The following is a 57,671-nucleotide window of genomic DNA, read 5'->3' on the forward strand; positions in this document are numbered from 1 at the left end:
GGCGGACCGCGGCCTTGTCCTTGTTGGGAAGGCCGGAGGGCATGGGCCCGGCGGGAACGAACGCCACCGGCAGGTGGCCGAAGGTCAGCGCGCCGATCAGCAGTCCCGGAACGATCTTGTCGCACACGCCCAGCATCAGCGCGCCGTCGAACATGTCGTGGGAGAGTGCGACGCCGGTGGCCATCGCGATGACGTCGCGGCTGAACAGCGACAGCTCCATGCCCGCCCGGCCCTGGGTGATGCCGTCGCACATCGCCGGCACGCCGCCGGCGAACTGGGCGACGCCGCCCGCCTCGGCGACGGCCTCCTTGAGCTGGGCGGGGTAGTCGGCCAGCGGCTGGTGGGCCGAGAGCATGTCGTTGTAGGCCGACACGATCGCGATGTTGGGCTTGGCCGAGTGGCCCAGGGCGAGCTTGTCGCCCGGCGCGCAGGCGGCGAAGCCGTGGGCGAGGTTGGTGCAGCCCAGACCGGAGCGGGCGGGCCCCTCGGCGGCGGCGGCGCGCATCCGCTCCAGGTAGGCGGCGCGGGTCCGGGCGCTGCGTTCGGCGATGCGCCGGGTGACCTCGGATACGCGGGGATGGGGTGTGGTCATGCGGACTCCGTTCGGTGGCTGGGCGAGGGGATCCGGCCGGGTCCGGCGCCGCGCGCCGGGTAGGGAGCGGCGGGTGGCGCCGGGCCGCAGCCGGCGGGCACGGCGCCCGGCCGCCGGGCGCCCGCGGTGCCGGGCACATGCGGAGCCGTTGCAGGGGCCATGTCAGCGCTCCAGGGGACGGGCGGCAGTGGGCCGGCGGAATCGGCGGCTGCGGGATGCGCCGCGGCCGAGCAGGGTCCCTGGAAACGTAGCCGCCCCTTCGGGTTCCAGACAAGCTTAACTTCTGAACATTCTTTTACATAAGTTCCCACCTTTCCGGTGATTCCGGTGCGAAAGCATGTTTCAATGAGGCATGCCCCGTAGCAAGGCCGCCGCCCCCGCCTCCAGCGGGCACGTGCTCGAGCTCATCCGCAGCGGCGAGGCCGCCACCCGCACGGAGATCGGCCGCGCCACAGGACTCTCCCGCCCCGCGGTCGCGCTGCGCGTCACCGAACTGCTGCGCCACGACCTGGTCACCGAGGACCGCGCCGCGCCCTCCGGCGGCGGACGCCCGCCCGCCCGCCTGGCGTTCAACGCCGCGGGCGGCGTCGTCCTCGCGGCCGTCCTGGGCGTTTCGCACAGCCAGGCCGCCGTCTGCGACCTGAGCGGGCGCCTGCTCGCCCGCGGCAGCGGCTCGCCCGAGATCGAGCACGGCCCCCACGCCGCGCTGCCCTGGCTGCTGGAGACCTGGCAGCGGCTGCTGGAGGAGTGCGGCCGCGGCACCGGCGACGTGCGCGGCAGCGGTATCGGAGTACCCGGAACCGTCGAGTTCGCCACCGGGCGCGCGGAGACCCCGCCGGTGCTGGCCGACTGGGGCGGCGTCGAGATCGCGCCCCTGGTGGCCGAGCGCTTCCCCGCCCCCGTCCTGCTCGACAACGACGTCAACGCCATGGCTCTGGGCGAGCACCGCGCCGTGCACCCCGGCGTCGGCGACCTGGTCTTCGTCAAGGTCTCCACCGGTATCGGCGCGGGGGTCGTCGCCGGCGGCGAACTGCTGCGCGGTTCGCTGGGCGCCGCCGGGGAGATCGGGCACATTCCGGTGCGCGACGGCGGCGGCACCCCCTGCCGGTGCGGAAACACCGACTGCCTGGAGGCCGTGGCGGCCGGGCCGGCGCTGCTGGCGCGCATGGCCGCACAGGACCGCCGCGTGGCGGGGGTGGCCGAACTGGCCGCGCTGGCCTACGAGGGCGACCCCGACGCCGTGCGGCTGGTGCGCCAGGCCGGGCGCCGCCTGGGCGAGGTGCTCGCCGGTGCCGTCAACCTGCTCAACCCCGAGGTGATCGTGCTGGGCGGGCTGCTGGGCCGGGCCCACGACCACCTGGTGGCCGGGGTGCGCGAGGTCGTCTTCCAGCGCTCCATCCCTCTGGCCACCCGCCAGCTGCGCGTCGTGGGCAACCGCAGCGGCGAGGAAGCGGGCCTGCACGGCGCCGCGACCATGGTGCTGGAGCGCGTCCTGTCCCCGGAGGCCGTCAACGCAGGCATCGCCGCCCGGCAGTGAGCACTCCCCGCCGGTGCGCCGAGCGCGGCCGAACGGGGTCCTGCGGGGACGGCCCGAGGGCTGCGCGGCGCCGGTGCCGGGCCCCTCACCCCTCCTGCGGGGGCACCGTCCGGTAGTGGGTGGTCATCCGGCCCTGGTCGTCGAGGATGTGGAAGGCCATCGCCGGCGGCTGGGCCTCGGTGACCCGGTGGGCGTCCTCCCAGGGCAGCGGGAGGACGCTGACGGTGCCGGGCGCCACCAGCAGGGGGCGCCGGGCGAAGGAGGTGGCCGCCGGGGTGTGGGCGTGCCCGCACAGCAGGCCGGCCACCTGCGGATGGCGCGACAGCAGCGCCGCCAGCCGGTCCGGCTCCTGCAAGGCGATGGGGTCCACGGAGGGCAGGTGCAGGGGCGCCGGGTGGTGGTGCAATCCCAGCACCACCGGGGTGCGGCCGAGCCCGTCGAGCGTGTCCTCCAGCCAGGCCAGCGTCTCCTCGGAGAGCAGGCCGCCGCCCTCGCCGGGCACCGTGGAGTCGCACACCACGACGGCGCCGCCGTCGAGGCGGTAGACCGCGTTGACCGGCGCCTCGCCGCGCTCCTGGGGGCCGGTCTCGCCCAGCATCACCCGCCGGAAGGGCGCCCGCCCGTCGACGACGTCGTGGTTGCCGGGGCAGACCATCACCGGCAGCCGACCCGCCAGCAGGGCGCGAACCTCCTCCAACTGGGCGACGGTGCCGTGCTCGGTGAGATCGCCGGCGACCACCAGAGCGTCCAGAGCGTCGGCGATCCCGTCGAGGTAGGCCGCCACCCGCTCGACCCGCTCGCGGGCGCGAGCGCCGCCGTCGATGTGCAGGTCGCTGATGTGGGCGAGGGTGAGCAAGGTGTCGTCCTTCGCGCGTGTCGGCCGCGGACCGGACCGGTTTCCGGCCCGTTGCGAACCCTAGTGTTGCGGGGTTTCCGGCCGGAGCACGCACGAGGAACCCTCGGGGGACTTTCCGCGCCGGCGACCGCAGAGGCCGGGCGGCCCCGGGCGGTTCCCTGCGGCGGGCCGCTCACCGGCCGGCGCTGCCCGGGCTGGCGTGCCAGAGCTTGCGGGGCGCGCCCGCCGCCCCCGCCGGTGCGATATCGGCGTAGGTCGACAGCTCATAGCCGCTGGCGTAGCGGATCCGCCGCCCGCCGACGCCGCTGACCGGCACGCGCGCGGGCGCACGGCCCAGCCGCTCGCGCAGCGCCGTATCGGCGTCCTCGCCGCCCTCATGCCAGACCCGCGCCAGCTCCTCCAAGTCATAGGCGTGGGTGGCGTTGACCGTCGCCATGCCCGAGCCGACCCGGCGCACCTTCCCGCGCACCGCCAGCAGCCAGGACCCGAAGACGGTGGCGGCGCAGCGCTCCTGCACCGACTCGAAGAACGTCAGATCCACCAGTCCGGTGGCGTCGTCCAGCGTGGTGAAGATGATGCGCTGGCCCGAGCGCACCGCCGGAGTCTGGGTGGCCACCTTCACCCCCAGCACCAGCACCTGGGCTCCGTCGGGGACCGCGGTCAGGTCGCGGGCGCGCACCGCGCCGCACACGGCCTCCAGCGCGGCGGTCAGCTCGGCGTAGCAGTCCAGCAGGTGCCGGGAGGCGTCATAACCCAGCACCTCCAGCTCGGCCTGCACCGCATCCGCCGGCGTCATCGGCGGGAGCCCTTCGTCGCAGGTATCCTCGGCGGCGGCCTCCAGGGCGATGGGCAGCTGCCCCCCGCCCAGCGGCCGGCGCGCGGTACGCTCCAGTGCGCTCACCCGCAGCATCAGGTCGCGCCGGGTGAGCCCGCCCGTATGCGGGGAGTCCTCGCCGATCCCGTAGAGCGCGTCGAAGGCGCCCACCCGCACCAGTCCCTCCAGCACCCCGCGGGAGGGGCGCGCCCGGGTGGCGACGTCGTTCAGCGAGGTGTAGGGGCGCCCGGCCACCAGCGCGTCGATCTCGGCGTCGGTGATGCCTTTGACGTCGGCCAGCGCGGCGCGGATGCCCAGCCCGCCCTGCTGCGGCACCGGCTCCACCCTCCATTCGCGCTCGGAGCGGTTGACGTCTGTGCCCAGCACCGGAACGCCGAAGCGGCGGGCGTCGTCGATGACGGCGCGGCGGGGGTACATGCCCGGGTCGTGGGTGAGGACCCCGGCGTAGAAGGCCGCCGGATGGTGCCGCTTGAGCCACGCCGACTGGTAAGTGGGCAGCGCGAACGCCGCCGCGTGGGCCTTGCAGAACCCGAACGCGCCGAAGGAGGACAGGATCTGCCAGACCTCCTCGACCGTCCGCTCGCTGTGGCCGCACTCGCCGGCCATGGCCGTGAAACGCCGGCGCACCTCCTCCTTGCCCGCGTCGGTGCCCAGCTGCCGGCGCATCGCCTCGGCCTGGTCCAGCCCGCAGCCGGTCATGGCATGCAGCACCGCGATGACCTGCTCGTGGAAGACGACCACCCCGCCGGTATCGGCCAGCACCTCCCAGAGCACCGGAGTGGGGGGCTCGGGCGCGCGCTCGCCGTCGCGCGCGGCGATGAAGGGGGTGATCATGTCGCTGTTGACCGGGCCGGGACGGAACAGGGAGATGTCGGCGATCAGATCGTCCATGCCCTCGGGGCGCAGCCGGCTGACGAGCTCGCGCTGGCCGGGCGACTCGATCTGGAAGCAGCCCAGCGTGGCCGAGGAGCGGATCATCGCATAGGTCGCGGCGTCGTCGGCGGGCAGTGCGTCCACGTCGACGCACTCGCCCTCGGTGCGCTCGACCTCGGTCAGCGCGTGGGTCATGGCCGACTGCATGCGCACCCCGATGACGTCGAGCTTGATCAGCCCCATCTCCTCGACGTCGTTCTTGTCGTACTGGACCATGTCGTAGCCGATCCGGCTGGGCTCCAGCGGTGCGCGGTCACGCAGCGAGGAGTCGGAGACGACGATGCCGCAGGGGTGCAGGGCGATGTGGCGGGGCAGTCCGTCCAGGCGCTCGGCCAGCCGGAACAGCGTCTCCACCGGGTAGTCGGACAGGCCGCCGGAGCGCAGTTCGGGCAGGTCGGCGCAGGCCTCGCGGATCTGGCGGGCGCGGATGTGCGGAAAAGCCTTGGCCAGCACGTCGATCTCGTGGGGCGGCACACCCATCACCGAGCCCACGTCGCGGATGGCGCTGCGCGCGCGGTAGGTCTCCATCATCGACACGCAGGCGGCGTCGGGGTAGGCGTCCAGGATCACCTGGTAGGCGTCCAGCCGGCGGGCCGACTCCACGTCCAGGTCGATGTCGGGCAGGCCGGTGCGGCTCTCGGCCAGAAAACGCTCCATCAGCAGCCCGTGGGCCAAGGGGTCCACCGCCGAGATCCCGATGAGGTGGTTGACCAGGCTTCCGGCGCCCGAGCCGCGGATGGAGCAGCGGATGCCGTGCTCGCGGATGCGGTGGGCGATGTCGGCGACGGTGAGGAAGTAGGCGGAGAAGCCTTTGCGTTCGATGACCTCCAGTTCGCGGGCCAACCGGGCGCGTGCGCGCGTGTCGCCCTCCAGGCCCGACCTGGCCATGCCCTCCCGGCAGGCCAGCCACAGCCGGTCGCGGGCGCCGGGGATCCCGGGCAGGTGGTGGCGGTCCATACCCAGGTCGGCGCCGGACTCCAGGCTGCAGGAGGCGGCCAGGGCGCGGGTGTGGGCCAGCAGCCGCCGCACGGCGGTGCGGTCGGGGCCGCAGATGCGTTCGGCGACACCGGTCATCTCCGCGGTGCCCTTCAGGTAGGCCTGGGAACCGCAGGGCTCGGGCGGCGGCCCGCCGCCGGGCAGCCAGCGCCGCGCCTCGTCCAGGACGCGGGCGACCTCGGCGCCGGAGCGCTCGGGGTAGCGCACGGCGTTGCTCAGCACCGCCAGGGTGCGGGTCTCCTCGGCCAGCCGCAGCATCGCGGTGGCCCGGCGGTGCTGGGCGGGCCCGTAGTGGTCGACCAGTTCGACGGCGGTCTCGGCGGACTCGCGCCAGCGCTGCAGGCACCGGCGGGCGCGTTCCATGTGGTGCTCGGCCGCCGCCAGCCCGACGTCGGACTCGGGTCCGGCGAGCACGACCAGGCCTTCGGCGTGCTCGGCCACCATCGCATGCGAGACGGCGGGCACTCCGCGCGTCCCGGCGGCGTGGGCGGCGCTGACCAGCCGGCACAGGGAGGCCCAACCGCGTCGGCCGCGGGCCAGCACCACCACCCGGCCGCCCTCGGGCGCGGCCACGGCCAGGTCGGCGCCCAGCACAGGCCGGATTCCGGCCCGCTCGCAGGCGCGCACGTGCTTGACGGCGCCGTAGAGGCCGTCGCGGTCGGTCAGCGCGAGCATGTCCATGCCCGTCTCGGCCGCGCGCTCGGCCAGCGCCTGCGGAGGCGCGGTGCCGTGGCGCGCCGACGCCGCGGAGGCGGTGTGCAGGTGGGCGAAGGCGTCGGCCATCAGCGGCGGCCTCCCGGGCGCGCCGCGGTGGCGGCGAGTGCTGCGGTCATGGATCCCCCCGTTGCCGCGGCCAGAGCTGGGCAGTCGGTGCCGCGCCCGGGGAAGACAGGCCGAAATCGAACTCGTGTACGAATGCTACCGCACGGATGATCATGGATAAAACCATGAGCAGGGCAAATCACGGTCGTCGTCGAGGCGGCGGCCGCACACGGCGCGGCGGCCGGGGGTTTCGGTCAGACCGGCGCCACGATGGAGATGCGCCCCGAGCGGCGCCCCGCCACCGGCGCCGGCGTCGCGGCCCTGCACGAGCGTCTGCGACGCATCGAGGAGCTGCTGGACCAGAGGTGCCCCCACAGGTGAGCGACCGCTCACCCGCGCCCGGCGCGATACCGTGGCGACCATGGAGAACGCATCCGAGCGGCCGTCCACCTCGGTCGAGGACTACGTCAAGGTCATCTACGACCTGCAGGAACGCGGTTCCGGCCCGGTGACGATCTCGGCGATGGCCGAGCGGCTCTCGGTGTCCAACTCCTCGGTCTCGGGGATGCTGCGCAAGCTCGGCGAACTGGGGCTGGTGTCCCACCGCCGCTACGGAGACGTGCAGCTGACGGAGACCGGCGACAAGGCCGCGCTGGCCGTCCTGCGCCGCCACCGCCTGCTGGAGACCTACCTGGTCGAGGCGCTGGGCTACTCCTGGGACGAGGTCCACGACGAGGCCGAGATCCTCGAGCACGTGGTCTCCGACCGGTTCGTCGACCGCATCGCCGCCTACCTGGGCCATCCCGCGGTCGACCCGCACGGCGACCCCATCCCCACCCGCGAGGGCGACGTGCCCGAGCGCGAGACCCAGCTGCTGTCCGCGGCCGAGGCGGGGACCACGGGAGTCATCGTGCGGGTCAACGACTCCGACCCCGACCTGCTGCGCCACCTCGCCGAGCAGGACATCGGCATCGGCATGCGCATCGAGCTGGTGGAGCGCCGGCCCTTCGGCGGCCCGCTGATCGTGCGCACAGGCACCTCCGGTGATCAGCGCGAGCAGGCCCTGGGCCTGCTCGCCGCCGAGGCCCTGTGGATCGCTCCGGCCTCCGTGCAGGAGGGGCGGGGCTGACAAGGGGACCGCCACCACGCCCGACGCTCTCCGTCGCCCGCGCCGCCTGTGTGTCAGACGGGCAGGTGGCGCATCTGCGGTTCGGGGTAGCGCTCGCCCGCGGCCGCGCCCGGCGGCACGGCGCTTTCGAGTTCGGCGACCTCTTCCCGCGACAGCTCGACGTCCAGCGCGCCCAGCGCCTCGGAGAGCCGGTCGCGCCGGCGCGCGCCGACCAGCGGTACGACGTCCTCGCCGCGCGCGGCCACCCAGGCGATAGCGGCCTGAGCCGGTGTGATGCCCTTGTCCTGGGCCACAGCGCCCAGCGCCTCGGCCAGGCTCAGGTTGTGGCGCAGGTTCTCGCCCTGGAAACGCGGGCTGCGGGCGCGGAAGTCGTCGGCCGCCAAGCCGCGCTCGCTGCTCCAGTGGCCCGACAGCAGCCCGCGTGAGAGCACACCGTAGGCGGTCACCCCGATGCCCAGTTCGCGGGCGGTGGGCAGGATCTCGTCCTCGATGCCGCGGGAGATCAGCGAGTACTCGAACTGCAGGTCGCAGATGGGATGCACGGCGGCGGCACGGCGCAGCGTCTCGGCGCCGACCTCGGAAAGCCCGATGTGGCGCACATAGCCGGCCTCGACCATTTCGGCGATGGCGCCCACGGTCTCCTCGATCGGCACCCGGGGGTCGAGGCGGGCCGGGCGGTAGACGTCGATGTGATCGGTGCCCAGGCGGCGCAGCGAGTAGGCGAGGAAGTTGCGGACCGCCTCGGGACGGGCGTCATAGCCCACCCATGATCCGTCGGGGCCGCGCATCCCGCCGAACTTCACACTGATGACCGCGTTGCCGCGGTCGCGCTCCTTCAGCGCGTCGCGCAGCAGCATCTCGTTGTCGCCCATGCCGTAGAAGTCACCGGTGTCGAGCAGGGTGATTCCGGCGTCCAGGGCGCTGTGCACGGTGGCGATCGCCTCGGTGCGGTCGGTCGGACCGTAGAGGTCGGACATGCCCATCATGCCCAGCCCCAGGGTCGACACCCGCGGGCCGGTGCTGCCGAGGCGGCGTGTCTCCATGGTCACAGTAGGACTCCTTGATTGTTCGTCGATAACGTCTATCCGTTAACGACGATACATTATCATTGGTAACAAACAAAGGGTTTCGGTGATTGTGGACGTCGGAGTGCTGACACCGCAGCCGGGCGGCTACCTGCGTCGGAGCCTCGGCGACGCCCGGTCCCGCCGCGTCCGCCGGGCCCTGATCGCTTTGCGGCGGGGCCGGGCGCTGATTCGATGGGCGCGGACGACACACGCACCCGAGGACTCGGGCGCACCACGGTAAGGAAGCCGCCATGCGTATCGGTATCCAGATTCCCCGCTTCACCAGTGCCGGCAGCCCTGAGCACATCGGCCCGGCCTTCGCCCGCACCGCGCGCGAAGCCGACCAGGCGGGGCTGTCCAGCCTGTGGGTGATGGACCACTTGTGGCAGATCGAAATGGTCGGCGCCGTCGAGGAGCCCATGCTGGAGGGCTACTCGGCGCTCTCCTACGCCGCCGGGGTGACCGAGAACATCACCCTGGGCACGCTCGTCACCGGCGCCGTCTACCGCCACCCCGGCATGCTCGTCAAAAGCGTCACCACCCTGGACGTGCTCTCGGGCGGGCGCGCCTGGCTGGGGATCGGGGCCGCGTGGTTCGAGGGCGAGGCGCTCGGGCTGGGGTTGCCCTTCCCGCCCACGGCCGAGCGCTTCGAGCGCTTGGAGGAGACGCTGCAGATCGCTCAGCGCATGTGGTCGGACGACGAGAGCCCGTACCACGGCAGGCACTACCGGCTGGAGCGCCCGCTGAACTCCCCGGCCTCGGTGCAGCGGCCGCACCCGCCGATCCTCATCGGCGGGGGAGGGGAGAAGAAGACGCTGCGCTACGTCGCCAAGTACGGCGACGCCTGCAACCTCTTCGCCGGTCCCGACCTGGAGCACAAGCTGGGCGTGCTGCGCGAGCACTGCGCCGCCGAGGGCCGTGACTATGCGGAGATCGAGAAGACCTCCCTGGCGATGGTGGGGCCCGACAGCAGTGTCGACCAGGTCGTCGACGAGTGCGGCCGCCTCGCCGAACTGGGGATCGACCACGCCATCTGCACCGGCTACACCGACGCCGAGGGCGCCGCCGCCTTCCTCGGACGCGTCGCCGAGCAGGCCGCGGCCATCACCCCGGCGGGCCGCTGACGACCGCCTCGCGCGGGGCGCACCGGCCGGTTCCGCACTCCGGCACCCGCGGAGCCGGCCGGGCCGCGCGCCGAGCCGGGCCGACGGTGAATGGCAGAGGCGGCGGCGGGTAGTCGGCGGGTGCACGCCCGGTGCCGTGAGCCGCGTCTACGCAGCCGCGCCGACGCGGCTCACGGCACCGGGGCAGCGGCCGAGCGAAAGGAGCGCCCGATGGCGGCACTGCACGACGTCGAAGGGCTGAAGCAGATCCTGTCCGGTCTGGACTTTCCCGTGGGCAAGGACCGGATCGTGGAGTACGCCCAGGAGCAGGGCGCCGACCGGTTCCTCCTCAGCGCCCTTCAGGCCATGCCCCCGGCGGACTTCAACGAGCCCAACCAGGTCCTGCGGGCCGTGCCCCAGGACGAGCTCGGCGGGCAGAAGCGCGACGAGTCCGACCGCGCCCAGCAGCGCCGGCACCACACCAAGCCCGGCGTATCCGAGCGGGCCAAGGAGGCCGGGCCGGTCAACCCCATCGAGGAGGAGCTCGGCGAGAACCGCGGCTCCTGACCGGCCTGCGGCGGCCGGCCCCGGGCCCGGGCGGGGCCGCTCAGGCCCGCCGGGCGCGCGCGGCGATCGGGCAGTCGCCGCAGACCCCGCCGCCGGGGATGCGGTAGTACAGGCAGCACGTCGCGCGGGTGAACACCGCGGGTCCCGCGTCGCCGGGCCCGGTGGGGGAGTAGGCGCCCAGGCCGCGCAGCGGCGGCCGCTCAAGCAGCAGGCGCACCAGCGCGAACGCGTCCTCGGCGAGCCCGGGGCGGTCCGCCGCCAGCGCCGCCGCGGCCCCGGCCAGGGCGGAGGCCGCGTCGCCGTAGAGCAGCCGCGGTGCCAGGCGCACCCGCGCGCGCAGCGTCTGGGCCGCGGGCACCAGCACAGCCGTCACCACGTGCTCGGCCACGAGGTCGGCGGCCGCCTCGGCGCGCGGGCGGTCTCCGGAGGCGGCGGCACCCGCGCCCTCGCCCAGTGCCAGATGCAGCCGACCTCCGGACACGCGCCAGCGCAGCGCGGCGGGCGGCGCGACGATGCCGTGGCACAGCGCCGCGGCCACCTGGGGCGAGAGCAGCCGCGAGGCCAGGCCCTGGTAGCCGAGGGAGGCCGCCGCCCGCGGTTCGACGTCCTCCACCGGACGGCCGGCCGCGGTCGCGAGCCCGGCGCGCACGGACGCGATCTCGGTGTCGACCAGGTCGGCGCGCCACAGGTCGGCAAGGGGGCGCCGGGTTCCCGGAGCGGAGCCGGTCTCCACGGCGAAGAAGGCGTTGACGGCGCCGACGTCGACCAGCGCCGCCCGCAGTGCGGGATCGATGGTCAGTGCCTCCGGTTGACTTCCTCCCCCTCCTGAAGGAGGGGGATTCCGACCGTCCCCGAGGGAACGGTTCCGCTTACGCGGACTGCCTCACGGCAGCGGTTTCCTGTTTCGTCGCCGACCGCGGACGGGCGAACCCGTACCGTCTCACATCAGCTCCCCAGGCCTCACCCGGGAGTCTCTCCCGGGCTGCGACTCGACCAGCCGCACCGATGTCCGGCGTCGAACCGGGAGAAGTGCCGGTTGCCTGCCCGGATTCCTCCCCGGCCACAAGGCCTGGGCATCCTCCGGGAAGTCAGGTGAACACCGAGTCCTCCGGCGGCCGGGGCCGGGTGTTCGCCGCCGGCCGGTCCGCCTCGTTGTCGGCGGGCGAGAGCATCAGTATCAGCGAGACGATCATCAGCAGCAAGCCCAGCCCCACGAACACCGGCAGGAAGAAGTCCATCATGGTGGCACCGGAGACCGGGGAGTCGAACGGGGTCTCGGGCAGCGCGGTCACGCTCATGCCGAACATGGCGGTGTAGTGCATGGCCGCGACCGCGGCCGCCATGACCAGCGAGGCCAGGAGGGTGGCGGGCAGGCCGCGCAGTCGCAGGGCGAACAGCAGCGCGAGGGTGGAGGCCACCAGGGCGACTACCACCGCGGCGGCCGTGTAGCGGTGGTCGTGCTGCATCTGGGCCTGCATCCGGATCGAGGCCATGCCCATGTAGTGCATCGAGACCACGCCCAGGCCCATGATGGCCCCGCCGCCCAGCACCGCGGTCCAGCCGGGTCGCCACATCATGCTCCAGAACAGTGCCACACCCACGACGGCGACGGCCAGCAGGCCGCTGAGGACGGTCAGGAGCACGTCGTAGCGCAGTGCGGTCGACTGGACCGAGAAGCCCAGCATCGCGATGAAGTGCATCCCCCAGATCGCCGCGGCACCGAGGGCGAAGGCGGCGACGACCAGCCATCCGGATCGGATCGCGCCCCGGCTGCGGCGCGCGCGGCCCGCGGCCTGCAGCCCGATGAGGGACCCGAAGAAGGAGACCGCGTAGGCGATCGCGGGCGTCGTCCAGCCGTAGGCGAAGTGTTCGATCATCGTGGCTTTCCAGGGGGGTTCTGTCCGTTTTGGGACAGATAAGGAAAGCGTAAAGCACTTCCGGCGGCGGGCGCGAGCCTGTCCTCGTGGCCATGTGCGGCCATGTGCGGCGCAAAACACCTGGTGGCGGGGGGCGTTTCGGTGCGGCCGCACGGGGGTGCCGAGGTCTCGGCGCCACGGCCGCCCTGGGCGGCCCGCGGCCGCGCCGGCGGGGAGGGGGTCGCCGGCATGGCGCCCCGGGTGACAAACCAGGAGGAATGTGGGTTAGGGTAGCCTCACCTAGCCGCGTTTGGCCGGTACGTTCGACCCTGATCCGAGAAAGGCCCACCTATGCCTTCGTTGACGAGGGCTTCGGCCCCCCTTGCCCGAATCGCCCTGGTCGCGGCAGCAGCCGTGGCCGCCGCCGGCTGCGGCGCTCCCTCCGGCACCGAGACCGACAGCGGCTCCGCCGGCGGCGACTGGTCCCCGGTGACCATCGAGCACGCCCACGGCTCGACCACGATCGACCAGAAGCCCGAGCGCATCGTCACCGTGGGCTGGTCGGACGAGGCCACCCTGCTCGAACTGGGCATCGTCCCCGCCGGCATGAACGCCTCCACCTACGCCGGCGACGAGGAGGGCTACCTGCCCTGGGACCTGGAGAAGATCGAGGAGCTGGGCGCCGACAAGCCCGAGCTCATCAACACCGACGACGGCATCACCGCCGAGCAGGTCGCCGCCCTGTCGCCCGACCTGGTGCTGGGTGTGCAGTCGGGCATGACCGAGAAGGAGTACCAGCAGCTCTCCGAGGTCGCCCCGACCGTGCCCTACCTCGACCAGCCCTGGATGACCGGATGGAAGGAGCAGGCGCTCACCATCGGCAAGGCCGTGGGCAAGAAGGAGGAGGCGCAGCAGATCGCCGACGACACCTCGGCCTACATCGACAACCTGGCCCAGGACCACCCCGAGTTCCAGGACACGACCTACGCCGTGGGCACTGTCATGCCCTCCACCGGCGAGTTCGGCTTCTACATCGGCAAGGACGCCCGCCCGGTCATCATGGAGCAGCTCGGTTTCTCCCCCGCCGGCTTCGCCGAGGACCTGCCCGTCGAGGACGGCCAGTTCTACGGCACGCTCAGCCAGGAGAACGCCGACAAGATCGACGCCGACGTGCTCGTGATGTGGTTCAACACCGCCCAGGAGCGCGAGAAGCTTGAGGACAACCCCGTCTTCCAGAAGGTCGAGGCGGTGCAGGACGACGCCTACATCGGCTACGAGGACCCCGAGCAGTCCATGGCGATCTCCACACCCAACCCGCTGACCATCCCCTGGGTGCTGGACGGCTTCGTCGAGGACCTCGGCAAGGCCGCCGAGGGCCAGGCCTGACCGGCGGCGTCGCCTCGCAGCGCCCCGCCCCGCAGTCCGCAGCACACACGGCGCCCCCGCCGCGACCGCACCAACCGGTGCGGGCCGCGGCGGGGGCGCCGTGTGTGGATCCGGGGGCGAGCGCGCATGGACACCGGCGGCCTGTGGTAGTAGTTGGGCGTGCCAAACATTCGAGATCGCCGTACTTCAACCAGCGCAGCGGCGGCGGCCGCTGCGCTGGTGTGCGCGGCCGGCTGCACACCGGCCGGGGCGCGTCCGGATTCCGACGACGGCCGGCTCACGGTCCTGACCACCTTCACCGTGCTGGCCGACATGGTCGCGAACGTCGCCGGCGACCGTGTCGACGTCGAGTCCGTCACCCGCGTGGGCGCCGAGATCCACTCCTACGAACCCAGGCCCGAGGACCTCGTGCGCGGCAGGGACGCCGACCTCGTGCTGCACAACGGACTCGGCCTGGAAGCGTGGTTCACCCAGTTCACCGAGCCCGTGGACGCACCCACCGCAGTCCTCTCCACGGGCGTGGAGACCGTGCCCGTCGTCTCGGGCGGCCACGAGGGCGAGCCCAATCCCCACGCCTGGATGTCGCCGGACAACGCGCTGGTCTACGTCGACAACATCGCCGCCGCCCTCAGCGAGCTCGACCCGCCCAACGCCGACGCCTACGCCGCCGACGCGAAGGACTACAAGAAGCGCATCCGGGAGATCGGCGAGGACCTGGAGACCGAGCTCGCCGGGGTCCCCCGGTCCCAGCGCGCCCTGGTCACCTGCGAAGGCGCCTTCTCCTACCTGGCCCGCGACGCCGGCCTGGCCGAGCGCTACCTGTGGCCGGTCAACTCCGACACCCAGGCCACCCCCGGCCAGGTCGCCTCGGTGGTGCGGTTCGTACGGTCCAACGACGTGCCCACCGTCTTCTGCGAGACCACCGTCGACAGCGGCACCCAGCAGCGGGTCGCCGAGGAGACCGGCGCCGCTTTGGACCCCGACCTCTACGTGGACTCCCTGTCGCCGCCGGACGGGCCCGTGCCCTCCTACCTGGACCTGCTGCGCTACGACACCGAGGCCATCGCCGCCGGACTCACCCGCAAGGAGGACGCGTGACCGCCACCGGGACCACCGCAGCCGCCCCTCAGCCGTGCGCCCAGAGCGCGGCACCCGCTCTCGTGGTGGCGGGGGTGACGGTGCACTACGGCGACGTCTGCGCCCTCGAGGACGTCAGCCTGAGCGTGGGGCCGGGCCGCATCTGCGGCCTGCTGGGCGCCAACGGTTCGGGCAAGTCCACACTGTTCACCGCGATCATGGGCCTGACCGCCGCCGACGCCGGCAGTGTGCGCATCCTGGACTGCGACCCGGCGACGGCGCGCAGGCGCGGCACGGTGGGCTATGTCCCCCAGTCCGAACAGGTCGACTGGGCGTTTCCGGTGCGCGTGATCGACGTGGTGATGATGGGCCGCTACGGACGCATGGGCCCCACCCGCCGGCCGCGCCGGGCCGACCGCGAAGCCGTCGATGCGGCCCTGGAGCGCACCGGACTGGCCGACCTCGCCCACCGCCAGATCGGCGCCCTCTCCGGCGGCCAGCGCAAGCGGGCGTTCGTGGCACGCGGCATCGCCCAGGGCGCCCGGGTGTTCCTGCTCGACGAGCCCTTCGCCGGTGTGGACCGGGGCTCCGAGGCCACCATCATCGAGGTGCTCGCCGCCATGCGCGACGAAGGCCACACTCTGCTGGTCTCCACCCACGACCTGGCCGGGGTGGGTCGGCTGTGCGACGAGGCCGCCCTGCTGCAGCGCCGGCTGCTCGCACACGGCCCTCCCGGCGAGGTGCTCGCGCCCGAACGGCTGATGGAGGCCTTCGGCATCGCCCCCCTGCCCGAGGGCAGGCCGGCGTGAGCGCGCTCGTGGAGTGGTTCGCCCTGCCGCTGCAGTTCGACTTCATGCAGCGCGCGCTGCTGGTCAGCCTCGTGGCCGGCGTCGTCTGCGCCCTGCTTTCCTGCTGGATGACACTGACCGGCTGGTCGCTGCTGGGCGACGCCGTCTCCCACGCCGTGCTGCCCGGCGTCGTGCTGTCCTACCTGCTCGGCCTGCCCTTCGCGGTGGGCGCACTGGTCTTCGGCGCGGGCTCGGTCGCCCTCATCGGCGCGGTCAACCGCACATCGCGCGTCAAGGAGGACGCGGCGATCGGCATCGTCTTCACCGCGATGTTCGGCATCGGCGTGGTGCTGATCTCCCGCGTCCCCTCCGAGACCGACCTGATGCACATCCTCTTCGGCAACGTGCTGGGCGTCTCCGACTCCGAGATCCTGCAGATTCTGGCGATGGCGGCGCTGGTCGTGACCGTGGTCGCGGTCAAGCACCGCGACCTCACCCTCTACGCCTTCGACCCCGTGCACGCCCACGCCATCGGCCTGCGCCCCCGCCGCCTGGAGGCGCTGCTGCTGGCGCTGCTGTCGGTGACGGTGGTCATCGCGCTGCAGGCGGTGGGCATCATCCTGGTGGTGGCCATGGTGGTCATCCCCGGCGCGACCGCCTACCTGCTCACCGACCGGTTCGAGCGCATGCTCCTCATCGCCGTCGCGGTCTCGGTGACCGCCTCCGTGCTGGGCACCTACGTCAGCTTCTACGCCGACGTCGCCACCGGCGGCGCCGTCGTGGTCGCCCAGGCCTGCGGATTCGCGCTGGCCTACCTCGGCGCGCCCCGGCACGGCGTCCTGGCTCGCCGCCTGCGCCGTAGGACGGTCGCGGCGGGCTGACCGGCGCCGATCGGCGTCCCGCGGCAAAGCGGGCCCCCGGCGCGACGCGCCTGGGGCCCGGAACGCGGTGGCGAGGACGCCGTCCCCCAAGATGAAATCTACAATGTAAAGCCCGCTGTTCAGATACGTTCGCTCTACCGCAACCCGCTCCACTTCCTCGACCGGACTTCACTACGGCCGACAGCCTGCGGTGAGCGCTCCGTTTCCCGGGTGTTACGGCAGGACACGCCCCGGCAACTCCGGCTACCTACCGTCGGTCACGTTGCGCGACCCCAGCCGTCGACCGAGGAAGGCCAGGCCGTGACCGCACCGAGCAGCACCCCGCCCCGCACCCGCGGGCGGTGGATCACCCACTGGGAGCCCGAGGACACCGCGTTCTGGAACGCCACGGGTCGGCGGGTGGCCAACCGCAACCTGTGGGCCTCCATCTTCGCCGAGCACATCGGGTTCTCGGTGTGGAGCCTGTGGTCGGTACTGACCCTGTTCATGACCCCCGAGACCGGATTCGACTACACCGCGGCGCAGAAGTTCCTGCTGGTCTCGGTCGTCTCCCTGGTCGGCGCCTTACTGCGGGTGCCCTACACCCTGGCCGTGCCCAGGTTCGGCGGCCGCAACTGGACGCTGATCTCGGCGGCCGCACTGCTGGTTCCCACCGGGACGGCCGTGGTGCTCATCCAGCGCCCCGACACCCCCTTCTGGCTGTTCGTGCTGCTGGCGGCCACCGCCGGACTGGGCGGAGGCAACTTCTCCTCGTCCATGGCCAACATCAACTCCTTCTTTCCCGAGCGCAGCAAGGGCTGGGCGCTGGGGCTCAACGCCGGCGGCGGCAACATCGGCGTGGCCACCGTCCAACTCGCCGGGCTGGGCGCCATCGCGGCCTTCGGCGCGGCCCAGGGCCACCTGCTGGCCGCGTTCTACATCCCCCTGCTGATCCTGTCCGTCGCCCTGGCCTGGACGCGCATGGACAACCTCGCCGGCGCCCGAGCCGACGTGGGAGCCCAGATCGCCGCCGCCAAGGACCGCAACTTCTGGATCATGTCCTTCCTCTACATCGGAACCTTCGGCTCCTTCATCGGATTCTCCTTCGCCTTCGGGCTGCTGCTGCAGAACCAGTTCGACCGCACCCCGCTGGAGGCCGCCGCGGTGACCTTCATCGGCCCCCTGCTGGGTTCGCTGATCCGCCCGGTCGGCGGCCGAATGGCCGACCGGTTCGGCGGAGCCCGGGTGACCCTGTGGAACTTCGCGGCCATGGCTGCGGGCACCGCGATCATCGTCGCGGCCTCGCTGCAGGAGTCGCTGGCGCTGTTCACCGCCGGATTCATCGCGCTGTTCCTGCTCACCGGCATCGGCAACGGCTCCACCTACAAGATGATCCCGGCCGTCTACGCCGCCGAGGCCGAGACCCAGATCGCCGCCGGCGTGCCCGCGGAGCAGGCCTACGCCCGGAACAAGCGCGTCTCCGGCGCGGTGCTGGGCCTGGTGGGCGCGGCCGGGGCCCTGGGCGGCGTGGGTATCAACCTGGTCTTTCGCCAGTCCTTCCTGAGCTTCGGCAACGTGATCCCCGGATACGTGGCCTTCCTGGTCTTCTACCTGGTCTGCCTCGTGGTGGTCTACCGCGTATACCTGCGCCGCCCCGCCGGCGGCGACGCCGCGGCCCGGGAGGCGCCGGCGGAGCAGGGCGCGGTCGGAGAGGCGGCCTCCCGATGAGCACCGCCACCCACTGCCCCTACTGCGCCCTGCAGTGCGCCATGCACGTCGAACCCGGCCCCGACGGCGCCCCCGCCGCGCGCCCCGCGGAGTTCCCCACCAACCGGGGCGGGCTGTGCCGCAAGGGCTGGACCTCGGCCGAACTGCTCTCCTCTCCCGAGCGCATCACCCGCCCGCTGCTGCGCACCGACCGCACGGGCGCATTCACCGAGACCGACTGGGACACCGCCCTGGACCACGTCGCCGCCAAGCTCGCGGACCTGCGCGCCGCGCACGGCCCGGATGCGGTGGCGGTCTTCGGCAGCGGCTCGCTGACCAACGAGAAGAGCTACCTGCTGGGCAAGTTCGCCCGCCTCGCGCTGGGCACCTCCCAGATCGACTACAACGGCAGGTTCTGCATGTCCTCGGCGGCCGCGGCCGGCAACCGCGCCTTCGGCCTCGACCGCGGCATGGGATTCCCCCTGCCCGATGTGGCCTCGGCCGAGGTGGTCCTGCTGGCGGGCGCCAACCCCGCCGAGACCATGCCGCCGATGATGGGCCACCTGACCGCTCCCCGGCTGATCGTGGTCGACCCGCGCCGCTCGGCCACCGCCGCCTACGCCCTGGAACACGGCGGCCTGCACCTGGCGCCGCGCCCGGGCACCGATGCCGCGCTGGCCCTGGGCCTGCTGCACGCCGCCCGTACCCAGCACCTGCTCGACGAGGACTACATCTGCGCCCGCACCACAGGCTTCGAGGCGGCCTGGCGCTACGCCGCGGCCTTCTGGCCCGAGCAGACCGAGCAGGTCACCGGGGTGCCTGTGCACCGCATCCGCGAGGCCGCCCGCCTGCTGGGCACGGCCGGCGGCGCCTACGTGCTCACCGGGCGCGGCAGCGAGCAGCACGCAACGGGCACCGACACCGTCTCGGCCTGGATCAACCTCGCCCTGGCCTTGGGCCTGCCCGGCCGCGAAGGCTCCGGCTACGGCTGCATCACCGGCCAAGGCAACGGCCAGGGCGGGCGCGAGCACGGCCAGAAGGCCGACCAGCTACCCGGCTACCGCAGGATCGACGACCCGGCCGCCCGAACCCACGTGGCCGGCGTATGGGGCGTGGAGCCCGAAGAGCTGCCCGGGCCCGGCCGCAGCGCCTACGAACTGCTCGACGCCCTGGGCACCGAGGACGGGCCGCGGGCGATGCTGCTGCTGGGATCCAACCCCGCGGTTTCGGCACCGGGGACCGAACGCGTCCGAAACCGGCTGTCTGCCCTGGAGCTGCTCGTCACCTGCGACTTCGTCATGTCCGAAACCGCCGCGATGAGCGATGTGGTCCTGCCCGTGGCCCAGTGGGCCGAGGAGGAGGGCACGATGACCAACCTTGAGGGGCGCCTGCTGCGGCGCCGGGCCGTGCTGTCCGCGCCCGCGGGGGTGCGCACCGACCTGGAGGTCCTCAGCTCCCTGGCCACCCGCCTGGGACAGCCCGCCGAGCGCTTCCCCGACCGGCCCGATGCGGTCCTGGCCGAGCTGGGGCGGGCTTCGGCCGGGGGCGGCGCCGACTACTCCGGCGTCACCCCCGAACGCCTCGAACAGGGCGAGGAGGTGTTCTGGCCCGCGGCCGACGCGGCGGCGAGCACCCCGCGCATGTTCCTCGACGCCTTCGCCCACCCCGACGGCCGCGCGCGCTTCGCGGCAGTGGGCCACCGGGGCGCCGCCGAGGAGCCGGATGCCGACTACCCGCTTTATGCCACCACGGGGCGGATGATGGGCCACTACCAGTCCGGCGCCCAGACACGGCGCATCGGCGAGCTGGCCGCGGCCGAGCCGGAAGCCTACGTCGAGGTCCACCCCGACACCGGCGCCCGCGCCGGGTTGGAGGAGGGCGACTGGGCGCGGGTGGTCTCGCGGCGCGGAGCCACCCTCGCCCGCATCCGCCACCGCGCCGACGCGCGGGCCGACACCGTGTTCCTGCCGTTCCACTTCGGCGGAGCCCAGGCCGCCAACAACCTCACCAACCCGGTCCTTGACCCCACGAGCCGCATGCCCGAGTTCAAGGTCAGCGCCGTCCGGCTCGAACACGCCGACACCGCCCCGACCGCGACGCCCGGCGGCGGCTGAGGCCGCCGCGCGCACCCGCCCAGATCCCAGGCCGACGAAGGGAGGCGGTGCCGCCCGCGCACCCGCGCCGGTACCGGCACCGACACAACCATGGTCCAACACCCCGCGCGCCGCATCGTCGTCATCGGCAACGGCATGGTCGGCGCCCGTTTCGCCGAGGAGGTCGCCCGGCGCGACCCCGCCGGAGGGCGTGTCGGTGTCACCGTCGTGGGAGCCGAGGACGAGCCCGCCTACAACCGGGTCCTGCTGCCCGGGGTGCTCGCCGGAGACTACGCGCCCGACGACATCCGCCTGCCCGTGCCCGAGGCTCCGTCGGTGACCGTGCGCACCGGCACCGCCGCCCTCGCCTTGGACACCGCCCGCCGCCGGGTGACCCTCGACGACGGCACCGGTTTGGACTACGACGACCTGGTGCTGGCCACCGGCGCCCGTGCCGCCTTCCCGCCCATCCCCGGACTGGCCGCCGCCGACGGCGCACCCGAGCAGGGCGTCACCGCCCTGCGCGACGTCGCCGACTGCCGCCGCCTGGACGCACTCGCCCGCCCCGGCGGCCCCGTCGTGGTGCTCGGCGGCGGCGTGCTGGGGCTGGAGGCCGCCCGCGCCCTGGCCGAACGCGGCATGCGCGTATCCCTGGTGGAGTCCTCACCCTGGATCATGCGCCGCCAGATCGACCGGCCCGCCGCCCAGATCCTGGCCGAGCAGTACAGTGCGCTGGGGATGGCCGTGCACTCCTGGCGGGTGGCGGCCCGCTGGATCCCCGGAACCGGCCTGGAACTCGACGACGGCCGCGTCTTGGCCGGCGACGCGCTGGTGGTGACCGCCGGGGTCAAGGCCAACACCGAACTCGCCGCCGCGGCCGGCATCGAGACCGAGCACGGCGTCTGCGTCGACGACACCCTGGCCACCGGCGACGCCCGCGTGCACGCCATCGGCGACTGCGCCCAGCACCGCGGCGGAGGCGCCGGCCTCGTTCAACCCGGGTGGGAACAGGCCGCGGTCCTGGCCGACCGGCTCACCGGCACCCGCCCCGAGGCCCGTTACGGCGGTGCCCGCCCCGTCACCCGCCTCAAGGCCGACGGCATCGAACTGACCTCGATGGGCGAGGCCGAGGCCGACGACACCGCCGAGACCGTCACCATCGCCGACCCCCACGGCGGCCGCTACGCCAAGCTGTCGGTGCGCGAGGAGCGCATCGTGGGAGCCGTGCTGCTGGGCTTCGCCGAGCCCGCCTCGGCCATCGCGCAGATGTACGACACCGGCACCCCGGTACCCGCCGACCGCCTCGCCCTGCTCACCGGCCGCCCCGCGCCCGAGGCCGAACCGCAGGGGGCGGCCGCCGCCGACCCCACCGTGTGCCGCTGCAACGCCGTGACCCGCCAGGACCTGGAGACCGCCTGGCTGGACGGCGCCCGCACCCGCACCGACATCGCCGCGTCCACGCGCGCCACCACCGGCTGCGGCGGATGCACCCGCGACGTCGACGCGCTGCTGTCGGGCTGGAACGGCGCCAGCCCTCTCGCGGCGACCTGAGGCCGCCGAGCGCCCCGGCCGGCCGCGGGGCCCGGGGCGCTCGGACGCGGAGGCGTGTTTACCGCGTCCGGCTCGGGTCAGCGGAGCCGGCGAGTCATGCTGCCGGGCCGACGGCGAGGAGCCCATGGAGGCCGACATCACGCTGACGGTGGACGGGCGGCCCCGCGCACTGCGCGTGGACACCCGCACCACCCTGCTGGACGCACTCCGCGAACACCTGGACAACACCGCACCGAAGAAGGGCTGCGACCACGGCCAGTGCGGGTCGTGCACGGTCCTGCTCTCCGGCAGGCGCGTGGTCAGCTGCCTGATTCTGGCCGCCGCGGCCGACGGCGCCGAGGTCACCACCGCCGCCGGCCTGGGCGACGAGGCCGCGCCCCACCCCCTCCAGCAGGCCTTCGTCGAGCACGACGGCCTGCAATGCGGCTACTGCACCCCGGGCCAGGTCTGCTCGGCCGCGGGCGTGCTCGACGAAGCCGCCGCCGGCTGGCCCAGCGCCGCCACTCCGCCGGACGACCTGGCCGAGGGATCCGCCCCCGTGCTCACCGACGCCGAGATCCGCGAGCGCATGAGCGGCAACCTGTGCCGCTGCGGCGCCTACGCCGGCATCGTCGCCGCCGTAGGCGACGCCGCCCGCGCACACGCCCCCGCCGAGAGCGGAGGCAACCGATGAACCCCTTCGACTACCACCGCGCCGAGGACGCGGCCGGCGCCGCCGCCCTGGTCGCCGACAACCCCGCCGCGGCGTTCCTCGCCGGAGGCACCAACCTCGTCGACCGTATGAAGCTGGGCGTGACGGCCCCCGACACCCTCGTCGACATCACCCACCTGCCCATGGACGAGGTCGAGGAGCTGCCCGAGGGCGGCCTGCGCATCGGCGCCAACGTCCGCAACAGCGAGGCGGCCGCCCATCCGCTGGTGCGCACCCGATACCCCGTGCTGTCCCAGGCGCTGCTGTCGGGCGCCTCGGGACAGCTGCGCAACGCCGCCACCACCGGCGGCAACCTGCTGCAGCGCACCCGCTGCGTCTACTTCCAGGACCTCAGCACCCCCTGCAACAAGCGCGAACCCGGCTCGGGCTGCTCGGCTCTGGAGGGATACCAGCGCTACCACGCCGTCTTCGGCGCGTCCCCCGACTGCGTGGCCACCCACCCCTCCGACATGGCCGTGGCGCTGGCCGCCCTGGACGCCCAAGCGGTGGTCCAGGACGCCGCCGCCGAGCGCCGCATCCCGGTGTCCCGGCTGCACCGGCTGCCCGGCGAAGCCCCCGAGCGCGACACCGTGCTCGCCCACGGCGACCTGATCACCGCCGTGGAGCTGCCTGCCATGCCCATGGCCGCCCGCGCCCGCTACCGCAAGATCCGCGACCGCGCCTCCTTCGCCTTCGCGCTGGTCTCGGCCGCGGCGGCGATGGAGCTCGCCGAGGACGGCACCGTCGCCGATGCCCGCATCGCCCTGGGCGGGGTCGCCCACAAGCCCTGGCGTGCGCGGCTGGCCGAGGAGGCGCTGATCGGCGCGGCCGCCACCGGGCACGACTTCGCCGCCGCGGCCGAGGCCGAGCTCGCCGAGGCCCGCCCGCTGCCCGGCAACACCTTCAAGCTGCCGCTGGTCCGCGCCGCCATCACCACCACGCTGGGCGAGGTCGCCGACGGTGTGCGCGGCCGCGGCGCAGGGCCCGACCAGGGAGAGGGGGAGCGGTGACCACCACCCGCGCCGCAACCGCCACCGGCACCGGGCCCCGCCGCGCCGACGGCCCCCGCAAAGCCGCCGGCACCGCCCCCTACGCCTACGAGTACCCGGTCGCCGACCTCGCCTACATCGCACCGGTGCAGGCCACCGTCGCCCGCGGCCGGGTGCTGGAGGTCGACGCCTCCGACGCCGAGGCGGTCGAGGGGGTGCTGACCGTGCTCTGGCACGCCAACGCCCCCCGACTGGAGCCCGACCCCGACCTCAGCGGCCTGCAGCGCGCCGCCGAGCTCGCCGTGCTGCAGTCGGGCGAGGTCGCCTACCGCGGCCAGGTCGTGGCCGCCGTCGTCGCCGAGACCTTCGAGGCAGCCCACCAGGCCGCAGCGCAGGTCACAGTGCGCTACGAGCAGTTCCCCCACGACGTCGACCTCTCCGACCAGCGCTCCGACGCCGTCGCACCCGAGGAGGACCACCGGCAGGGCGACACCGCCGGAGCGGAGCCCGCCGACGTCGTGGTCGAGCACACCTACACCACGGCGATGCAGCACAACAACCCGATGGAGCCGCACTCCACCGTCGCCCACTTCGACGGCGCCGCGCTGACCCTGTACGAGTCCACTCAGGGCGTCCACGAGGTGCGGCGCACCGTCGCCGCCATCGCCGGACTCGACCCCCGAAGCGTGCACGTCATCGCGCCTTACGTCGGCGGCGGGTTCGGCTCCAAGGGTCCGCTGCACGCCCCCACCGCCCTGGCGACGCTGGCCGCCATGGCCCTGCCCGGCCGCTCGGTCAAGCTCGCACTGACCCGCCGCCAGATGTTCGCGCTGGTGGGCTACCGCAGCCCCACCCTGCAGCGGGTCCGGCTGACCGCCGACGCCCAGGGCCGCCTGTCGGGCATCGACGTGGTGGCCACCGTGCAGAGCTCGGCCCTGGCCGACTTCGTCGAACAGGCGGCCCTGCCGTCGAAGTCGATGTATGCGGCCCCCAACCGCCGCATGGGCCACCGCGCCGTGCACCTGGACGCGCCCGTGCCCACCTGGATGCGCGCCCCCGGCGAGTGCCCGGGCATGTTCGGCCCCGAGGTCGCCATGGACGAGCTGGCCTGGTCCTGCGGGCTCGACCCGATCGAGCTGCGGCTGCGCAACGAACCCGACCGCGACCCGCACACGCACAAGCCCTTCTCCAGCCGAAACCTGGCCGCCTGCCTGCACGAGGGCGCCCGCCGCTTCGGCTGGGACGGCCGCGCGCCGGTGTCGGCCGCGCGCACCGAGAACGGTTGGCGCGTGGGCCTGGGGGTGGCCGCCTCCACCTACCCGGTCGTGCCCCCGCCTTCGGGCTCGCGCGCCCGCATCCGCTACGAGGGCGAAGGGGTCTACGTCGTCTCCCTGGGCGCCGCCGACATCGGCACCGGCGCCTGGACCGCACTCACCCAGGTCGCCGCCGACGCGCTCGGGGCACCGCTGGAACGGGTCCGCGTGCGCCTGGGCGACACCACACTGCCCGAGGCGTCGCTGGCGGGCGGCTCCACCGGACTCGCGTCGTGGGGCTCGACCGTCCACGCCGCCGCCGAGGCCTTCCGCGCCCGCCACGGCCAGGCGCCCGAGCCCGGCGCCGAGGCCGAGGCCGACCTGCCCGACAACCCCGACGGCGACGACTTCGCGATGTTCGCCTACGGCGCCCAGTTCGCCGAGGTGCGGGTGCACGAGGCCACCGGCGAGGTGCGCGTGCCGCGGCTGCTGGGGGTCTTCGCCGCCGGGCGCATCGTCAACTCCCGCACCGCCCGCTCGCAGTTCCTCGGCGGCATGACGATGGGGCTGTCCATGGCGCTGCACGAGGAGAGCGTGGTCGACGGGCGTTTCGGCCACGTCGTCAACGCCGACTTCGCCGAGTACCACATCGCCGCCAACGCCGACGTCGAGGACATCCAGGCGCACTGGATCGACGAGGAGGACCCCCACGTCAATCCGCTGGGCGCCAAGGGCATCGGCGAGATCGGGATCGTGGGCACCGCAGCGGCCGTCGCCAACGCCGCCTACCACGCCACCGGCGTGCGGGTCCGCAGCCTGCCGGTGCGCCTGGACGACTTCGTGGGCGCCTGAGCGCACCGCCCGCCACCCGTTCCCGCCCGCAGAGCCGGCGCGCGTCGGTGGCCGCGTCCGCTCGCGACGCTGACGCGGGTGGGCCGCGGAGAAGGGGCGGTGTGCGCGAAGCGCCGGGTGTCGGCTCGCCGTCGAGCGCGGGGAGCGCGGGGAGACCGTATCCCGCCCGGTGCGCCACCGCTCGGCAGGAGAGAAGTGCGGAGCCGCTACCGCGCGGCGCCCGGCTTCGGGAGCGCGGAAAAGGCCCGGCGTGCGCTCGGCGGCGATGGGGCACACCCGCCGACCGGGGGCGCCCCATCGCCGCAGACCACCCCCTCGACTCGGATGAGCCGCGCCGTATCCCGATCCCCTCAGCGTCCCCTCGGCTCACGAGGGTCCGCGCGGTGGCCCGACCGTCGGCACACCGGCGGGTCTGCGCGGGTCTGCGCGGTGACCGACCCCCTGCTCACGGCGTTCACCGTTTCGCCGCCTGCAATGCCAGGGAAACGAAACCTCTCCTTCACGGACGGCTGACGGTCGCGAAACACGCTCCGGGTTGCCTGAAAGGCACAGAGCAACGGCCGCCGGCGCTCGGCGCCCCGCCCACCAGCGAGGAGAAGAACCCGGCATGAGACAGCTTGTGGTCATCGGGAACGGCATGGTCGGACACCGCCTCGTCGAGGCCGTCCTCAGCCGCGACACCGACGCCCCCTGGCACATCACCGTCCTCGGTGAGGAGCCGCGCCCCGCCTACGACCGCGTCGCCCTGTCCTCCTACTTCGACGGCGCCGGCGAGGAGGAGCTGCGCCTGCCCGAACTGTCGGACCGCCCCGGCGTCGACGTACTGCTGGGCGAGCCCGCCACCGCCGTCGACCGCCACGCGCGCACCGTCACCACCTCCACCGGCCGGGTGCTGGACTACGACGCGCTCGTGCTGGCCACCGGCTCCTCGGCGTTCGTGCCCCCGGTCCCCGGACACGACCTGCCCGGGTGCCACGTCTACCGCACCATCGAGGACCTCGAGAACATCACCGCCACAGCCTCGGCCGCCGTCCAGCGCAGAGACGCCCCCGGCGTGGTCGTGGGCGGCGGCCTGCTCGGGCTGGAGGCCGCCAACGCCCTGCGACTGCTGGGCATGCGGGCCCACGTGGTGGAGATGGCGCCGTGGCTGATGCCCCGCCAGGTCGACGAGGGCGGGGGAGCGGTCCTGGGCCGGCTCATCGCCGAGACCGGCGTCACCTGCCACACCGCCGCCGGACTCGCCGGGATCGAACCCGCCCCCGGCGGCGAGGGCCTGCGCGTGCTGCTGGGCGAGCAGGGACCCGGACGGCAGAGCGTCGACGCCGGCATCGTCGTCTTCTCCGTGGGCGTGCGCCCCCGCGACGAACTCGCCCGCGCGGCGGGCCTGGAGATCGGCCCCCGCGGCGGCGTCGCCGTCGACTCCGCCTGCCGCACCAGCGACCCCCGCATCTACGCCGTGGGCGAGTGCGCCAGCGCCCAAGGCACCGTCTACGGCCTGGTCGCCCCCGGCAACGCCATGGCCGAGGTCGCCGCCGACAACCTCGTCGGCGGCCGGGCCGCCTTCACCGGCGGCGACACCTCCACCAAGCTCAAACTGCTGGGCGTGGACGTGGCCAGCTTCGGCGACGCCCAAGGCACCACCGAAGGCGCCCTGGAGGTCGTCCTCAACGACGCGCCGGGCCGCCGCTACGCCAAGCTCGTCGTCTCCGACGACGCCACCACCCTGCTGGGCGGGGTCCTGGTCGGCGACGCCTCGGCCTATGCGAGCCTGCGCCCGCTGGTGGGACGCGCGCTTCCCGGCGACCCGCTCGACCTCATCGCCCCCGACCGCGGCGGCTCCGGCGGCGTGGGCGCGGCCGCCCTGCCCGACGACGCCCAGGTCTGCTCGTGCAACGCCGTAACCAAGGGCGCCATCGGCACCGCCATCGCCGAGGGCAGCACCGACATCCCCGCCCTGAAGGCCTGTACCAAGGCCGGAACCAGCTGCGGCTCGTGCGTGCCGATGCTCAAGACCCTGCTCGCCGACTCCGGCATCGAGCAGTCCAGCGCCCTGTGCGAGCACTTCGACCACTCCCGCGCCGAGCTGGTCGAGATCGTCGCCGCCACCGGCGTTTCCACGTTCTCCGAGCTCATCGCCCGCCACGGCACGGGCCGCGGCTGCGACATCTGCAAGCCCGCCGTGGCCTCGGTCCTGGCCTCCATGGGCGGCGGCCACATCCTCGAGGGCGAACAGGCGGCGCTGCAGGACACCAACGACCACTTCCTGGCCAACCTCCAGCGCAACGGCACCTACTCGGTGGTACCGCGCGTGCCCGGGGGCGAGATCACGCCCGAGAAGCTCATCGTCATCGGCGAAGTCGCCCGCGAGTTCGGCCTCTACACCAAGATCACCGGCGCCCAGCGCATCGACCTGCTGGGCGCCCGCGTCGAGCAGCTGCCCGCGGTCTGGGCGCGGCTGGTCGAGGCCGGGTTCGAGTCCGGCCACGCCTACGGCAAGGCCCTGCGCACCGTCAAGTCGTGCGTGGGCAGCACCTGGTGCCGCTACGGAGTCCAGGACTCGGTGGCCATGGCCATCCGCCTGGAGACGCGCTACCGCGGCCTGCGCTCGCCCCACAAGCTCAAATCGGCCGTCTCCGGCTGCGCACGCGAATGCGCCGAGGCCCGCAGCAAGGACTTCGGCGTCATCGCCACCGAGCACGGCTGGAACCTCTACGTCGGCGGCAACGGCGGCTTCACACCCCGCCACGCCGAACTGCTGGCCGCCGACCTCGACGACGAGACGCTCGTGCGCTACATCGACAGGTTCCTGATGTTCTACATCCGCACCGCCGACCGGCTGCAGCGCACCGCCGCCTGGATCGAGGGGCTCGAGGGCGGCCTGGACCACCTGCGCGCGGTCGTGACCCAGGACAGCCTGGGCATCGCCGCCGAGCTGGAGGAGGCCATGCGGCGCCACACCGCCGGCTACGCCGACGAGTGGCGCGGCGTCCTGGAGGACCCCGACAAGCTCGCGCGCTTCGTGTCCTTCGCCAACGCCCCCGAGGCTCCCGACCCCACCATCGCCTTCGAGATCGAGCGCGACCAGCCGGTCCCTGCCGGCCCCGTGGCCCTGGGCATGCCCGAGGCGCCCGGTCGCGCCGGCGCCCGGCCCGCCCGGGCGCCGGCCTGAGCGGCTCAGCAGAGAGACGCCCCACCTCCGGCGCGCCGCGCCGGAGCACCAGCCCACCTGGAGGTGCGACGCCGATGAGCACGACCGCCCGCCAGCCCGCCACCGCCCCGAGTGGCGGCGCTTCGCGCCGCCTGCCCACGCCGCCTGTCACCGACCGGTCGTGGGTCGCCGCCTGCGGCTCGGATAGGCTCGTAACCGAACGCGGCGTCGCCGTCCTCCTGCCTGACGGGGGACAGGTCGCCGTCTTCCGCACGCACGACGACGTGCTTTACGCGGTGGGCAACATCGACCCCTTCAGCGGCGCGGCGGTGATGTCCCGCGGCATCGTCGGCGACAGGGCCGGCGAGCCCACCGTCGCCTCGCCCATGCTCAAGCAGGTGTTCTGCCTGCGTACCGGACGGTGCCTGGACGAGCCCGACGCGGGACTGCCCACCTACGCCGTGGAGTCGCGCGACGGCGTGATCCACGTCTGCACCCGACCGGACGAGGGCGCCACTACATGACACCCACCCCGCCCACCGCACCCGCCGCCCGCACGGCGCCCGACGGCGACCGGGCCCCCGGCGCCGCCACCGTGGCGCCGCTGGCCGGGTTCACCGTCGCCGTCACCGCCTCCCGCCGCGCCGAGGAGCTGGCCGCGCTGCTGCGCCGCAAGGGCGCCGAGGTGGCCAGCGCCCCGGCGCTGCGCATCGTCCCGCTCAGCGACGACCAGCGCCTGGCCGGGGCCTCGCGCGAGCTGACCCGCCGCCCCGCCGACGTCGTCGTGGCCACCACCGGCATCGGCTTCCGCGGCTGGGTGGAGGCCTGCGACACGTGGGGCTGCGCCGAGGATCTGGTCCGCGCCATGGGCTCCTCCCGGGTACTGGCCCGCGGCCCCAAGGCCAAGGGCGCCATCCGCGCCGCCGGCCTCAAGGAGGAGTGGTCCCCGCCCTCGGAGTCCTCGGCCGAGGTGCTGGACTACCTGCTGGAGAGCGGGGTCGACGGGCTGCGCGTCGCCGTGCAGCTGCACGGCGACCCCCTGCCCGACTTCTGCGCCGCCCTGCGCATGGCCGGCGCCGAGGTCGTGGAGGTGCCCGTCTACCGCTGGACCGAACCCGAGGACACCGCGCCCTTGGACCGGCTGATCGAGGACGTGGCCGCCGGCGGCGTGGACGCCGTCACCTTCACCAGTGCGCCCGCGGCCTCCTCCATGCTCGCGCGCGCCCGCCTCCTGGGTGCCGACCGCGCGCTGGTCGAGCAGCTGTGCGGCCACACCCTGGCCATGTGCGTGGGCCCGGTCACCGCACGTCCGCTCATGGTCGAGGACATCCCCACCGTCTGGCCCGAGCGCGCCCGCATGGGCGCCATGGTCAAGCGCCTGGCCGAGGAGCTGCCCGAGCGCTTCCCCGCACTGGCGGTCGCCGGGCACCGGCTGCGGCTGCGCGGCCACGCCGTGCTCGTCGACGGCGCGGTCTGCCCCGTCTCGCCCGCGCTGATGCGGGTGATGCGCGAGCTCGCCCGCCGCCCCGGCCAGGTCCGCGACCGCGCCGACCTGCTGGCCTCGCTGGGCGGCGACGGCGACGCCCACGCCGTGGAGACCGCAGTGGCCCGGCTGCGCAGTGCACTGGGCGACTCCCGCATCATCCAGACCGTGGTCAAGCGCGGATACCGGCTCGCGCTGGACTCCGGCGAGTGCGCACCCGGGGGTGACTGATGGAGGCTCCGACCCTGCTGCTGGCCGTGCACGGCACCCGCGACCCGCGCGGCACCGCCGAGGCCCGCCGCCTGGCCCGCGCCGTCGCCGAGGCGGCCGGAGCCGAGGTGCGGCTGGGCTTCGCCGACGTGCTCGCCCCCGATGTCGGCGAGGTCGCCGCCGGCATCGACGGCCCCGTCGTCGTGGTGCCCGCCTTCCTTGCGGCCGGCTACCACGTCCGGGTGGACATCCCCGCCCAGCTGGAGCGCGCCGGTCGCGGCGACGCCGTGGTCACGGGCGCGCTGGGCGGCGACGAGCGGCTTCTGGAGGCGGCCGAGCGCCGCCTGCGCCAGGCCGGGCGGCGCTCGGGCGAGGCCGTGGTGCTGGCCGCGGCGGGCTCGTCCGACCCCTACGCGCGCGCCCAGGTCGCCGCCGCCGCGCAGCGGTTGTCCGACCGGCTCGGGGTCGCGGTCGAGGAGGGCTACGTCGCCACCGCCGAGCCCACCGTCGCCGAGTCCGTGCGTCGGCTGCGCGCCCGCGGCCACCGCCGAGTGGCCCTGGCGTCGTGGCTGCTGGCGCCGGGCCTGTTCCACCAGCGCCTGGCCGAGGCGGGAGCCGACACCGTGGCGGGTCCGCTGTGCCCCGACGGCGGGGTCGCCGCCGCCGCGGCCGCCCGCTACCGCCACGCAGCGGTGCCGGTGGCGGTCTGAGGCCCGGGCACGCGAGCGCCCGGACCACGGGGCGTTCGCCCCGGGGCGGCCGCGGGCAGGCCCGGGGCGCCGTTCGGTGCCGGTCGGTCCGGGCCTGGGGAGGGGTGGGCACAGGTACAGTCGTTCCCGGAACCGACGCAAACCTGGGCGTAATGGGCATGTGGTCACGGTTCGTATGCATCCCGGAGCCGGCGCGTCATGCAGGGCGGCCGGCTCGGTGAAAAACTCCACAGACCTTCATCCGCTGGACGCGTTACCGTCTCGTGATGAATAATCCCTTCTCGGCACTCGATGAACCCCTCAGCGGTTCGCCGCCCCCCGGAACCGAGGCCACCGCCACCGCCCCCTGAGCCGAGTGGCACCACCGCGCACGCGCGGCCCGCCCCAACCCCGCGGCCGCCGGCGCGGCTGTCCGCAGTCCCCGTTCGAAGGACGTCCCACCGTGGGCAACCGCCAACCCGCTCGCGCCTCCCTACGCGAGCGCCTCCGAGAAAAACGCTCCCTCCTCGTCGTCACCGCGACCGGCGCCGCGCTCATCGCCGCCGGAACAGCGGGCGCCGCCACCGTCGACTCCCTGGCCTCCGGTCCCGGCGCCGCCTCACCGCAGGCGGCCCTGCCCGCCGCCGAGACCGCCGACTCCCGGCCCGCCCCCGACCCCTCCGCCACCTCCGGCCGGCAGCAGGACCAGGACCGCACCGACCAGGCCGAACAGCAGCGCAAAAAGGCCCTGGAGGCGGCCACCCAGTCCGTCAGCGCCACCGCCCGCCAGGAGCAGGCCGAGTCCGAGCCCGCCGACGACTCCGGTACTTCCACCGGCTCCGGCGACGCTTCGGGCGGATCGGACCTGAGCGCCACAGGCCAGGGCGGCTCGTGCGAGGCCTCCATGTACAGCGAGCCCCAGCCCACCGCCAGCGGCGAGCAGTTCGACCCCAGCGCCATGACCGCCGCGCACAAGAGCCTGCCGATGGACACCATGGTCGAGGTCACCAACCCGGCCGACGGCAGCTCGGTCACGGTGCGCATCAACGACCGCGGCCCCTACATCGCCGGACGCTGCCTGGACCTGTCCACCGCCTCCTTCGAGAAGATCGCCTCGCCCTCGGCCGGCGTCGTCGACGTGCAGTGGCAGGTCCTCGGCTAGCCCCAGGCACAGCACCGGCATCGCCGACTCGGCGCTCGGCGCCGGCGTGCGGGAACGTCGCCCGGCCCGGCCCGGGCCGACCGCCCCGCCCGCGACGCGCACCCGTGCGCCCGCACGGAGACCGGCCGCACCCGCCGTGTGCAGCTGCCCGCGCGCCCCCGCCGCGACGTGGCAGAATGCGCGAAGGCCACGCAGCGGGAAGGGAGTGGCGCGTGTTTCGTACCGAGCACAGCCGGGTCGTCTCGCCGACCGACCTGGTCGACGCCATGGAGTGCGAGCACCGCAGCACACTGCGCATCGCCGCGGCCGCCGAAGTCCCCGGCGCGCCCGCCCCCACCGATCTCGACCCGCTCATCGCCCAACAGGGCGCGGCCCACGAGCAGGCCGAACTCGACCGGCTGCGCGACCTCTTCGGCGACGGCGTCGTCGCCATCGCCGACCCGGCCCCCACCGACGCCGCGCTGCGCGCCGCCGCCGAGGCCACCGCCGAAGCCATGCGCGCCGGCGCCCCCGTCGTCTACCAGGCCTGCTTCTACGACGACTTCGCGCCCGGCACCGCCTTCCACGGCCGTGCCGACTTTCTGATCTCCACAGCCGTGGACCCCGCAACCGGCGCCTCGCGCCCCGGACCGCAGACGCGCTACGAGCCCTGGGACACCAAGCTCGCCCGCAACCCCGGCCCCTCGGCCATCCTCCAGCTCACCGCGTATGCGGCAGCGCTGGAACGCACCGAAGCCGGCCGCGGCGAGTACATGCACCTGATCACCGGCGACCGCGGCGTACACAGCCACCGCGTCGCCGAGTTCCTGCCCATCCTGCACGGCGTCCGCCAACGCCTGCTGGAGAGCCTGTCCCGCCCGCCCGCGCTGCCCGACCCGCTGTGGGGCGCGCCCCGCCCCTCCTGCGACGGCTGCGGCTACAGCGACCTGTGCGCCGCCGGCCGCGCCGAGGCCCGCCACCTGTCGCTGGTGGCCGGAATGCGCACCGACCAGGCCCGCCGCCTCGACGACTGCGGCATCGCCACCATCGACGCCCTGGCACGCGCCGGCGACGACGACCGCCCCGCGGCCATGCCGCGCCACTCCTTCGCGCGGCTGCGCGAGCAGGCCGCGCTGCAGGTGCGCCAGGACGCCACCCGCAGCGCCGAGGACCCCCAGGGCACCGTCATCGCCGAGGTCTACTCCGATGAGGGGCTCGCCGCGCTGCCCCCGCCCAGCCCCGGCGACGTCTTCTTCGACATGGAGGGCTATCCCTACTACGACGGCGCCGACGGCCGCGGCCTGGAGTACCTCTTCGGCGCCGTCACCCGCGCCGACCCGGGCGAGGACCCCGCCGGCGGCGAAACCGAGGAGTTCCACGCCTTCTGGGCCCACGACCGCTCCCAGGAGAAGCGCGCCTTCACCGACTTCGTCGACTTCGTGTGCGAACGCATCGACGCCGACCCCGCGGCCCACGTCTACCACTACGCCTCCTACGAGGCCGACCGGCTCAAGCTCCTCGCCGCCGCCTTCGGCACCCGCGAGGCCGAGGTCGACGAACTACTGCGCCACCGCCGCCTCGTCGACCTCTACACCACCGTCAAAAAGAGCCTGCGCGTCTCCCAGCGCTCCTACTCGATCAAGTACCTCGAACCCCTCTACCTGCCGAGGAACCGCAGCGGCGACGTCACCACCGCCGCATCCAGCATCGACGCCTACGCCGACTACCTCGCCGCCACCCAGGCCGGCGAGACCGAGCGCGCGGACAAGATCGTCAGCGGCATCGCCGACTACAACCGCGACGACTGCGCCTCCACCGCCTACCTGCGCGACTGGCTGGAGGACCTGCGCACCGAACACGGCATCACCGCGCGCCCGGCGGGCCAGAGCGAACTCGTCGCCGAGGACGCCGACGAGCGCGCCGCCGAACGGCGCCGCCGCCGCGAGGAGCAGGAGGCCCGGCTGCGCGCCCTGGCCGACCCCCTGCTGGAAGGCGTCCCCGAGGACTCGGCCCAGCGCAGCCCCGACCAGCGGGCCCGCGCGCTGCTGGCCGCGCTGGTGGGCTACTACCGCCGCGAAGAGAACCCCTCGTGGTGGGACTACTTCCGCCGCGTCTCCGCCCCCGTCGAGGAGCTCGAAGCCGACAACGAGTGCCTGGTGCCGCTGCGTGCGCGCCTGGGAGGCTGGCAGGAGCCCACCGGCCGCCAGAAGCTGGCCCGCCGCGAGATCGAACTGCGCGCCGACCCCGCCCGCCCCCACCCCTTCGCCGCGGGCGACTCGGTGCGGCTGCTGTATGCGGGAGCGCCCGGCCAGGAGGCCGACACCGTCAACGCCGCCGTCGAGGCCGCCTCGCCCGAACGCCTCGCCCTCGTCGAGACCTCCGCGCCCGGCGAAACCTACGCCCGCGCCCCCTCGGCCGTGCTGCCCGGCGCCCCCGTGCGGTCGGCGCCCAAAGACGAGGCGCTGTGGTCGGTGGCGGCCGAGGCCGCCGAGACGCTGCCCGAGCTGCCCGAGAGCGCCGGAATCGACGTGCTGCTCCGCCGCCCCCCGCGCACCGCCGGCGGCGCCGGCCTGCCCGAAGCCGCCGAGTACGGCGGCGCCCCGGTGGCCGCCGCCATCGCCGCCGCCGACCGGCTCCACTCCTCCTACCTGGCCGTCCAGGGCCCGCCCGGCGCCGGCAAGACCTACCTGGCCGCCCGCCTGATCACCCACCTGGTCGCCTCCGGCCGCACCGTGGGCGTGTGCTCCACCAGCCACAAAGCCGTGGAGAACGTGCTGACCGCGGCGCTGCACGCCGCCCGCACCGGCGAGCCCGGCTCCGCCCCGAGCGGAGACGTCCAGAGCCGCCTGCCCTGCGCGAAACGCCCGCCGGCGAAGAAACCCGACCCCAAGGCCGCCTGGGATCAGCCCAAGACCCCCAAGGAGCTGGCCGCTTGGCGCGCCGAGCGGCCCGCCGGCCACCTCGTCGGCGGCACCGCCTGGAACATGGCCAACGAAGCGATGATCGCCGATCCGCTGGACGTGCTGATCATCGACGAAGCCGGCCAGTTCGCCCTGGCCGACACCCTCGCCGTGTCGGCCGCCGCCCGCAACCTCGTGCTGCTGGGCGATCCCCAGCAGCTGCCCCAGGTCGTCCAGGGCGCCCACGGCGAGGGCGCGGCGGCCTCGGCCCTGGAACACCTCGTGGGCGGCGCCGAGATCATCGACCCTGCGCTGGGCTACTTCCTGGACCAGACCCGGCGCATGCACCCCGCCGTCTGCGCTCCCGTCTCCCAGCTGTCCTACCGCGGCATGCTGCGCGCCCACCCCAGCGCCGCCGAGCGCTCGATGAGCGGCATCCCCGCCGGCCTCTACCGCTACGAGACCGCCCACAGCGGCCGCGCCACCCACAGCCCCGAGGAGGTCGAGGCGGTCGTGGCCATCGCCGCCGACCTGGTCGGGCGCACCTTCCACGAACCCGGCGCCGTGGTCGACCGCGAGATCACCGGCGAGGACATCCTGGTCGTCGCCCCCTTCAACCTGCAGGTCCGCGCCCTGCGCCAGGCTCTGGACACCGCCGGCCTGGAGGGGGTGCGCGTGGGCACCGTGGACCGGTTCCAAGGCCAGGAGGCCCCGGCGGTCATCTGCTCCATGACGGTCTCCAGCGCCGCCGACGCCGCCCGCGGGCTCGACTTCGTGCTCTCGCGCAACCGCCTCAACGTGGCCCTCTCACGCGCCCAGACCGTGGCCGCCCTGGTCTACTCGCCCCAGCTGGGCGCCTCGGCCCCGCGCTCGGTCGCCGAACTGCGCGTCCTGGCGGGCTTCGCCGGGCTGTGCGAGTCCGCCGCCCCCTGGCCCGCGTCCGGCCACCCGCGCCCCTGAGGACGCCCGGCGGCGGGGCCGTCCGGCACTCCCGTTCGCTTCGCGCCGCCCCGCGCCCGGTCTCAGCTTGATCAACGCGCCGATGCCGAGTTGGATGTCCACTATGGCACCGAGACGGCCCCACGCGCTCCGGCGATCCCGGAGCATCGACCGCAGGGCGGCGCCGCCGCGCCGCGTCGTCCCCGACGGCGTGCTACGCCCGGCCCCGCCCCCACCGCGGCGCCGCGTCGGTGCAGCCACCGCCGCACCGGTCGCCACCGCCGCGTCTACCCGCACACCCCGTGCCGCCGCCGGCGGCCGCTTCGTTGGGAGAAGGTTCCCCCGTTGACGCCAGCAGAGAACGGAGACCGGCAGATCCGCAACACCCGCCACCCCTTGGGAGTCCGGATCACCGCGGGCCTGCTGTGCGCAGCCAGCGTGGTGCTGGGCCCGCTCGGCTACCTGCGCGCCATCGCGGCCGGCGAAGGGTCCGCGGCCGAGTGGTACACCCTGAGCTTCAGCGCGTCGGTGGGCCTGCCGCTGCTTGCCGCCGCGATCGCCACCGTCGCCGGCGACCGCCGCGCCGCGCTGTGGTCGCTGGCGACGGTGGTCTGGCCCGTCGTCTACGTGATCGCCGTGCACGTGCTGCTCGCCGGCTGAAGCGGACACCGCCCCGGCGCGCGGCAGCTACGTTGGAGCGCGGGCGGCCCGCCCGGTCCGCCCGCCGTCTTCGACCACGGAGAAACGCGTGTCGCCCAAGAAGAAGGCCAAGCGGCCCGGTCGTCCCGCAGGGGGCGGCCCGCCCCAGGCCCCCACCGCATCCGGCAGCCGAACGGCCCCCCGCACCACCTCCGGCGAAGCCGACGCCCCTGCCCCCGCCGCCGCGGGCCGCTCCGGCGTCAGCCGCGTCCCGGTCGTCCTCGACGACCGCCGCCGCTGGCCGGCGGCCGTGTGGACCGCCCTGGCCTCGGTGTGGGCGCTGGGATCGCTGGTGTGCTTCGTGCTCTTTCTGGCCGAGGGGTACGCCCTGATCAGCCAGGAGCCGGGCACGGACGCCGCCGCCGGCATGACCGCGGCCGCCTGGTACCTGCTGGGGCTGGTCGTCTGCGCGCTGGGGGCGCCCCTGGCCGGAGCCGTGTGGGCCGCCCTGCTGCGCCGCAAGGTCGCCGCCGTCATGTTCGTCCTCGCCCTGGTGGTCTCCTCAGCGGCACTGTTCTCCATGGACACTCCGGCCGGTATCGCCGCGGCCATCGGCAACGGCATCGCCGGCTGAGCCCGCTGCGGCGCCGCGCCGCACCCCGCTCACACCGCGCGGCCGCAATGGGCCATCATGGCCTCCGTGGCCGACGACACCCCCCGCACACACGACACCGCACACCGCGACACCGGCACCGGCGCCGACGGCGTCGCCGAGATCGTCCCCGCCGAGGTGCGCGAGCACCTGGTAAGCGGCACCCGCAGCGTGCTGGTCGACGAAGGCGCACTGGAGGCGGTGCGCCGCCGCTTCGACGACGAGCAGGCAGGAGCGCTGGGCCGCTACCTCGCCTCGGCCCAGTCGGCCAACACCTTGCGCGCCTACCGCTCCGACTGGATCGCTTTCACCGCCTGGTGCCTGGCCGAGGGCCGCCGGTCCCTGCCCGCCGACCCCGTCGACGTGGCCGTCTACCTCGCGGCCGCCGCCGACACCGTCCGCCCCGACGATCCCGCCCGCTGGGCACTGGCGCCCTCCACGCTGGAGCGCAAGGCCGCCGCCATCTCCGCCGTCCACGGCGCCCAAGGCCTGGCGAGCCCCACCCGCAGCGAGGTCGTACGCATGACCCTGCGCGGCGTCCGGCGCCGCCGCCGCGCAGCACCGCGCCGCAAACGCCCCCTGCTGCTGCCCACCCTGGAAGCGCTGCTGGCCGAACTGCCCGAGCCCGAGGACCCCCGCGGCGGCACCGCCCGCCGCCGCGACGCCCTGCTGCTGCTCGCCGGCTTCGCCGGGGCCCTGCGCCGCAGCGAACTCGCCGCCCTGTCCTTCGACGACGTCGCCCTCGACGCCGACCACCGCACCGGCGCCCCCATGCTCGTCGTCCGCCTGGGCGCCACCAAGACCGACCAGGACGCGCGTACCGAGCAGCAAGTCGCCCTGCCGCGCGGGCGCCGACCCCAGACCTGTCCCGTGTGCGCCTTCGCCGACTGGGCCGACCTGCGCGAAGCCTGCCGCGACGGCGGAGCCGAGGCCGTGGCCCGCCACCTGGCCGAAACGCCCCCGCCCGCCCCCGGCACCCACCGCTGCCACACCTACACCGGTACCGACCTGGCCGACGGCACCAACCGCCCGCTGTTCCCGTCGGTGGACCGCCACGGCCGCATCGGCGCCAAGGCCGTTTCCGGCCGCGCCGTGGCCGACCTGGTCAAGCGCTACACTCGTCGCGCGGGCCTGGACGCCGACGCCTTCTCCGGCCACTCCCTGCGTGCGGGATTCGCCACCCAGGCAGCCATGGGCGGCGCCAGCGACCGCGAGATCATGCGCCAGGGCCGCTGGAGCAACGCCCGTACCGTCCACGGCTACATCCGCACCGCCAGTCCGCTTGAGGACAACGCCGTGACCCGTTTGGGTCTGTGATCACCCCGAGTCCTGAATATGTCAAGATGCGAACGTGATCGATGAGTTTCGGGCGGCCTTTCAGGAGTTGATCGACGCCTCTGTCTCCACCGACCCGGGGCGTTTTCCTACGGCCGTGCAAAGGGTGCTCCAGCTGGCGCCGGCCATACCGCCCGGCGAGCGCGAGCTGGCGCTGGAGGCGTTGGGTCCCTTCATCGGCGGCGGGCACACCGCCCCCGGCATCACCGCCGACCTCTCCGTGGTCGCCAGCGCCCTGGTCGAGATGGGCGCCGACCCCGGCCCGGCCGGGGTCGAGGTCATGGGTCTGCTGCGCAGCGTGGGCCAGGGCGCCGCCGTATTCCTGCACGCCTGGGACCAGACCGGCGGCGGGCGCCCGCCCGAACCCGACGACGTCACCGCCGACGCCGAGGAGCGCGTCGCCCGACGCCTGGGCGAGACCGCCCCCACGGCCACCGTGTGCTGGTGGACCATCCGCCGCTACGGCCTGGCCGCCAAGACCATGCTCAGCCAGTCGAGTGTGCGCAGCGCCGTGCGCTCCGACCCGGGTCTGCGCGCCGAACTCGTCGCCATCGCCAACCAGCTCAGCGGCGCGCTGTCGGAGTTCGGCGACATCCGCGCGCTGCTGCGCATGGCCGAGGCCACGTCCGCGCTCGTGCTGGACCGTGCCACCGGGCGCGGCTTCCGCGTCCTGTTCGACGGTATCGGCGACAACTTCCAGCTGCACACCCTGCTCGCCGACGCCCTGATCGGGCCTGAGGGGCGCGGCCTGCCCGGTCGGCGTCCCGATCCCCGGTGGACCGCCGCCTTCCGCGACGCCCCGCCCGACCCCGAGGCCCACGTGGCCCAGGGGTGGTGGAACCTCGTGGCACTGGACGGGGCCTGGGTGTGGAACGAGGGCGTGCCCGCCGACATCCCCACCGTCGACGGCGAGCACGTGCTCGTGCTGGAGGAGCAGCCCTTCCCGCGCTCGTGGCACACGGGCAGGCGCCACCCCATGGTGCGGGGCTGGCTGGAGGTCGACGAGGAGCTCACGGACGACGAGGCCGCCGCCTGGTGGCGGAGCGCGGCCCCGTCCGCTTCCGGGGCGTCCGTGCGTGCCGCGTCCGAGGACCCCGGCCGCGGGTCCGGTGCCGGCGGCGCGGAGGCACCGCAGGTGCACAGCGCCCCGCCGGCCTGGGCTCAGGAGCCTGCCGGGGCATCGGGGGAGCGGACACCCGGCGGAGACCCGGCCCCGGCCGCCGAGCCGCAGCGGCGCGACCGTGACGAGGCCGCCGCGGCAGCGGGGGAGGAGCACTCCGACGCGCCGGCCGGCCTCGACTTCGGCGGCCTCGTGCGGCCCTACGTCGACATCGGGTCCCCGGGCCAGGTCCCCGTTGCTTCGGCGTCGCCGCAGGTGCCGGAGGCCTTCGCCGCCGGGGGAGACCAGGCGGGTGGCGGGCCCTCACAGGCTCGTTCCGACTTTTCCACCGGTCCCGCCGGCGCTGACGACCACCCGGCCGGTGGGACCGAACAGGAGCCCGGGCCCGATCGGCCGCCGCACGCCCGATCGATCGGCGACGAGACCGCAGAGCCCGGGTCTGCGGCGCCGGACACGTCCGCCGGGAACGGCGCGGCGCCGTTCCCCGCCGCAGAGCCTGCGCCGGGCGAGGAGGAGCCGCCGGCCCGTGAGGCCGGCGACGCCGGGGGCGGGGGTCCGGCCCGCCCCCGAGTCCGAGGAGGCTCCGGCGGGTCTCGGAGGGCAGCCGGCCTCGACGGGCGTGTCCCGCCCGTGGCCGGGCGGGGAGCAGGACCGGCCCGCGCCGGAGGAGCCCGAACCGGAGCGCGTCCCGGCAACGGGAACCGAGACGGCTGTTCTGCCGGTCGTGCCCGACGTCGGCACCGCTGAGCCCGACGCCGGGGAGGTGGACGTCCCCGCCGCGGACACCGTCCCCGAAACGGACGGCGACGAGGACACCCCGCACCGGGGCGCCTCAGCGCTCCCTCCGCTCCCGCCGGGCGTTTCCAAGAGCTCCGCCTGGGGCCCCGGCTGGCGGTGACCTCCGGGCCGTCCTACCCGCAACCCAGCGTTGGCACCACTACGAATCTACGTTGTAAAGGCGTTCGTTGCGATAATCCCGAAAGCCGACACCACGACGTGTATCGACCGCAGCCAGACGAGGCGATCCGCATCGCGCAGCGGTCCGATCTGCCGGGAACGGGGATCCGGCAGGAGCCGTCCGTCAGGCCGGTCCCTCAGGCGCGGGTCGTGCGGCGGCGCTCAGGGTCGGTGTCCTCGTAGTCCTCGTCGTAGAGGCCGTCGAAGTACTCCTCCTCGGTCACTCCCTGGGCCGCGGCCGGTCCCGTCCACCGGGAGGGCACCAGCATCGGGAGGAACAGCAGCAGCCCCAGCGGCAGGTAGGCCCCGATCTCCAGCAGTGTGGTCGCGCCCTCCAGGCCGGGCACGCCGGGGACCCGGTCCACGAGCCCGGGGCGCAGCACCTGCACCGCGGTGATCCCGACCAGGCTCAGGCCGGCGATCCCCGGCAGCATCGGCGTCAGCCGCGGCGGAACCGCGACCAGCGCCACCAGCAGGGCGACGAACGCCCCGGCACCGATGGCGACCATGCCTTGGGCGGTGACGATGGACTGGCCGGTCGCCGACAGGTCGACGAAACGCGGCAGCGTCCACCCGGTGCCCAGCATGAGCACGGGTGCGAGCACCAGCCCGGCGATGAATCCCACGAAATGTCGCACGAGTCTTCTCCTCAGGTGTTTAGGGGCGGCGGGCGGCCGCGGCGCCGCGCCACCGGCTTCCGGTCGGTCGCGGAGCGGCCTTCGCGGGCGCGTGCCCGCACGTGCGGCGCCGTCCGACGCGGCTCCACGGGGAGTTGAGCAAGCACCATAGCGACATTCACGGCCAATTGGGCATAGGCGACACGATTCGTGTTCCTGCGCTACGTCACCCGGCTACTGCGAACGGTGGCGCCCCGCAGTTGGGCTCCCCGCCGAGCCCGCTCGAACCGGCCCGCGAAAACCAAGCGACCTCACCCTGTGTCACGTCATCGGCTCAGGTCCACTGCGCCTAGGCTGGAACCGTGAGCGACACAGAACCGAGCGACGCTTCCCAGCCCGACCCCGAGGTCGTCGAGCTGGCCGGGCGCGTATTCGACTTCGCCCGGCGCGGCGCGACCGAGACACTCGCCGCCTACCTCGACGCCGGTGTCCCGGCCAACCTCACCAACGACAACGGCGACACCCTCCTCATGCTCGCCGCCTACCACGGCCACGCCGCCACCACCGCCCTGCTGTGCGAGCGCGGCGCCGACGTCGACCGGCTCAACGACCGCGGGCAGTCACCCCTGGCCGGCGCGGTGTTCAAGGGAGAGGACGAGGTGGTCGACGTCCTGGTCGACCACGGCGCCGACCCCGCCGCCGGCACCCCCTCGGCACGGGAGGCGGCCCGCATGTTCGACAAGCAGCACTACCTGCGCCGGTTCGCCGCCGAGGAGACCTGACCGGCACCGACGGCACAGCCGCAGGCCGCCACGGCCCCGTTCTCGGCGTTTCAGTCCCCGTCCAGCACCGGGCGGCCGTCCTCCAGGTAGCACGTGCGCCCCTCGGCCGCCGCTGCCGCCGCGGCGACGATGCGGCGATGCAGCCCCCGGCTCACCAGCCGCTGCCACTGCCGAGGGTCGGCCAGGACCGCGTCGCTGAGCTCGTCGGCAGGCAGCCGCACCTGCGCCATAGCGGTCTCCTCCAGCGCGCCGGAGAACAGGAACACGGTCGCCGGGCGCCGGTTGGGATGCAGCTGCGGCGGCGACCAGTCCACACACACCAGCTTCTTCAGCGCCGGGACGAACCCCAGCTCCTCGGCACACTCGCGCCGGCAGGCCGCCAGCGGCGACTCGCCCTCCTCGATCACCCCTCCGGGAAGCGACCACCCGGGCTTGTAGGTGGGTTTGACCAGCAGCAGCCGTCCGTCGGCAGTGCGTAGCAGCGCCGCGGCCGCCCCTCGGGTGCGGGGCAGGCCCTCGAAGAAGGAGAACTCGGAGTCGGCGACCACACCGGACACACTACGGTCGCCCCTCAGCCGCCCACCGCCGGGGCGCCCACCGGCGTGGCAGGGCGCCGCCTCACTCCGGCTCCCCGCCGGCGCCCTGCGCGGCCGAGGAACCCAGCGGGGTCCGGCTCACCGGCCGCCGCCCGAACCGCCGCCGCAGCTCATAGGCCACCAGCACCACCGCCAGCGCGGCCAGCGTCGCCGCCAGCGGCAGCCGCTGGTCGGGCAACAGCGCCATCGCCCCCAGGATCGCCAGCAGGCCGACCAGCGTGGCCCAGCTCAGATACGGAAAGCCCCACATCGCGAACCGCAGCGCCTCGGGCTCCTCGCGGCGCAGCCGACGGCCCAGTACCAGCTGCGAGGACACGATCGTCAGGAACAGCACCAGCAGGATCGCCCCGATCGAGGCCACCAGGAACGCGAAGACCGTCTCGGGCCACAGGTAGTTGCCGATCACCGAGACATAGCCCACGACCGTGCCCATCAGGATCGCCCGCGTCGGCACCCCGCGCCGACCCACCGCCGACAGTGCCCGGGGCGCATCGCCTTGGCGGGTGAGCACGTGCAGCATCCGCGAGGAGGTGTACAGCGCAGCGTTGAGCACGCTGAGCACGGCGATGAACACCACCACCTCCATGACCAGCGGCGCGGCGGGGACCCCCACCCGGTCCATCACCGCCACGAACGGGCTCCGCAGCAGCTCGGCGGTGTCCCAGGGCAGCACCATCACCACCACCAGGATCGAGGCGACGTAGAACAGGGCGATGCGCCAGAGCACGTTGGTGGTCGCCCGCGCGACCCCGCGCTCGGGTTCGTCGCTCTCCCCGGCGGCGATCGTCACGATCTCCACACCGCCGAAGGAGAACAGCACGACCACCGTCGCCGCCAGCACCGCGCCCCACCCGTTGGGTGCGAAGCCGCCGTGGACCCACAGGTTGTCCACTGTGGCGCCGCCGGCACCCGGCCACAGCCCGAAGGCGAACAGCCCGCCCAGTACCAGAAACGCCACGATCGTGGCGATCTTGACCAGGGAGAACAGCGACTCGGTCTCGCCGAACATGCGCACCGAGATCAGGTTGGCCCCGGTCATCACGAGCAGCAGCCCCAGCGACAGCAGCCACCCGGGCAGCGGCACCCACGATCCGAGCGTGGCCGCCCCCGCCACCGCCTCCGCCGCCACCAGGACGCTGTACATCCACCAGTACAGCCACCCGATGCAGAACCCCGCGCGCGGCCCCAGCGCCATGCGGGCGTAGTCGGAGAACGACCCGGCCGAGGGCCGGGCCACCACCATCTCGCCCAGCGCACGCAGCGTCAGCAGCACCAGCGCTCCCGCCAGCGCATACGAGAGCACCGCTGCCGGCCCGGCGGCGCTGATCACCGCACCGGAGCCGATGAACAGCCCGGCGCCCACAGAGCCGCCGATGGCGATCATCGCCATGTGCCGCCGCCGCAGCGAGTGCGCCAGCTCTGACGTGCCGAATGAGGTCTTGGTCGAGGTTCTGTCCCTGGTCACGGCCATCGAGGGTATCGGCTGCACGGGCGCGCGCGGCCACCCCGGCCCGGCGGCCGATGCGCCGACTCCCTCCGGCGGGGGAGGCGCCTGCCGCCGGCCGCGTGCGAGTATCGCCGTGTGCTGGACATCCGCCGACTGTCGGCACCTCTGGTGCGGGCCTCCACCTATACCCGCTGGGTCCATCTGGTCCTGGGCGGCGTGGTGTTCGTGCCGTATCTGATGGCCACGAGCGTGCTGATCTCCCTGATTCTGGCCTCGGGCGCGGCGGGGGCCGGCGACTCCCCGGCATCGTCCCTGCTGATCGGCCTGGCTCCGGCTCTGCTGCTGGTGGGGGCCACGGCGTGGCTGCCGGGCGTGCGCACCGCCCAGACCCACCTGGTGCGCGCCCTGGTCACCCGCGCCCCGGCCGTGCAGCAGGGCGCCGAGTCCACGACCGCCCGCACCCGCCTACGCACGGCCCTGTGGCTCGTCGTGCACGTCAGTGTCGGATTCGCGGCGAGTCTGGCCACCATGATCGGCCTGACCCAGGCGGCGGTGCTCGCCGCCACCGCCGTCGCGCCCGATCCCGCACAGCTGATCCAGGGCTCCTTCATCGTCTTCGGCGACGCGCCGCCCGGCATCGCCCAGCGTGTCGCCGCGCCGCTGCTGGGCGCCGGCCTCGTGGCGGTGCTGGTCTACGCCGCGGCCGCCCTCGGCGCCCTGATGGCGCGGCTGGCGCCCGTGCTGCTGGGACCTTCGGCCGCTGAGCGCCTGGCCGCCGCGCAGCAGCGCGCCGAGACCCTGGCCGAGCGCAACCGCCTGGCCCGCGAACTGCACGACTCCATCGGCCACGCCCTCTCGGCGATCTCGCTGCAAGCCGGTACCGCCGCGCGCGTCATCGACACCGACCCCGCCTTCGCGCGCTCGGCGCTGGAGTCGGTCTCCGACCAGGCCCGCATCGCCACCGCCGAACTCGACCACGTGCTGGGCCTGCTGCGCGAGGAGCGCTCCACCACCGCGCCCCAGCGCGACCTGTCCCACCTGGAGCAGCTGATCGAGGCCACCCGGGCCCTCGGAGCCGACGTCGACGCCGACATCGCGGGGGACACCGGCGCGGTCCCGGGCATCGTCTCGCGCGAGACGTACCGCATCTGCCAGGAGGGGCTCACCAACGTGCTGCGCCACGCCGGGCCGGTGCCCGTCACCCTGCGTCTGCGCGTGGGCGACGAAGCCTTGGAGGTGGAGATCGCCAACCCCGTCCCCGAGGCGTCCTCCGCCGGGTGGGGGAGCGGAGGCGGCGGGCGCGGATTGCGCGGCATGCGCGAGCGGCTGGGGCTGCTCGGCGGCACGCTGAGCGCCGGGGCCGAGGACGGGAGGTGGCGGCTGTGCGCCGCCATCAGATGGAAGGACCCACATTGATCACCGTGGCGCTGGTCGACGACGAGGAACTCGTGCGCGCGGGCCTGCGCGCCCTGATCGACGCCGAGCCCGACCTGTCGGTGGCGGCCGAGGAGGCCGACGGCACTGGGGTGGTGGACATGGTCCGCCGCCACCGCCCCGATGTGGTGCTCATGGACGTGCGCATGCCGCGCCTGGACGGCATCGAGGCCACGCGAGCGCTGCAGCGCTCGCTGGACGCGCCTCCGGCGGTGCTGGTGCTGACGACCTTCGAAAACGACGACTACGTCTACGGCGCGCTGCGGGCCGGCGCCCGCGGGTTCCTGCTCAAGCGCAGCCGCCCGGAGGAGATCCTCGACGCTCTGCGGCTGGTGGCGCGCGGCGACTCGCTGCTGTTCCCCGCCGCCATCCGCCGTCTGGCCGCCGCGGCGGAAGCGGCCGACACCCCGGCGGCGCGGGCCGTGGCCGCCTTGACCGAGCGGGAGGCGGCCACGTTGCGGCTGCTCGCGCGGGGGATGTCCAATGCCGAGATCGCCTCGGAGCTGTTCGTGGGGGTGGAGACGGTCAAGACGCACGTCTCGGCGATCCTGGCCAAGTTGGCGGTGCGCGACCGCACTCAGGCGGTGGTGGCCGCCTATGACGCGGGCCTGATCCGGCCCGGGGAGAGCCCGGCGCCGCGGTGATCGCCCGCGGGGATCCGCGCCGAGGGCGGGGGAGGGGAGCGGGAATAGCCGCGCCATCGGCGCCGTTGGGCGGGGTGCAGGCCGATGCGGTAACAAGTGTCCCCCGGGCTCACCTATAGCCTTCGCGGACTACCGCGTCCGGCGTCCGCGCCGGGCGGTCGTGGAGCCGCGTTGTGCCCCGCGCCGAGAGGCGACCGCCGTGTCGTACCTGTGCACGTGACGGCCCCTTGGCGGAGTACTCCGCCAAGGGGCCGTTTCATGTTCGGACCTTCACCCGAGGGCCCCTCATACGAGGCAGTCCGCAATGCGGTTATTGAAATCTACGCTATAAAGGCAGGCATGATTTTCACTGAAAGCGACTACTAGCCCCCCTTCACACCTGCTGCACACCCGGCCGACCGTCTTCGATCACCACTGTCGTCAGGTTCCGGATCGGCGCGCCCCGCCGGCTCACATAGTCGACGACGCGGTAGTCGCTGCGCCACTGGCCGCGGGAGACCTCGTTGCGCACATAGCCCCGGCGGCGGTTGATCAGCTTGATGTGCGGATTCTCCGCCAGCTGAACCCGGTCGGTGTCGCCCTGGTCCACACCGTCGCCGCCGCTGGTGATCGAGGTGCCCACCAGCTCGGTCGCCACCGTCGCCGAGTCGGGGTCGTCGAAGTCGGCCTTGACGTCGCACAGGTAGTTGGCGTGGACGTCGCCGGTGATCACCACGGGATTGGACACGTCTGCGGCCATCCGGTCGCGGAGGCTGTCGCGCTCGTAGCGGTAGCCGTCCCAGGCGTCGTTGGAGAAGTTGGTGCTGTCGCCCTCGTTGAAGTCGCGCCGGGAGAAGAAGACCTGCTGGGCCAGTACGTTCCAGCGCGCCGAGGGCCCGGTCAGCCCGTCCACCAGCCACTCGCGCTGCTGGGCGCCCAGCAGCGTGCGGTCGGGGTCGGCGTGGTCCTGGTCGTAGACCTGGTCGCTGCGGTACTGGCGGGTGTCCAGCAGGTGGACGTCGACCAGGTCGCCGAAGGTCAGCCGGCGGTAGAGCTGCATGTGGGCGCCGCGGGGGCGCTGGGCCCGCCGCAGCGGCATGTGCTCGTAGTAGACCTGGAAGGCGCGGGCGCGCCGCTGCAGGAAGACGGCCGGGTCCTGGTCGGGCTCGTCGTCGGGTTCGGAGATGTCGTCGGCCCAGTTGTTCTCGACCTCGTGGTCGTCGAAGACCACCGCCCAGGGGAAGGCGGCGTGGCAGGCCTGCAGGTCGGGGTCGGTTTTGTGCTGTGCGTGGCGGATGCGGTAATCGGCGACCGAGAACACCTCGGCGGCGGGCAGGTGGCCGCGGCCGATCTCGCCTTGGGCGGGGCCCTCGTAGATGTAGTCGCCCAGGAAGCAGACCAGGTCGAGATCCTCCTCGGCCATGCGGGCGTGGGCGGTGTAGTAGCCGGAGGGGTAGTTCTGGCAGCTGGCGAAGGCGAAAGCGAAGCGGTCGAGCTGATCCCCGGGCCGCGGCGCGGTCTTGGTACGGCCGACGGGGCTGAACTCGCGGCCTGCGCGGAAGCGGTAGTAGTACTCGGCACCCGGCCGCAGCCCGTGGACCTCGACGTGTACCGAGTGGCCCTCCTCGGGACGGGCGAACTCGGCGCCGGCGGCCACGACGTGGCGGAACCGCTCGTCGGTGGCGACCTGCCAGCGCACCCGTACCCGGCGGTCGGGCATGCCGCCGCGGCCGTCCTCGGCCAGCGGCTCGGGCGCCAGTCGCGTCCAAAGCACGACGCCGTCGGGCAGCGGGTCGCCGGAGGCCACGCCCAGGGTGAAGGGCTCGGAGATTCTGCCGCGGCCACCGGTCCCGTTCTGGTCGGGATCGGCCCAGGCGGGCGGTCCGCCCAGGGCGGCGGCACCGAGGGTGGCGCCGCCGGCGGCCAGTGCGCGGCGCCGTGTGGGTGCGGGTGTGCGCTCGGCGGGGGAGGGGAGCGGTCTGGATGCGGGGGCGGCGGTAGCGGGGGGTGGGGAGGACGGGGGGACGTCCGGCATGCACGGTCTCCTCTGTCGCTTCGGATTCCGGCCTCCAGGGAGGGCTGGGAGAATGAAGGCGCGGAAAGGACCGTGCTCTATGACGACATAAGTGCTGTGACACCCCAACTACCGCACAGTGAACGTTCGGATTCGCACGGAATGCGTGCGATCACTCCTGGTCACGTATCGGTAGGCGGGGCAGTGGAGAATTCCGGTGCGGATCACGAGCTTCGGGCACGCGCGCTCGGACGTGTTCCCCGAAACCGGAAATGTGTACCGCATTTCACCGTCGCGGTGAATTATCCACCGCGCCGGAAATCGGTTTTGCGGCGTTCACGCGGTCTCGATAGGGCGCGAGGCGGCATGGTCCCGCGTCGGGGCGGCGTCCGGTGGGGCGTCGACGGCCGGGGAGCACTGGCGGAGAATCGGGCGGATATGGCTGACCTCGGGTCTCGCCCGCGTAGTGCGGCTGGAGTGCCGGTCCCCGCGCTCTGCCGGCGCGTTGTGATCAACCTGCAAGCAGTGGGGGAACGAGGTAGATGAGCGAGAAGGCCTCATAGATCGCGCCGATGACGAACAACGCCAGCGCGGGCAGGCTCAACCAGCCGGCCTGCTGTAGGCCGCGGAGGTATCCCTGACGGCGGTTGGGAGCGTCGACCGCCGCGGGGTGCAGCCAGGCGTACCCGATGAGGTAGGCGCCGAGCATGAGCAGGGCGTAGGCCTGGAACTCGATGACGAGCGTCAGCGAGTGCGGGATCATGAGCTTCGCCACGGTCGCGTCGACCGGGGCGAGGATCACGCCGGTTTCGTATGCCTTGTAGGCGAAGACGGCGATACCGGCGAAGGGCACGATCATCGAGGGCAGCAGGATCCTCAGGGCAGCGACGGTGAGCACGTTGACCGCGAAGATGGTCAGGCTGAACAGCCAGGGGTTCTCGAACAGCGTTCCCACCAGGTCCGCTGTCCCGTCCTGCTGCTGGGAGCCGACCTGCGTGGCGTTCAGTGCGGGGAAGACCAGTGCCGCCCCCACGCCGATGAGGAACACGCCGTAGGCGATCGCGTTCATCACGAGGTAGGCGCGGAGGTTCGCGCGGATGATCTGGAAGGGCTTGCGAAGGTTTCGCATGCGCTGGCTCCGTGTTCGAGATGTCTGGTTAGCCGCTTGGGTGGTGACGGTGTGGTGGAGCGCGTCGGTATCGGCGCCCGCGTACGGATGCGACGCCGTGCGTGGCGGCCGGTCAGCTGCCGCCGTCCAGCAGCGCGTTCCAGCGCAGGCGCGTCGCCCGCTCCACGCTGGATGTCGAGGCGCAGAACCCGAGGGCGATGTTGAGCCAAGGTGGCAGGTCGATGGGCGAGGTGAAGGTACCGAAGCGCTGACCTATCGGGGGCACATGCGAGACCCCCTCGATGATCTGCGGGACGACGAGAATGATCGGAACGACCAGCAGGATCAGCGATAGGACTCCGATCCAGCGGCTCAACGCCGGGTGCTCGCGGTCGAGGCGAGCGCGACGCCCCTCGGCCGAGCGTTCGTCCGGGATGAGCCGGCGCATGTCGCCTTCGGCGGTGACGTAGTGGCAGCGCTTGAGCCCGAAGGCCGTCGATTCCACCTCGACCGCTCCTCCCGGAACGGGGAAGACCGCTGGAAGCTTGGATTCGGAGTGATGTCTGCCGTCGAGGTAGAGGTGGGCCTTGCCCTTGCCGTCCTCCGTCACGACCTGTTGCCAATACGGGACGTCGACGGCGTAGACCACGTGGCGTCCGTCGCTGTCGGTCGCGGGGAGGTAGAACAGAGCGCGGGAGAGCGGCTGCCACCAGCGGAAGTGCTTCAGTGGACGACCGTTCCCGCTCTTGATCCGTTTCGCGGCTTCGCGCTGCTTCCGATCGTTGATCACTTCGGGCTCCGTGTCGTTTCGCGAAGATCAGTGGCCGACGCCGAGTCGGAACCGCCGCAGGCTCGTCGCGGCTGAGGGCCCACCGAGCCTGCTCGGTCGCGAACCGGCCACGACCGGCACCGGTCCTCATTCGAGAGGCTGCCCCTGGGGCAGAGTCAATCGTCTGATCGCGCCACGCCGGGTACGGACACATGCAATCCGGCTCGGGCGAGGAGGAGTTGACAGAGCATCGACCTGCGCATCGCCGGCGCGTAGCGGATTCTCGGCAGGTCGCCTTGCAACGGCCGTCGCCGTGGAGACGGCGAGGAAGCAGGGGTGCCGCTTGACTCGGCCCCTGGGGCAGAGTGTTGGCTGCGGATATGCGTGGGGTGTAGCGCTGCCGGCAGTCGCGGCGGAAGTGGAGGCATCGCGTGGCGTGGAGTACTCAGCAGGTTGCCGAACTCGCCGAGACGACGGTGAAGGCCGTTCGGTACTACCACAAGATCGGGCTGCTGGATGTTCCGGAGCGAACAGCGAACGGATACAAGCAGTACGAGGTCTCACACTTGGTCCGCCTGCTACAGATCAAGCGGTTGAGCGATCTGGGAGTCCCGCTGTCGGAGGTGGCGTCGATGGGTCACGCCGGCGAAGACCCGGACGAGGCGATCCGCGTGCTGGACAGGGAACTGGAAGCGACAGTCGCCCGGATCAGCCGGGTTCGGGCGGAGTTGGCTGTCATCCTGCGCCACCGCGCACCGGCCTACGTCCCACCTTCGTTCGCTCCGGTCGCCCGTAACCTCTCTGATCGCCAGCGATCTCTGCTGATGGTCTACTCGACCGTTCTCAGCGAGAAGTCCGTCCAGGAGTTCCGCGAACTTCTCAGCGAACCTGACGATACGGATGAGGAGTTCGAGGCTCTCCCTCCGGACGCGGACGATGCCGCGATCGACCGTCTCGCTGCGCGCATGTTGCCCGTCGTCCGCAGAGCGCGCGAGCGGCATCCGTGGTCGAAAGCCCCGGCGGCCGACGCGCCGCGTGGTGCGAAGCACGCCGAATACACGATGGCCGAGGCAATGGTGCAGTTGTACAACCCCGCACAGCTGTGTGTACTGAAGCGTTTGAACGCTCTCCTCCAAGAGGAGGCTTCAGGCGCGAGCGACGACGCACCTTGATGCGGCGGCCGCGGCCGGGATCGACGAAGGCGGCATCGGCCGGACCGGGCGGGGCCTGACAGCTCCGCCCCGCCGGCTCCGGCGGACCCGCCGGAGCGGCCTCAGGTGTGGACGTGCACCTCGACGGGCGGCTCCAGGGCGGGGGCGCATTCCACGTAGCTGAGGTCGGCGACGACCGTGTCTGCGTGGGCCTGCAGCTCCTGGGCGGTGCCGGTGGTGGTGACGGCCACGGCGCGGGTTCCGGCGGCGCGGGCCGATATGAGGCCGGCGGCGGCGTCTTCGAAGACCACGCAGTGGGCGGGGTCGGCGCCCATGCGGCGGGCGGCGGTGAGGTAGGGCTCGGGGTCGGGTTTGCCGGTGGTGACGTCGTCGGCGGTGATGAGCAGGGGCGGGTCGATGCCGACGGCCTTGACGCGCGCTTCGGCCAGGGGGCGGGTGCAGGAGGTGACGACGGCCCAGGCGTCGTCGGGCAGGCTGGCGAGGAGTTCGCGGGTGCCGGGCAGGACGCGCAGGTCGGGTGCGCGGTCGATTTCGAGTTGTTCGAGGCGGTCGGTGGCCTCGGCGACGGCTTCGGCGGGCAGGAGTTGGGCGGCGATTTGCCGGGCGGGGATTCCGTGGCCGATCACCTGGTCGAAGCGGGCGCGGTCGATTCCGTATTCGTCGACCCATTGGTCCCAGCATTGCTGGATGGCGGGGCCGGAGTCGACGAGGGTGCCGTCCATGTCGAACAGGAGCGCCTGTGCACTGATCATCACGCTGGCGAGTCTAGGCGGCCGGTGCCGGTGTGGGGGTGTGGTCTGGGGTGTGGGCCCGCGCACGCCGGGGCTCGGGGGAGGGCCTGCGGGCTCAGGGTGCGGGGTCTTGGCGGGAGTGGTCGTCGAGCATGGGGGTGGTGGGGCGTCGGGGCGGGTTGCTGGGGCGGCGCAGGGAGGCGACGTCGGCGGCGTCGATGACGATGCGGGTGAAGTTGTCGGGCTGGTCGAGGCTGACGAGGTGGCCGGCGCGGGGGACGTTGAGCAGGCGGGCGTCGGCGCAGGCGTCGAAGAACCGCTTCTCGTGGATGCGGAAGTGGTCGCGGGAGCCGTTGATGAGCCAGACGGGGCCGGGGTAGGCGCCGAGGGCGCTGAGGACGTCCATGTCGGCGACCTCGTCGATGACGGCGCGGGCGGCTTCCATGGCCAGGCCGCCGTCGAGGGCGGCTTTGGCGCCGTCTCCGAGGGTGAGGCGGTGGAAGCGTTCGTTGACGGCGTGGCCTTTGTCGGGGAGGCGGTCGAGTAGGGCGGTGGGGATTCGGTAGACCTGCGCGAGGGTCTGGACGGGGCGGGCGGTGCATCCGGCGGCGACGAGTCCGGCGGTTTTGTGGGGGTGGGCGGCGGCGGTGGCGATGGCGACGAAGCCGCCGAGGCTGAGTCCCACGACCAGGGCGCGGCCGCCGAGGGTGTCGATGGCGTCGGTGACGGTTTGGACGGCGCCGTCGAGGGTGAAGTCTTCGCCGCGGCGGCTGCCGTGTCCGGGCAGGTCGCAGGCGATGGTGTCGCGGCCGAGGTCGGTGAGTCGGTCGAGTTGGGGCCGCCACATGCTGCTGGAGAAGCGGAGGCCGTGGACCAGGACGATCGGCAGGCTCATGGGCGGCCCTTCGGGTGGTGGGTGGTCATAGGGCGTAGGTGACGGTGACGGGTGCGTGGTCGGACCAGCGGGTGTCGTGGGTGGGGGCGCGTTCGACGCGTGCGTGTTCGGCGTTTTTGGCGAGGTCGGTGGTGGCGAGGTGGTAGTCGATGCGCCAGCCGGTGTCGTTGTCGAAGGCGCGTCCGCGGTAGGACCACCAGGTGTAGGGGCCGTTCTGGTCGGGGTGGAGGTGGCGGAGGACGTCGGTGGTGCGGGTGTGGTCGATGAGGCGGGTGAGCCAGGCGCGTTCGTGGTCGAGGAAGCCGGAGTGGTTGCGGTTGTTGCGCCAGTTCTTGAGGTCGGCGGTGTGGTGGGCGATGTTGAGGTCGCCGCAGAGGAGGAGGTGGCGGCCGTGTGCGGTGGTGTCGTGGGCGCGCTGGGTGAGGTAGGGCAGGAAGGCGTCCATGAAGCGGTGTTTGGCGTCTTGGCGGGAGGTGCCGACGTCGCCGGAGGGCAGGTAGAGGCTGGCGACGGTGAGGTCGCCGATGTCGGCTTCGATGTAGCGGCCGGCGGTGTCGAATTCGGGTGTGTGGAAGCCGATGCGGTGGCTGGTGGGCGGGGTGCGCGTGTAGATGGCCACGCCGGATCGTCCGGGTTGGTCTGCGGGGGCGAGCAGCAGGTGGTAGCGGGGGTGGTGGGTGAGGGCGGTGGGCAGCTGCTCGGGGCGTGCGCGGGTTTCCTGGAGGCAGATGATGTCGGCGTCGGTGGTGTCGAGCCAGTCCAGGAGTCCTTTGCGGGCTGCTGCGCGCAGGCCGTTGACGTTGACGGTGGTGATCGTCGTGGACACGTCGGTAAGCGTAGTCAATCGGTCGGCGGGGCGCGGTCAGGTGGGTGTGGAGGGGGTTTGTGTGAGGTCGCGCAGGGTGCTGTAGGTGCGGTTGGAGCGTGCGGCGTCGCGTTGGGCGGCGGCGGTGGTGTCGATGTAGGTCTGCGATGAGGTGATGGCGGCGTGGCCGAGGAGGTGCATGATCTCGGTGACGGAGGCGCCGTCTTCGGCGAGGCGGGTGGCGAAGGTGTGGCGTAGGGCGTGGACGAGGGTGCCGCGGGCGACGCGGTCGTGGATGCCGGCGTGTTTGTAGCACTGGCGGACGAGGTATTGGAGGCCGCCGCGGCGTAGGGCGCGGTTGCGGTTGTCGACGAGGAGGGCGTCGTTGCCGGTGGGGGTGTGGTCGAAGCGGGTGGTACGGCTGCGGAGGTAGTCGTCGATGAGGGCCTCGAGCGGGGGTTCGATGGGCAGGGAGCGGGTGGTGTTGCCCTTGCCGTGGACGCGGATGCGGCGTTCGCCGGGGCGGCCGCCGAGGGAGTCGACGGTGAGGTCGAGCATTTCGGCGGAGCGCAGTCCGGTGAGGAGGGCGAGGGCGAGGACGGCGAAGTCGCGTTGGGGCCAGGGGTCGCGGGCGCGGCGGCATCCGGCGGCGAGGGCGGCGAGGAGTTGTTCGGGTGTGTCTTCGCCGATGAGGGGCTTGGGTTGGTGGGGTTTGGGGCGGGGTCGGGGGACGGCGGGCATGGGGTTGCCGTCGGTGAGGTTGGTGGAGACGAGGAAGCCGAAGAAGCCGTTCCAGGTGGACCAGGCGCGGGTGACGCTGGTGGGGGCGCGGTCGGTGGCGAATTCGGCGAAGGCGTGGCGGAGCAGGGGTGGGGTGAGGTCGCTGATGTGGAGCTGGTGGGGGTGGCAGCGTTCGGCGCGGGCGAGGTGGTCCAGGAGGGTGTTCAGGTCGCGGCGGTAGGCGGCGAGGGTGTGGGGCGAGGGTTTTTGGGGTTGGCGGGCGGTGAGGTATTCGGTGATGGCGTCGGTGACGGTCATGGTGGCGGTGGGGCGGGTTGCGGGTCGGGCGCTGTCCATGGTGGTAAGGATTGCCGATGGCGTGGGCCTGCACACGTGGGGTGGTGGGGTGTCGCGGGGGTTTCGCGGTGGGGTGCTCGCTGGTGGCGCGGCGGGGCGTCTTCTGGTGTTCCGCCGGTGACGTAGGGCTGTTTCCGCTTTGTGGTTGTTTCAGGTGAGTTCGAGGCCGCCGTCGATGGTGATGACCTGTCCGGTGAGCCAGGTGGCGGCGGGGTCGGCGAGGTGGGTGATCCAGGCGGCGACCTCGTCGGGTTCTCCGCGGCGGCCCAGGGGGATGCGTGCGGCTTCGTCGTGTTGGACGCGGGCGACGGTGTCGGGGTCCAGTCCGGCGGCGGTGAGGGCGTTGCTGCGGGTGGGGCCGGGTGCCAGGGCGTTGACGCGGATGCCGTGGGGGGCGAGTTCGAGGGCCCAGCTGCGGGTGAGGGATTCGAGGGCGGCTTTGGAGGCGGCGTAGTGGGCGGCGCCGGGCAGGGGGCGGTGGCCGTAGGTGGAGGAGATGTTGACGATGGTGCCGCCGGTTTCTGCGAGGGGGGCGTGTGCGGCGGCGGCGAGCAGGCTGGGGGCTGTGACGTTGAGGGCGAAGAGGTCCTCGACGGCGTCGGCGCGGGTGTGGGCGAGGGGCATCATGGCGGTGGCGCCGGCGTTGTTGACGACGACGTCGATGCGCTGGTGCGCGGTCAGGGCGGCGTCGACGGCTTCGGCGGGGGTGCGGGGGTCGCGCAGGTCGGCGGGGTGGGCGGTGATGCGGTGGTGGGTGCGTGCGGTGTCGTCGAGGGCGTGGGGGGTGCGGGCCAGGGCGATGACGTGGGCTCCGGCGCGGGCCAGGGCGGTTGCGGCGGCGCGGCCGATGCCGGAGGAGGCGCCGGTGACCAGGGCGACGCGGTCGGTGAGGGGTTCGGGTGTGGGGGTCATGACAACCTTCATTCGATGTTTGACGAACATCGAACAAGTTAGCATGGAAGGATGAAGCAGGCCCATCACCCCGCGACCGAGGACGTGGCGCTGGAGGAGGTCCTCTCGGCACTGGGCGACCCGGTGCGTCTGGGGCTGGCGCGGCTGCTGGCCGACGGGCGCGAGCGCGGCTGGGGGCAGCTGGCGGCGCCCGTGGCGAAGTCCACCCTCAGCCACCATCTGCGTGTGCTGCGCGACGCCGGCGTGACCCGTACCCGCCAGGAGGGCACCCGCTGCTTCGTCGTGCTGCGCCGTGCGGACCTCGACGCGCGGTTCCCCGGTCTGCTGGCGGCGGTGCTGGAGGCGGCCGAGGCCCACGACGCCGGTGCCGGGGTGGGTCTGCGCGGGACGGGGCCCGCCTAGCGCCCGCCGGCCGGCCGGCGGGCGCGGGGGAGTGCCGGGCTGATCGCCGTCAGGGGATGCGCTTGGCGGCCCAGGAGGAGACGGCGTGCAGGGGCCATTCCAGCGGCCCGCGCCCCACGGTCAGCCGCCAGGCCGTGGCGCCGACCAGGGAGGCCGCCAGCACCGTCAGCGCGAGGTTGTCGGTGGCCCACTGCAGCGGGGTGCGGCGCCACAGGTCGTTCTCGGCCACCCAGATGAGCAGGACGTGGCCGACGTAGACGGTCAGCGCCAGCGCGCCCACGGCCGCGACGGGGTAGGCGATCCACCGCAGGGCGCGTTCGGCCAGCAGGCACAGGCCCAGCACCGCGATGGCCACACCGCCGGCGCCGAGGATCTCCAGCGGGGTGCCGCTGTGGGGCAGCGCGGTCAGCAGCCAGACCCAGTCGTTGACCGGCACGGTTCCGTTGAATCCGTGGGCCATGGCCTGGTCTGTGCTGGTGTAGCCGCCGTGGTCGGCCAGGGCGGAGGCGGTGTAGGTGGCCTCCAGGCGTTCGCGTCCGCCCATGGCGTTCATGGCCGTCCACGACAGCCCGTAGCCCAGGGCGGCCAGGGCGGCGCCGGTGCCCACGAGCCCGGCGCGTACCCGCAGCGAGGCCAGATCCAGGCGGCCCAGGGCCAGCCCGGCCAGGACGTAGGGCAGCCAGGTCAGCGCGGGGTAGGAGCCGGTGGCCAGCAGGTCGATCACGCCGCTGCCCGACAGCGCCACCAGCGGGTCGTAGGCGTCGAACGCCGCGACGGGGCCGCTGAGCGGGCCCTCGTCGGCGATCAGCGAGCGCAGCCAGAAGGAGGCGAGGGGACCGGCCGCGGCCAGGACGGCGGCGGCGCCCGCGACGACCTTCCAGCGCTCGTCGATCAGCGGCACCGCCAGGACGAAGAAGACGGCGTAGTAGGCCAGGATCACCGAGACGGGGGTGTCCAGCATGGTCAAACCCACGCCGACCGGCAGCATGATCGCCCCGCGGATGACCACCCGCCACAGCGCGACCCCTTTGGCGTGGCCGGTGGCAGGGGTGGAGCCGCCCGATATCAGGGCGATGGAGACGCCGGCCAGCAGCGCGAACAGGGCGGCGGCGCGGCCGGAGACGAGGTCGGTCAGGGGGTTGGTGCCGTCGCTGCCCAGGCTCCAGCCGAGGCCGACGTGGATGACGAACATGCCCAGCACCGCCAGTCCGCGGGCGGTGTCGATGCCGACGAGGCGCTTTCGCTGCGGGCCCGCGGGCGCCGCTGCGGCGGTGGGGGCGGGCGGGTGCTCGGTACGGGGGGCCGAGGTCGAGGCCTCCGGCGCGGCGGGGACGTCTCGGGCGTCGCCGTGGGGGGAGGTGCTGGTGCTGTTGGACACCCTCCGAGGATCGCCGCAGCGGGAACCGAATGCAGGTGTTTGGGCGTGTCGTGACCGGTTGTGGCCGATACCGGGGTGGTGGCCGTTCGGGGACAACGCAGAGGGGGGAGTGGGCGTCGAGAGCACCGGGCGTGTCCGGGGGAGGCGCAGAGTCGGGGGCCGGGGTCGCGGTGGGGCGGCTGTGCCCCCGGGCACCGCCTGCCGGTCACCGCGTGT

Annotated in this window: 47 protein-coding genes (1 of these 47 running past the window's edge); 29 read left to right on the forward strand and 18 right to left on the reverse strand. The window is 73.5% G+C overall.

The window, feature by feature from the left end:
* Window positions 1-592 carry the 5' portion of a phosphogluconate dehydratase gene (gene edd, locus LP52_RS13325; protein WP_040273745.1) on the reverse strand. Its footprint begins 1,229 nt before the window's first position, so only the first 592 of its 1,821 coding nucleotides appear in the window; the start codon lies at window positions 590-592; its stop codon lies beyond the left edge, outside the window.
* A gap of 352 nt (window positions 593-944) precedes the next feature.
* On the opposite strand from edd, the gene LP52_RS13330 reads away from it, so the two are divergent.
* Entirely contained in the window at window positions 945-2,129 is a 1,185-nt protein-coding gene (locus tag LP52_RS13330) for an ROK family transcriptional regulator (protein WP_040273747.1), read from the forward strand.
* A gap of 85 nt (window positions 2,130-2,214) precedes the next feature.
* Here the strand turns inward: LP52_RS13330 and LP52_RS13335 are convergent, their stop codons facing one another.
* Together LP52_RS13335 and LP52_RS13340 are read right to left on the reverse strand one after the other, a co-directional pair.
* Window positions 2,215-2,985 (reverse strand): metallophosphoesterase, encoded by a 771-nt coding sequence (locus LP52_RS13335; RefSeq protein WP_040273748.1) that lies wholly within the window; start codon window positions 2,983-2,985, stop codon window positions 2,215-2,217.
* Window positions 2,986-3,157: 172 nt separating this feature from the next.
* Window positions 3,158-6,532 carry a DNA polymerase III subunit alpha gene (locus LP52_RS13340; RefSeq protein ID WP_193789987.1) on the reverse strand — a complete coding sequence of 1,125 codons (3,375 nt, stop codon included), beginning with the start codon at window positions 6,530-6,532 and terminating at the stop codon, window positions 3,158-3,160.
* A gap of 400 nt (window positions 6,533-6,932) precedes the next feature.
* On the opposite strand from LP52_RS13340, the gene LP52_RS13345 reads away from it, so the two are divergent.
* Complete coding sequence (locus LP52_RS13345; RefSeq protein ID WP_040273832.1) at window positions 6,933-7,640, forward strand: metal-dependent transcriptional regulator; 708 nt, start codon at window positions 6,933-6,935, stop codon at window positions 7,638-7,640.
* A gap of 53 nt (window positions 7,641-7,693) precedes the next feature.
* On the opposite strand, the gene LP52_RS13350 is transcribed toward LP52_RS13345, so the two are convergent.
* Window positions 7,694-8,683 carry an aldo/keto reductase gene (locus LP52_RS13350; protein WP_040273834.1) on the reverse strand — a complete coding sequence of 330 codons (990 nt, stop codon included), beginning with the start codon at window positions 8,681-8,683 and terminating at the stop codon, window positions 7,694-7,696.
* A 275-nt stretch (window positions 8,684-8,958) separates the two neighbouring features.
* Here LP52_RS13350 and LP52_RS13355 point away from each other — a divergent pair, with 275 nt between their 5' ends.
* Window positions 8,959-9,831 carry an LLM class F420-dependent oxidoreductase gene (locus LP52_RS13355; protein WP_040273751.1) on the forward strand — a complete coding sequence of 291 codons (873 nt, stop codon included), beginning with the start codon at window positions 8,959-8,961 and terminating at the stop codon, window positions 9,829-9,831.
* Between the two features lie 210 nt (window positions 9,832-10,041).
* A complete protein-coding gene (locus LP52_RS13360) occupies window positions 10,042-10,377 on the forward strand; it encodes a DUF2795 domain-containing protein (protein ID WP_040273752.1) in 336 nt (111 codons plus the stop codon).
* A gap of 40 nt (window positions 10,378-10,417) precedes the next feature.
* Here the strand turns inward: LP52_RS13360 and LP52_RS13365 are convergent, their stop codons facing one another.
* Both LP52_RS13365 and LP52_RS13370 read right to left on the reverse strand, forming a co-directional pair.
* Window positions 10,418-11,110, reverse strand: a complete 693-nt coding sequence (locus tag LP52_RS13365; protein WP_238580908.1) for a (2Fe-2S)-binding protein — start codon at window positions 11,108-11,110, stop codon at window positions 10,418-10,420.
* 355 nt (window positions 11,111-11,465) lie between these two features.
* On the reverse strand, window positions 11,466-12,254 hold the full coding sequence (locus LP52_RS13370; RefSeq protein ID WP_040273755.1) for an MHYT domain-containing protein: 789 nt from the start codon (window positions 12,252-12,254) through the stop codon (window positions 11,466-11,468).
* 330 nt (window positions 12,255-12,584) lie between these two features.
* On the opposite strand from LP52_RS13370, the gene LP52_RS13375 reads away from it, so the two are divergent.
* The 20 genes from LP52_RS13375 to LP52_RS28380 all read left to right on the forward strand — a co-directional run bounded on the left by LP52_RS13375 (window position 12,585) and on the right by LP52_RS28380 (window position 40,483).
* On the forward strand, window positions 12,585-13,619 hold the full coding sequence (locus LP52_RS13375) for an iron-siderophore ABC transporter substrate-binding protein (RefSeq protein ID WP_040273757.1): 1,035 nt from the start codon (window positions 12,585-12,587) through the stop codon (window positions 13,617-13,619).
* A gap of 159 nt (window positions 13,620-13,778) precedes the next feature.
* Window positions 13,779-14,717, forward strand: a complete 939-nt coding sequence (locus tag LP52_RS13380) for a metal ABC transporter substrate-binding protein (RefSeq protein WP_040273759.1) — start codon at window positions 13,779-13,781, stop codon at window positions 14,715-14,717.
* A 62-nt stretch (window positions 14,718-14,779) separates the two neighbouring features.
* On the forward strand, window positions 14,780-15,505 hold the full coding sequence (locus LP52_RS13385; protein WP_040273835.1) for a metal ABC transporter ATP-binding protein: 726 nt from the start codon (window positions 14,780-14,782) through the stop codon (window positions 15,503-15,505).
* Window positions 15,506-15,549: 44 nt separating this feature from the next.
* Window positions 15,550-16,365 (forward strand): metal ABC transporter permease, encoded by an 816-nt coding sequence (locus LP52_RS13390; RefSeq protein WP_052809810.1) that lies wholly within the window; start codon window positions 15,550-15,552, stop codon window positions 16,363-16,365.
* Between the two features lie 300 nt (window positions 16,366-16,665).
* A complete protein-coding gene (locus LP52_RS13395; RefSeq protein ID WP_040273762.1) occupies window positions 16,666-18,072 on the forward strand; it encodes an MFS transporter in 1,407 nt (468 codons plus the stop codon).
* A complete protein-coding gene (locus LP52_RS13400; protein ID WP_040273764.1) occupies window positions 18,069-20,165 on the forward strand; it encodes a molybdopterin oxidoreductase family protein in 2,097 nt (698 codons plus the stop codon). The genes LP52_RS13395 and LP52_RS13400 overlap by 4 nt, the downstream gene beginning before the upstream one ends.
* 90 nt (window positions 20,166-20,255) lie before the next feature.
* Window positions 20,256-21,695, forward strand: a complete 1,440-nt coding sequence (locus LP52_RS13405) for an FAD-dependent oxidoreductase (protein WP_040273765.1) — start codon at window positions 20,256-20,258, stop codon at window positions 21,693-21,695.
* A gap of 124 nt (window positions 21,696-21,819) precedes the next feature.
* On the forward strand, window positions 21,820-22,368 hold the full coding sequence (locus LP52_RS13410; RefSeq protein WP_040273767.1) for a (2Fe-2S)-binding protein: 549 nt from the start codon (window positions 21,820-21,822) through the stop codon (window positions 22,366-22,368).
* Window positions 22,365-23,396 carry an FAD binding domain-containing protein gene (locus LP52_RS13415; RefSeq protein WP_052809805.1) on the forward strand — a complete coding sequence of 344 codons (1,032 nt, stop codon included), beginning with the start codon at window positions 22,365-22,367 and terminating at the stop codon, window positions 23,394-23,396. Before LP52_RS13410 ends, LP52_RS13415 begins: the two co-directional genes overlap by 4 nt.
* The gene (locus LP52_RS13420) at window positions 23,393-25,480 is read left to right on the forward strand and encodes a xanthine dehydrogenase family protein molybdopterin-binding subunit (RefSeq protein ID WP_040273768.1); all 2,088 of its coding nucleotides are present in this window, start codon (window positions 23,393-23,395) and stop codon (window positions 25,478-25,480) included. Before LP52_RS13415 ends, LP52_RS13420 begins: the two co-directional genes overlap by 4 nt.
* Window positions 25,481-26,087: 607 nt before the next feature.
* Window positions 26,088-28,649: a nitrite reductase large subunit NirB gene (nirB, locus tag LP52_RS13425; protein ID WP_040273770.1), complete on the forward strand. Its 2,562-nt coding sequence runs from the start codon at window positions 26,088-26,090 to the stop codon at window positions 28,647-28,649.
* A gap of 74 nt (window positions 28,650-28,723) precedes the next feature.
* The gene (gene nirD, locus LP52_RS13430) at window positions 28,724-29,152 is read left to right on the forward strand and encodes a nitrite reductase small subunit NirD (RefSeq protein ID WP_084723166.1); all 429 of its coding nucleotides are present in this window, start codon (window positions 28,724-28,726) and stop codon (window positions 29,150-29,152) included.
* Window positions 29,149-30,342 carry a uroporphyrinogen-III synthase gene (locus LP52_RS13435; protein WP_040273772.1) on the forward strand — a complete coding sequence of 398 codons (1,194 nt, stop codon included), beginning with the start codon at window positions 29,149-29,151 and terminating at the stop codon, window positions 30,340-30,342. Before nirD ends, LP52_RS13435 begins: the two co-directional genes overlap by 4 nt.
* Window positions 30,342-31,031 carry a sirohydrochlorin chelatase gene (locus LP52_RS13440; RefSeq protein WP_040273774.1) on the forward strand — a complete coding sequence of 230 codons (690 nt, stop codon included), beginning with the start codon at window positions 30,342-30,344 and terminating at the stop codon, window positions 31,029-31,031. The genes LP52_RS13435 and LP52_RS13440 overlap by 1 nt, the downstream gene beginning before the upstream one ends.
* A gap of 442 nt (window positions 31,032-31,473) precedes the next feature.
* Complete coding sequence (locus tag LP52_RS28375) at window positions 31,474-32,172, forward strand: septal ring lytic transglycosylase RlpA family protein (RefSeq protein ID WP_052809806.1); 699 nt, start codon at window positions 31,474-31,476, stop codon at window positions 32,170-32,172.
* Between the two features lie 212 nt (window positions 32,173-32,384).
* Window positions 32,385-36,011, forward strand: a complete 3,627-nt coding sequence (locus tag LP52_RS13450; protein ID WP_040273776.1) for a TM0106 family RecB-like putative nuclease — start codon at window positions 32,385-32,387, stop codon at window positions 36,009-36,011.
* Between the two features lie 324 nt (window positions 36,012-36,335).
* On the forward strand, window positions 36,336-36,650 hold the full coding sequence (locus LP52_RS13455) for a hypothetical protein (protein WP_040273777.1): 315 nt from the start codon (window positions 36,336-36,338) through the stop codon (window positions 36,648-36,650).
* A gap of 88 nt (window positions 36,651-36,738) precedes the next feature.
* The gene (locus LP52_RS13460; protein ID WP_157036322.1) at window positions 36,739-37,263 is read left to right on the forward strand and encodes a hypothetical protein; all 525 of its coding nucleotides are present in this window, start codon (window positions 36,739-36,741) and stop codon (window positions 37,261-37,263) included.
* A gap of 57 nt (window positions 37,264-37,320) precedes the next feature.
* Complete coding sequence (locus LP52_RS13465) at window positions 37,321-38,598, forward strand: tyrosine-type recombinase/integrase (protein ID WP_157036323.1); 1,278 nt, start codon at window positions 37,321-37,323, stop codon at window positions 38,596-38,598.
* A gap of 34 nt (window positions 38,599-38,632) precedes the next feature.
* Window positions 38,633-40,483: a hypothetical protein gene (locus LP52_RS28380; protein WP_238580909.1), complete on the forward strand. Its 1,851-nt coding sequence runs from the start codon at window positions 38,633-38,635 to the stop codon at window positions 40,481-40,483.
* A gap of 347 nt (window positions 40,484-40,830) precedes the next feature.
* Here the strand turns inward: LP52_RS28380 and LP52_RS13475 are convergent, their stop codons facing one another.
* Entirely contained in the window at window positions 40,831-41,331 is a 501-nt protein-coding gene (locus tag LP52_RS13475) for a hypothetical protein (protein ID WP_040273779.1), read from the reverse strand.
* Window positions 41,332-41,672: 341 nt separating this feature from the next.
* On the opposite strand from LP52_RS13475, the gene LP52_RS13480 reads away from it, so the two are divergent.
* Window positions 41,673-42,092 (forward strand): ankyrin repeat domain-containing protein, encoded by a 420-nt coding sequence (locus LP52_RS13480; RefSeq protein ID WP_040273781.1) that lies wholly within the window; start codon window positions 41,673-41,675, stop codon window positions 42,090-42,092.
* A gap of 50 nt (window positions 42,093-42,142) precedes the next feature.
* Here LP52_RS13480 and LP52_RS13485 read toward each other — a convergent pair whose 3' ends face one another.
* Together LP52_RS13485 and LP52_RS13490 are read right to left on the reverse strand one after the other, a co-directional pair.
* A complete protein-coding gene (locus LP52_RS13485) occupies window positions 42,143-42,640 on the reverse strand; it encodes an NUDIX domain-containing protein (RefSeq protein WP_040273841.1) in 498 nt (165 codons plus the stop codon).
* A gap of 70 nt (window positions 42,641-42,710) precedes the next feature.
* Window positions 42,711-44,078: an amino acid permease gene (locus LP52_RS13490; protein ID WP_040273842.1), complete on the reverse strand. Its 1,368-nt coding sequence runs from the start codon at window positions 44,076-44,078 to the stop codon at window positions 42,711-42,713.
* A gap of 192 nt (window positions 44,079-44,270) precedes the next feature.
* Between LP52_RS13490 and LP52_RS13495 the strand changes: the two genes are divergently transcribed.
* The gene (locus LP52_RS13495; RefSeq protein ID WP_157036324.1) at window positions 44,271-45,551 is read left to right on the forward strand and encodes a histidine kinase; all 1,281 of its coding nucleotides are present in this window, start codon (window positions 44,271-44,273) and stop codon (window positions 45,549-45,551) included.
* Entirely contained in the window at window positions 45,548-46,213 is a 666-nt protein-coding gene (locus LP52_RS13500; protein ID WP_238580910.1) for a response regulator transcription factor, read from the forward strand. The genes LP52_RS13495 and LP52_RS13500 overlap by 4 nt, the downstream gene beginning before the upstream one ends.
* Window positions 46,214-46,586: 373 nt before the next feature.
* Here LP52_RS13500 and LP52_RS13505 read toward each other — a convergent pair whose 3' ends face one another.
* The 3 genes from LP52_RS13505 to LP52_RS13515 all read right to left on the reverse strand — a co-directional run bounded on the left by LP52_RS13505 (window position 46,587) and on the right by LP52_RS13515 (window position 50,104).
* A complete protein-coding gene (locus LP52_RS13505; RefSeq protein WP_040273784.1) occupies window positions 46,587-48,227 on the reverse strand; it encodes an alkaline phosphatase D family protein in 1,641 nt (546 codons plus the stop codon).
* 490 nt (window positions 48,228-48,717) lie between these two features.
* A complete protein-coding gene (locus LP52_RS13510) occupies window positions 48,718-49,335 on the reverse strand; it encodes a hypothetical protein (protein ID WP_040273786.1) in 618 nt (205 codons plus the stop codon).
* 112 nt (window positions 49,336-49,447) lie between these two features.
* Window positions 49,448-50,104, reverse strand: coding sequence for a hypothetical protein (locus LP52_RS13515; RefSeq protein WP_040273787.1), 657 nt, complete (start codon window positions 50,102-50,104; stop codon window positions 49,448-49,450).
* A 410-nt stretch (window positions 50,105-50,514) separates the two neighbouring features.
* On the opposite strand from LP52_RS13515, the gene LP52_RS13520 reads away from it, so the two are divergent.
* Window positions 50,515-51,255: a MerR family transcriptional regulator gene (locus LP52_RS13520; protein ID WP_040273789.1), complete on the forward strand. Its 741-nt coding sequence runs from the start codon at window positions 50,515-50,517 to the stop codon at window positions 51,253-51,255.
* A gap of 101 nt (window positions 51,256-51,356) precedes the next feature.
* Here LP52_RS13520 and LP52_RS13525 read toward each other — a convergent pair whose 3' ends face one another.
* The 5 genes from LP52_RS13525 to LP52_RS13550 form a co-directional block, all read right to left on the reverse strand.
* Window positions 51,357-52,007 (reverse strand): HAD-IA family hydrolase, encoded by a 651-nt coding sequence (locus LP52_RS13525; RefSeq protein ID WP_202966104.1) that lies wholly within the window; start codon window positions 52,005-52,007, stop codon window positions 51,357-51,359.
* Window positions 52,008-52,101: 94 nt separating this feature from the next.
* Entirely contained in the window at window positions 52,102-52,881 is a 780-nt protein-coding gene (locus LP52_RS13530) for an alpha/beta fold hydrolase (RefSeq protein WP_084723167.1), read from the reverse strand.
* 25 nt (window positions 52,882-52,906) lie between these two features.
* Window positions 52,907-53,707 (reverse strand): exodeoxyribonuclease III, encoded by an 801-nt coding sequence (locus tag LP52_RS13535; protein ID WP_202966105.1) that lies wholly within the window; start codon window positions 53,705-53,707, stop codon window positions 52,907-52,909.
* A 36-nt stretch (window positions 53,708-53,743) separates the two neighbouring features.
* Window positions 53,744-54,763: a tyrosine-type recombinase/integrase gene (locus LP52_RS13540; protein WP_238580911.1), complete on the reverse strand. Its 1,020-nt coding sequence runs from the start codon at window positions 54,761-54,763 to the stop codon at window positions 53,744-53,746.
* Between the two features lie 150 nt (window positions 54,764-54,913).
* The gene (locus LP52_RS13550) at window positions 54,914-55,675 is read right to left on the reverse strand and encodes an SDR family NAD(P)-dependent oxidoreductase (protein ID WP_040273796.1); all 762 of its coding nucleotides are present in this window, start codon (window positions 55,673-55,675) and stop codon (window positions 54,914-54,916) included.
* A gap of 51 nt (window positions 55,676-55,726) precedes the next feature.
* On the opposite strand from LP52_RS13550, the gene LP52_RS13555 reads away from it, so the two are divergent.
* Complete coding sequence (locus LP52_RS13555) at window positions 55,727-56,077, forward strand: ArsR/SmtB family transcription factor (RefSeq protein ID WP_040273798.1); 351 nt, start codon at window positions 55,727-55,729, stop codon at window positions 56,075-56,077.
* A 49-nt stretch (window positions 56,078-56,126) separates the two neighbouring features.
* On the opposite strand, the gene LP52_RS13560 is transcribed toward LP52_RS13555, so the two are convergent.
* Window positions 56,127-57,455, reverse strand: coding sequence for a heparan-alpha-glucosaminide N-acetyltransferase domain-containing protein (locus LP52_RS13560; RefSeq protein ID WP_052809807.1), 1,329 nt, complete (start codon window positions 57,453-57,455; stop codon window positions 56,127-56,129).
* Window positions 57,456-57,671: the final 216 nt, after the last annotated feature.

The sequence above is a fragment of the Streptomonospora alba genome, from assembly GCF_000826685.1.
Classification (GTDB): domain Bacteria; phylum Actinomycetota; class Actinomycetes; order Streptosporangiales; family Streptosporangiaceae; genus Streptomonospora; species Streptomonospora alba.

Excerpts from the sequence above, each read along its gene's own strand:
- LP52_RS13330 (WP_040273747.1), top strand. The coding sequence starts at position 945 with ATGCCCCGTAGCAAGGCCGCCGCCCCCGCCTCCAGCGGGCACGTGCTC.
- LP52_RS13340 (WP_193789987.1), bottom strand. The coding sequence starts at position 6,532 with ATGGCCGACGCCTTCGCCCACCTGCACACCGCCTCCGCGGCGTCGGCG.
- LP52_RS13345 (WP_040273832.1), top strand. The coding sequence starts at position 6,933 with ATGGAGAACGCATCCGAGCGGCCGTCCACCTCGGTCGAGGACTACGTC.
- LP52_RS13350 (WP_040273834.1), bottom strand. The coding sequence starts at position 8,683 with ATGGAGACACGCCGCCTCGGCAGCACCGGCCCGCGGGTGTCGACCCTG.
- LP52_RS13355 (WP_040273751.1), top strand. The coding sequence starts at position 8,959 with ATGCGTATCGGTATCCAGATTCCCCGCTTCACCAGTGCCGGCAGCCCT.
- LP52_RS13360 (WP_040273752.1), top strand. The coding sequence starts at position 10,042 with ATGGCGGCACTGCACGACGTCGAAGGGCTGAAGCAGATCCTGTCCGGT.
- LP52_RS13370 (WP_040273755.1), bottom strand. The coding sequence starts at position 12,254 with ATGATCGAACACTTCGCCTACGGCTGGACGACGCCCGCGATCGCCTAC.
- LP52_RS13375 (WP_040273757.1), top strand. The coding sequence starts at position 12,585 with ATGCCTTCGTTGACGAGGGCTTCGGCCCCCCTTGCCCGAATCGCCCTG.
- LP52_RS13390 (WP_052809810.1), top strand. The coding sequence starts at position 15,550 with ATGCAGCGCGCGCTGCTGGTCAGCCTCGTGGCCGGCGTCGTCTGCGCC.
- LP52_RS13400 (WP_040273764.1), top strand. The coding sequence starts at position 18,069 with ATGAGCACCGCCACCCACTGCCCCTACTGCGCCCTGCAGTGCGCCATG.
- LP52_RS13405 (WP_040273765.1), top strand. The coding sequence starts at position 20,256 with ATGGTCCAACACCCCGCGCGCCGCATCGTCGTCATCGGCAACGGCATG.
- LP52_RS13410 (WP_040273767.1), top strand. The coding sequence starts at position 21,820 with ATGGAGGCCGACATCACGCTGACGGTGGACGGGCGGCCCCGCGCACTG.
- LP52_RS13415 (WP_052809805.1), top strand. The coding sequence starts at position 22,365 with ATGAACCCCTTCGACTACCACCGCGCCGAGGACGCGGCCGGCGCCGCC.
- nirB (WP_040273770.1), top strand. The coding sequence starts at position 26,088 with ATGAGACAGCTTGTGGTCATCGGGAACGGCATGGTCGGACACCGCCTC.
- nirD (WP_084723166.1), top strand. The coding sequence starts at position 28,724 with ATGAGCACGACCGCCCGCCAGCCCGCCACCGCCCCGAGTGGCGGCGCT.
- LP52_RS13435 (WP_040273772.1), top strand. The coding sequence starts at position 29,149 with ATGACACCCACCCCGCCCACCGCACCCGCCGCCCGCACGGCGCCCGAC.
- LP52_RS13440 (WP_040273774.1), top strand. The coding sequence starts at position 30,342 with ATGGAGGCTCCGACCCTGCTGCTGGCCGTGCACGGCACCCGCGACCCG.
- LP52_RS13465 (WP_157036323.1), top strand. The coding sequence starts at position 37,321 with ATGGCCTCCGTGGCCGACGACACCCCCCGCACACACGACACCGCACAC.
- LP52_RS13490 (WP_040273842.1), bottom strand. The coding sequence starts at position 44,078 with ATGGCGATGATCGCCATCGGCGGCTCTGTGGGCGCCGGGCTGTTCATC.
- LP52_RS13505 (WP_040273784.1), bottom strand. The coding sequence starts at position 48,227 with ATGCCGGACGTCCCCCCGTCCTCCCCACCCCCCGCTACCGCCGCCCCC.
- LP52_RS13510 (WP_040273786.1), bottom strand. The coding sequence starts at position 49,335 with ATGCGAAACCTTCGCAAGCCCTTCCAGATCATCCGCGCGAACCTCCGC.
- LP52_RS13525 (WP_202966104.1), bottom strand. The coding sequence starts at position 52,007 with ATGATCAGTGCACAGGCGCTCCTGTTCGACATGGACGGCACCCTCGTC.
- LP52_RS13530 (WP_084723167.1), bottom strand. The coding sequence starts at position 52,881 with ATGAGCCTGCCGATCGTCCTGGTCCACGGCCTCCGCTTCTCCAGCAGC.
- LP52_RS13540 (WP_238580911.1), bottom strand. The coding sequence starts at position 54,763 with ATGGACAGCGCCCGACCCGCAACCCGCCCCACCGCCACCATGACCGTC.
- LP52_RS13550 (WP_040273796.1), bottom strand. The coding sequence starts at position 55,675 with ATGACCCCCACACCCGAACCCCTCACCGACCGCGTCGCCCTGGTCACC.
- LP52_RS13555 (WP_040273798.1), top strand. The coding sequence starts at position 55,727 with ATGAAGCAGGCCCATCACCCCGCGACCGAGGACGTGGCGCTGGAGGAG.